This is a genomic window from Pseudomonas sp. NY15181, from assembly GCF_048068055.1.
GTDB lineage: Bacteria > Pseudomonadota > Gammaproteobacteria > Pseudomonadales > Pseudomonadaceae > Pseudomonas.
The window spans coordinates 219249-274351 of the sequence record NZ_JBLUPT010000005.1; the positions used below are offsets into that span (position 1 = coordinate 219249).

General features: G+C 66.4%; 53 protein-coding genes and 1 pseudogene (2 of these 54 cut by a window edge). 23 read left to right on the forward strand and 31 right to left on the reverse strand.

Features of this window, described 5'->3' with window-relative positions; all coding sequences use genetic code 11:
* The 3 genes in view from mpl to ACNFBT_RS14730 are tightly spaced (at most 2 nt apart) and all read left to right on the forward strand, a layout consistent with a single transcriptional unit that may run on beyond the window.
* On the forward strand, window positions 1-456 hold the 3' portion of the coding sequence (mpl, locus tag ACNFBT_RS14720) for a UDP-N-acetylmuramate:L-alanyl-gamma-D-glutamyl-meso-diaminopimelate ligase (RefSeq protein ID WP_416750453.1). It extends 897 nt beyond the left edge of the window; 456 of the gene's 1353 nt are visible here — the last part of the coding sequence; its start codon lies beyond the left edge, outside the window; it ends in the stop codon at window positions 454-456.
* 2 nt (window positions 457-458) lie between these two features.
* A complete protein-coding gene (gene ubiX, locus ACNFBT_RS14725; RefSeq protein ID WP_017521701.1) occupies window positions 459-1088 on the forward strand; it encodes a flavin prenyltransferase UbiX in 630 nt (209 codons plus the stop codon).
* The gene (locus tag ACNFBT_RS14730; RefSeq protein WP_416750670.1) at window positions 1078-1365 is read left to right on the forward strand and encodes a YceK/YidQ family lipoprotein; all 288 of its coding nucleotides are present in this window, start codon (window positions 1078-1080) and stop codon (window positions 1363-1365) included. The genes ubiX and ACNFBT_RS14730 overlap by 11 nt, the downstream gene beginning before the upstream one ends.
* Before the next feature lie 161 nt (window positions 1366-1526).
* Here the strand turns inward: ACNFBT_RS14730 and ACNFBT_RS14735 are convergent, their stop codons facing one another.
* The 4 genes from ACNFBT_RS14735 to ACNFBT_RS14750 all read right to left on the reverse strand — a co-directional run bounded on the left by ACNFBT_RS14735 (window position 1527) and on the right by ACNFBT_RS14750 (window position 4761).
* Window positions 1527-2168, reverse strand: coding sequence for an oxidoreductase (locus tag ACNFBT_RS14735; protein WP_416750455.1), 642 nt, complete (start codon window positions 2166-2168; stop codon window positions 1527-1529).
* A 41-nt stretch (window positions 2169-2209) separates the two neighbouring features.
* Complete coding sequence (locus ACNFBT_RS14740; RefSeq protein WP_416750457.1) at window positions 2210-3928, reverse strand: C13 family peptidase; 1719 nt, start codon at window positions 3926-3928, stop codon at window positions 2210-2212.
* 84 nt (window positions 3929-4012) lie between these two features.
* Window positions 4013-4225 carry a TM2 domain-containing protein gene (locus ACNFBT_RS14745; protein ID WP_152220258.1) on the reverse strand — a complete coding sequence of 71 codons (213 nt, stop codon included), beginning with the start codon at window positions 4223-4225 and terminating at the stop codon, window positions 4013-4015.
* 80 nt (window positions 4226-4305) lie between these two features.
* On the reverse strand, window positions 4306-4761 hold the full coding sequence (locus ACNFBT_RS14750) for a MaoC family dehydratase (RefSeq protein ID WP_416750459.1): 456 nt from the start codon (window positions 4759-4761) through the stop codon (window positions 4306-4308).
* Window positions 4762-4944: 183 nt separating this feature from the next.
* On the opposite strand from ACNFBT_RS14750, the gene ACNFBT_RS14755 reads away from it, so the two are divergent.
* From ACNFBT_RS14755 to ACNFBT_RS14765, 3 genes are read left to right on the forward strand one after another with little or no spacing between them, the layout of a single operon-like run.
* On the forward strand, window positions 4945-5307 hold the full coding sequence (locus ACNFBT_RS14755; RefSeq protein ID WP_416750461.1) for a CidA/LrgA family protein: 363 nt from the start codon (window positions 4945-4947) through the stop codon (window positions 5305-5307).
* A complete protein-coding gene (locus ACNFBT_RS14760; RefSeq protein ID WP_416750463.1) occupies window positions 5307-6020 on the forward strand; it encodes an LrgB family protein in 714 nt (237 codons plus the stop codon). Before ACNFBT_RS14755 ends, ACNFBT_RS14760 begins: the two co-directional genes overlap by 1 nt.
* 18 nt (window positions 6021-6038) lie before the next feature.
* Complete coding sequence (locus tag ACNFBT_RS14765) at window positions 6039-6629, forward strand: LON peptidase substrate-binding domain-containing protein (protein WP_416750465.1); 591 nt, start codon at window positions 6039-6041, stop codon at window positions 6627-6629.
* 296 nt (window positions 6630-6925) lie between these two features.
* Here ACNFBT_RS14765 and prpF read toward each other — a convergent pair whose 3' ends face one another.
* The 5 genes from prpF to ACNFBT_RS14790 all read right to left on the reverse strand — a co-directional run bounded on the left by prpF (window position 6926) and on the right by ACNFBT_RS14790 (window position 13763).
* Window positions 6926-8113 carry a 2-methylaconitate cis-trans isomerase PrpF gene (gene prpF, locus ACNFBT_RS14770; RefSeq protein WP_416750467.1) on the reverse strand — a complete coding sequence of 396 codons (1188 nt, stop codon included), beginning with the start codon at window positions 8111-8113 and terminating at the stop codon, window positions 6926-6928.
* A gap of 70 nt (window positions 8114-8183) precedes the next feature.
* The gene (acnD, locus tag ACNFBT_RS14775; RefSeq protein ID WP_416750469.1) at window positions 8184-10793 is read right to left on the reverse strand and encodes a Fe/S-dependent 2-methylisocitrate dehydratase AcnD; all 2610 of its coding nucleotides are present in this window, start codon (window positions 10791-10793) and stop codon (window positions 8184-8186) included.
* Complete coding sequence (gene prpC, locus ACNFBT_RS14780) at window positions 10793-11953, reverse strand: bifunctional 2-methylcitrate synthase/citrate synthase (protein WP_152220311.1); 1161 nt, start codon at window positions 11951-11953, stop codon at window positions 10793-10795. The genes acnD and prpC overlap by 1 nt, the downstream gene beginning before the upstream one ends.
* A 203-nt stretch (window positions 11954-12156) precedes the next feature.
* Window positions 12157-13044, reverse strand: a complete 888-nt coding sequence (gene prpB / locus ACNFBT_RS14785; RefSeq protein ID WP_416750471.1) for a methylisocitrate lyase — start codon at window positions 13042-13044, stop codon at window positions 12157-12159.
* Window positions 13041-13763, reverse strand: coding sequence for a GntR family transcriptional regulator (locus ACNFBT_RS14790; protein ID WP_416750473.1), 723 nt, complete (start codon window positions 13761-13763; stop codon window positions 13041-13043). The genes prpB and ACNFBT_RS14790 overlap by 4 nt, the downstream gene beginning before the upstream one ends.
* A 229-nt stretch (window positions 13764-13992) precedes the next feature.
* On the opposite strand from ACNFBT_RS14790, the gene ACNFBT_RS14795 reads away from it, so the two are divergent.
* Window positions 13993-14604 (forward strand): class I SAM-dependent methyltransferase, encoded by a 612-nt coding sequence (locus tag ACNFBT_RS14795; protein ID WP_416750474.1) that lies wholly within the window; start codon window positions 13993-13995, stop codon window positions 14602-14604.
* A 6-nt stretch (window positions 14605-14610) separates the two neighbouring features.
* Here the strand turns inward: ACNFBT_RS14795 and ACNFBT_RS14800 are convergent, their stop codons facing one another.
* Both ACNFBT_RS14800 and ACNFBT_RS14805 read right to left on the reverse strand, forming a co-directional pair.
* A complete protein-coding gene (locus ACNFBT_RS14800; protein WP_416750476.1) occupies window positions 14611-14853 on the reverse strand; it encodes a hypothetical protein in 243 nt (80 codons plus the stop codon).
* A 115-nt stretch (window positions 14854-14968) separates the two neighbouring features.
* A complete protein-coding gene (locus tag ACNFBT_RS14805) occupies window positions 14969-15862 on the reverse strand; it encodes an NAD(P)H-binding protein (RefSeq protein WP_416750478.1) in 894 nt (297 codons plus the stop codon).
* 169 nt (window positions 15863-16031) lie between these two features.
* Between ACNFBT_RS14805 and ACNFBT_RS14810 the strand changes: the two genes are divergently transcribed.
* The gene (locus tag ACNFBT_RS14810) at window positions 16032-17000 is read left to right on the forward strand and encodes an AraC family transcriptional regulator (protein WP_416750480.1); all 969 of its coding nucleotides are present in this window, start codon (window positions 16032-16034) and stop codon (window positions 16998-17000) included.
* 148 nt (window positions 17001-17148) lie between these two features.
* On the opposite strand, the gene ACNFBT_RS14815 is transcribed toward ACNFBT_RS14810, so the two are convergent.
* The 9 genes from ACNFBT_RS14815 to ada form a co-directional block, all read right to left on the reverse strand.
* Complete coding sequence (locus tag ACNFBT_RS14815; protein ID WP_416750482.1) at window positions 17149-17598, reverse strand: hypothetical protein; 450 nt, start codon at window positions 17596-17598, stop codon at window positions 17149-17151.
* A gap of 365 nt (window positions 17599-17963) precedes the next feature.
* Window positions 17964-19298: a sigma-54-dependent transcriptional regulator gene (locus tag ACNFBT_RS14820; RefSeq protein ID WP_416750484.1), complete on the reverse strand. Its 1335-nt coding sequence runs from the start codon at window positions 19296-19298 to the stop codon at window positions 17964-17966.
* Window positions 19295-21187, reverse strand: a complete 1893-nt coding sequence (locus ACNFBT_RS14825; RefSeq protein ID WP_416750672.1) for a sensor histidine kinase — start codon at window positions 21185-21187, stop codon at window positions 19295-19297. The genes ACNFBT_RS14820 and ACNFBT_RS14825 overlap by 4 nt, the downstream gene beginning before the upstream one ends.
* 83 nt (window positions 21188-21270) lie before the next feature.
* Window positions 21271-22944: a gamma-glutamyltransferase gene (gene ggt, locus ACNFBT_RS14830; RefSeq protein ID WP_416750486.1), complete on the reverse strand. Its 1674-nt coding sequence runs from the start codon at window positions 22942-22944 to the stop codon at window positions 21271-21273.
* Window positions 22945-23015: 71 nt separating this feature from the next.
* Window positions 23016-23750 (reverse strand): amino acid ABC transporter ATP-binding protein, encoded by a 735-nt coding sequence (locus tag ACNFBT_RS14835; RefSeq protein WP_416750488.1) that lies wholly within the window; start codon window positions 23748-23750, stop codon window positions 23016-23018.
* Window positions 23747-24415, reverse strand: a complete 669-nt coding sequence (locus tag ACNFBT_RS14840; protein WP_416750490.1) for an amino acid ABC transporter permease — start codon at window positions 24413-24415, stop codon at window positions 23747-23749. The genes ACNFBT_RS14835 and ACNFBT_RS14840 overlap by 4 nt, the downstream gene beginning before the upstream one ends.
* Complete coding sequence (locus tag ACNFBT_RS14845) at window positions 24412-25158, reverse strand: amino acid ABC transporter permease (protein WP_416750492.1); 747 nt, start codon at window positions 25156-25158, stop codon at window positions 24412-24414. The genes ACNFBT_RS14840 and ACNFBT_RS14845 overlap by 4 nt, the downstream gene beginning before the upstream one ends.
* 219 nt (window positions 25159-25377) lie before the next feature.
* Window positions 25378-26286: a glutamate/aspartate ABC transporter substrate-binding protein gene (locus ACNFBT_RS14850; RefSeq protein ID WP_416750494.1), complete on the reverse strand. Its 909-nt coding sequence runs from the start codon at window positions 26284-26286 to the stop codon at window positions 25378-25380.
* Window positions 26287-26674: 388 nt separating this feature from the next.
* Window positions 26675-27736 (reverse strand): bifunctional DNA-binding transcriptional regulator/O6-methylguanine-DNA methyltransferase Ada, encoded by a 1062-nt coding sequence (ada, locus tag ACNFBT_RS14855; RefSeq protein WP_416750496.1) that lies wholly within the window; start codon window positions 27734-27736, stop codon window positions 26675-26677.
* A 124-nt stretch (window positions 27737-27860) separates the two neighbouring features.
* Here ada and ACNFBT_RS14860 point away from each other — a divergent pair, with 124 nt between their 5' ends.
* From ACNFBT_RS14860 to ACNFBT_RS14885, 6 genes and pseudogenes are all read left to right on the forward strand, one after another.
* Window positions 27861-30203 (forward strand): ATP-binding protein, encoded by a 2343-nt coding sequence (locus ACNFBT_RS14860; RefSeq protein ID WP_416750498.1) that lies wholly within the window; start codon window positions 27861-27863, stop codon window positions 30201-30203.
* A gap of 66 nt (window positions 30204-30269) precedes the next feature.
* Entirely contained in the window at window positions 30270-31451 is a 1182-nt protein-coding gene (locus ACNFBT_RS14865; RefSeq protein WP_416750500.1) for a response regulator, read from the forward strand.
* 72 nt (window positions 31452-31523) lie between these two features.
* On the forward strand, window positions 31524-32417 hold the full coding sequence (locus ACNFBT_RS14870; protein ID WP_416750502.1) for a PA4780 family RIO1-like protein kinase: 894 nt from the start codon (window positions 31524-31526) through the stop codon (window positions 32415-32417).
* A 5-nt stretch (window positions 32418-32422) separates the two neighbouring features.
* The gene (locus ACNFBT_RS14875) at window positions 32423-32986 is read left to right on the forward strand and encodes a nucleotidyltransferase family protein (protein ID WP_416750674.1); all 564 of its coding nucleotides are present in this window, start codon (window positions 32423-32425) and stop codon (window positions 32984-32986) included.
* 482 nt (window positions 32987-33468) lie between these two features.
* Window positions 33469-34366: pseudogene (locus ACNFBT_RS14880) on the forward strand (EamA family transporter).
* Between the two features lie 63 nt (window positions 34367-34429).
* Entirely contained in the window at window positions 34430-35143 is a 714-nt protein-coding gene (locus tag ACNFBT_RS14885) for a hypothetical protein (RefSeq protein ID WP_416750504.1), read from the forward strand.
* A gap of 12 nt (window positions 35144-35155) precedes the next feature.
* On the opposite strand, the gene cueR is transcribed toward ACNFBT_RS14885, so the two are convergent.
* From cueR to ACNFBT_RS14900, 3 genes are all read right to left on the reverse strand, one after another.
* Window positions 35156-35557, reverse strand: a complete 402-nt coding sequence (cueR, locus tag ACNFBT_RS14890) for a Cu(I)-responsive transcriptional regulator (RefSeq protein ID WP_416750506.1) — start codon at window positions 35555-35557, stop codon at window positions 35156-35158.
* Window positions 35558-35603: 46 nt separating this feature from the next.
* Entirely contained in the window at window positions 35604-38006 is a 2403-nt protein-coding gene (locus ACNFBT_RS14895; RefSeq protein WP_416750508.1) for a heavy metal translocating P-type ATPase, read from the reverse strand.
* A 98-nt stretch (window positions 38007-38104) separates the two neighbouring features.
* The gene (locus ACNFBT_RS14900; RefSeq protein WP_416750510.1) at window positions 38105-38563 is read right to left on the reverse strand and encodes a hypothetical protein; all 459 of its coding nucleotides are present in this window, start codon (window positions 38561-38563) and stop codon (window positions 38105-38107) included.
* A 152-nt stretch (window positions 38564-38715) separates the two neighbouring features.
* Between ACNFBT_RS14900 and ACNFBT_RS14905 the strand changes: the two genes are divergently transcribed.
* A complete protein-coding gene (locus ACNFBT_RS14905; protein ID WP_416750512.1) occupies window positions 38716-38913 on the forward strand; it encodes a heavy-metal-associated domain-containing protein in 198 nt (65 codons plus the stop codon).
* A gap of 43 nt (window positions 38914-38956) precedes the next feature.
* Here the strand turns inward: ACNFBT_RS14905 and ACNFBT_RS14910 are convergent, their stop codons facing one another.
* Complete coding sequence (locus ACNFBT_RS14910; RefSeq protein ID WP_416750515.1) at window positions 38957-39589, reverse strand: TetR family transcriptional regulator; 633 nt, start codon at window positions 39587-39589, stop codon at window positions 38957-38959.
* 155 nt (window positions 39590-39744) lie between these two features.
* Between ACNFBT_RS14910 and ACNFBT_RS14915 the strand changes: the two genes are divergently transcribed.
* The 3 genes from ACNFBT_RS14915 to ACNFBT_RS14925 all read left to right on the forward strand — a co-directional run bounded on the left by ACNFBT_RS14915 (window position 39745) and on the right by ACNFBT_RS14925 (window position 45458).
* Window positions 39745-40929 carry an efflux RND transporter periplasmic adaptor subunit gene (locus tag ACNFBT_RS14915; RefSeq protein ID WP_416750517.1) on the forward strand — a complete coding sequence of 395 codons (1185 nt, stop codon included), beginning with the start codon at window positions 39745-39747 and terminating at the stop codon, window positions 40927-40929.
* Window positions 40930-40941: 12 nt separating this feature from the next.
* Window positions 40942-44094 (forward strand): efflux RND transporter permease subunit, encoded by a 3153-nt coding sequence (locus ACNFBT_RS14920; protein ID WP_416750519.1) that lies wholly within the window; start codon window positions 40942-40944, stop codon window positions 44092-44094.
* A gap of 188 nt (window positions 44095-44282) precedes the next feature.
* Window positions 44283-45458, forward strand: a complete 1176-nt coding sequence (locus tag ACNFBT_RS14925) for a multidrug effflux MFS transporter (protein WP_416750521.1) — start codon at window positions 44283-44285, stop codon at window positions 45456-45458.
* Between the two features lie 6 nt (window positions 45459-45464).
* On the opposite strand, the gene ACNFBT_RS14930 is transcribed toward ACNFBT_RS14925, so the two are convergent.
* The gene (locus ACNFBT_RS14930; RefSeq protein WP_416750523.1) at window positions 45465-45644 is read right to left on the reverse strand and encodes a hypothetical protein; all 180 of its coding nucleotides are present in this window, start codon (window positions 45642-45644) and stop codon (window positions 45465-45467) included.
* Window positions 45645-45751: 107 nt separating this feature from the next.
* Window positions 45752-46633, reverse strand: a complete 882-nt coding sequence (locus tag ACNFBT_RS14935; protein WP_416750525.1) for an AraC family ligand binding domain-containing protein — start codon at window positions 46631-46633, stop codon at window positions 45752-45754.
* 234 nt (window positions 46634-46867) lie between these two features.
* On the opposite strand from ACNFBT_RS14935, the gene ACNFBT_RS14940 reads away from it, so the two are divergent.
* Window positions 46868-48763, forward strand: coding sequence for a propionyl-CoA synthetase (locus tag ACNFBT_RS14940; RefSeq protein ID WP_416750676.1), 1896 nt, complete (start codon window positions 46868-46870; stop codon window positions 48761-48763).
* Window positions 48764-48904: 141 nt separating this feature from the next.
* Window positions 48905-49339 (forward strand): response regulator, encoded by a 435-nt coding sequence (locus ACNFBT_RS14945; RefSeq protein ID WP_416750527.1) that lies wholly within the window; start codon window positions 48905-48907, stop codon window positions 49337-49339.
* Between the two features lie 162 nt (window positions 49340-49501).
* Here the strand turns inward: ACNFBT_RS14945 and ACNFBT_RS14950 are convergent, their stop codons facing one another.
* Together ACNFBT_RS14950 and ACNFBT_RS14955 are read right to left on the reverse strand one after the other, a co-directional pair.
* Window positions 49502-50401: a neutral zinc metallopeptidase gene (locus tag ACNFBT_RS14950; RefSeq protein WP_416750529.1), complete on the reverse strand. Its 900-nt coding sequence runs from the start codon at window positions 50399-50401 to the stop codon at window positions 49502-49504.
* A 66-nt stretch (window positions 50402-50467) separates the two neighbouring features.
* On the reverse strand, window positions 50468-51328 hold the full coding sequence (locus ACNFBT_RS14955) for a PhzF family phenazine biosynthesis protein (RefSeq protein WP_416750531.1): 861 nt from the start codon (window positions 51326-51328) through the stop codon (window positions 50468-50470).
* Window positions 51329-51501: 173 nt separating this feature from the next.
* Between ACNFBT_RS14955 and alaC the strand changes: the two genes are divergently transcribed.
* Complete coding sequence (alaC, locus tag ACNFBT_RS14960; protein ID WP_416750533.1) at window positions 51502-52719, forward strand: alanine transaminase; 1218 nt, start codon at window positions 51502-51504, stop codon at window positions 52717-52719.
* A 67-nt stretch (window positions 52720-52786) separates the two neighbouring features.
* Here alaC and ACNFBT_RS14965 read toward each other — a convergent pair whose 3' ends face one another.
* On the reverse strand, window positions 52787-53221 hold the full coding sequence (locus tag ACNFBT_RS14965; protein WP_416750535.1) for a DUF411 domain-containing protein: 435 nt from the start codon (window positions 53219-53221) through the stop codon (window positions 52787-52789).
* A 201-nt stretch (window positions 53222-53422) separates the two neighbouring features.
* Here ACNFBT_RS14965 and ACNFBT_RS14970 point away from each other — a divergent pair, with 201 nt between their 5' ends.
* Both ACNFBT_RS14970 and ACNFBT_RS14975 read left to right on the forward strand, forming a co-directional pair.
* Window positions 53423-53887 carry a DUF4345 family protein gene (locus ACNFBT_RS14970; RefSeq protein ID WP_416750537.1) on the forward strand — a complete coding sequence of 155 codons (465 nt, stop codon included), beginning with the start codon at window positions 53423-53425 and terminating at the stop codon, window positions 53885-53887.
* 123 nt (window positions 53888-54010) lie between these two features.
* Window positions 54011-54313: a DUF1883 domain-containing protein gene (locus tag ACNFBT_RS14975; protein WP_152220377.1), complete on the forward strand. Its 303-nt coding sequence runs from the start codon at window positions 54011-54013 to the stop codon at window positions 54311-54313.
* 3 nt (window positions 54314-54316) lie between these two features.
* Here the strand turns inward: ACNFBT_RS14975 and ACNFBT_RS14980 are convergent, their stop codons facing one another.
* Together ACNFBT_RS14980 and trmA are read right to left on the reverse strand one after the other, a co-directional pair.
* Window positions 54317-54811, reverse strand: a complete 495-nt coding sequence (locus ACNFBT_RS14980; protein WP_416750539.1) for a DUF4136 domain-containing protein — start codon at window positions 54809-54811, stop codon at window positions 54317-54319.
* A 97-nt stretch (window positions 54812-54908) separates the two neighbouring features.
* Window positions 54909-55103, reverse strand: partial view of a tRNA (uridine(54)-C5)-methyltransferase TrmA gene (trmA, locus tag ACNFBT_RS14985; RefSeq protein ID WP_416750541.1) — the end only. It continues 891 nt past the right edge of the window; 195 of the gene's 1086 nt are visible here — the last part of the coding sequence; its start codon lies beyond the right edge, outside the window; its stop codon occupies window positions 54909-54911.

The window sequence follows — 55103 nt, forward strand, 5'->3', positions numbered from 1 at the left end:
CTGGGCTGCGCCGCGCTGTCGGCCTTCAAGAGCGTCAAGCGGCGCATGGAGAAGGTTGCCGAAGTCAACGGCGTCACGATCTATGACGACTTTGCCCACCACCCGACCGCCATCGCCACCACCCTCGACGGCCTGCGCAAGCGCGTCGGCGATGCGCCGGTGATCGCCGTGGTCGAGCCGCGCTCCAACTCCATGAAGCTCGGCGCCCACCGCGACGGCCTGCCGGAGTCCGTGGTGCAGGCCGACAACGTGTTCTGGTACGCGCCGCCGAATCTCGGCTGGGATCTGGCCGCCACCGTCGCCAGCTCCACCGTGCCGACCCAGGTGTGCGACTCGCTGGAAGCCATCATCGAGGGCGTCAAGGCCATCGCTCGGCCGGGCACCCAGGTGGTGATCATGAGCAACGGTGGCTTCGGCGGCCTGCACGGCAAGCTGGCCAAGGCGCTGGAGGGCTGAACATGGCCGGAGCCGAACGCGTCACCCTCGCCATGACCGGCGCCTCCGGCGCCCAGTACGGCCTGCGCCTGCTCGACTGCCTGGTGCAGGAAGACCGCGAGGTGCACTTCCTGATCTCCAAGGCCGCGCAACTGGTGGTGGCCACCGAGACCGACGTGACCCTGCCAAGCAAGCCGCAGGCGATGCAGGCTTTCTTGAGCGAATACACCGGCGCCGCGCCGGGGCAGATCCGCGTGTACGGCAAGGAAGACTGGATGGCCCCGGTGGCCTCCGGCTCCGGCGCGCCCAGCGCGATGGTGGTGGTGCCCTGCTCGACGGGGACGCTCTCGGCCATCGCCACCGGCGCCTGCAACAACCTGATCGAACGCGCCGCCGACGTGGCACTGAAGGAGCGCCGCCAACTGATCCTGGTGCCGCGCGAGGCGCCGTTCTCCAGCATCCACCTGGAGAACATGCTCAAGCTGTCCAATATGGGCGCGGTGATCCTGCCGGCCGCTCCGGGCTTCTATCACCAGCCGCAGACGGTGGACGACCTGATCGATTTCGTCGTCGCGCGCATCCTCAATCAGCTGGGCATTCCCCAGGACATGCTGCCGCGCTGGGGCGAACATCATCTTGTCAGTGACGAATAAGCTCCTCGCCGCCCTGTTGCTGCTGCAGCTGGGCGGTTGCGCCACCGTGAAGACCCTCAATGCCGCCAAGCCCGATGCGCCGCTGATCTACGCCGGCACCCGGCTGGACTGGTATTCGCTCGATGGCGGTTGTTGCCCGATGGACCGCTTCGGCACCGAGGCGCCGGCCTATCCGGGCCTGGACCTGCCGGGCAGCGCGCTGCTGGATACGTTGCTGCTGCCGTTCTCCATCGCCGCGGAACTGGGTGTCGGCCTGCAGGTGCGCGGCGGGAACTGACGGCGACAGGCACGTAGGGCGTATAACGTTCGACGTTATACGCCGTCTGACCTTGGCGACAGGGCGCTCCGGGGTTGGCCGTGGCGTCGACGACAAATAGCGGCGTATCGGCGTACAACCGCGAACGGTTGTACGCCCTACGTTATGGGGAGCAGCGGGTGTTACTTGCCCAGCCGACGCAGTTCGTCCGACTCGACGACGCGGGTGCCCTTGCCGGTTTCCAGCGCCAGGCGCCAGAGCGCGCGGGCCAGGGCGCAGGCTTCGATGCCGTGCAGCTTGCCCGGCAGGATGCGGGCGAAGGGGGCGGCGAGCAGTTCGGCCAGGCGTACCTCTTCGCGCTGGCCCAGCAGCAGCGAGGGGCGGGCGATGGTCAGCTGCGGCCAGCCTTGCTGGCGCAGGGCGTCTTCCAGTTCGCCCTTGACTCGACTGTAGAAGATCGACGATTTGCTGTCGGCGCCTAGCGCGCTGATCACCACATAGTGCCGCGCGCCCAGCTCCAGGCCGCGCGCGCCCAGCGCCAGGGGCAGGTCGAAATCGATGCTGCGGAAGGCCTCTTCGGAGCCGGCCTCCTTGATCGTGGTGCCCAGGCAGCAGAACACGGTGTCCACCGGACCGGTCAGGTCCGGGATCAGTTCGGCCAGCGGGCCGATGGGGTTTTTCAGGCGCGGGTGTTCGGCCAGCTTCCGTCGGGTGGGGGCCAGCACGCGCTTGACGGTGGGCTCGTTGAGCATGCGGTCCAGCAAGTGCTCACCGGTAAGACCGGTTGCTCCGGCAAGCAGGATATTCGTCGGTGTTGAGTACATCTGTGTTTCTCCCTGACACACTGACAAGCTTAGTTGCCGGCCTATTGTTTTGCCTGTACGGCGACACTCTTGGCATCGAGTGGCCCACGCCTCTGCTGCGATCGCAGGGCCTTCCAATGGTTTAGAACCGCCGGCGGCGCCCAAAGTTGCGGTTCCGACGCTTCGAACTGTTCCTCCTTCTCGCGCCGGGCCACCGTGTCGCTGGCGATCGCGAAGGCTTCCTTGAGGTCGTCCGTCTGTTGGAAGGCCTTGGCGAACAGCGCGTCACCGAAGTAGGTGAAGTCGGCCTCCTCGGAGCAGCCGAAGGATACCCGGTCGGAGCGGGCTGCGGTCATGATCAGGGTCTTGTCGTCCTTGAGCGCGGGAATGAAGCCGCCGCTGTAGCAGGCCGATATCACCAGGACCTTGTAGCGGTCCTTCAACGGCGCGAGCAGGGTGGCCAGTTCGCTGGCCGGCAGGTCGTTGAGCTTGAGGCCGGGCATGTCCAGCACCAGCTCGTGGTCGTGGGAGCCGTGGCTGGTCAGGTGGATGAAGATCAGGTCTTCCGGCCCGCTGCGTTCGGCCAGGGTACGCAGGGTGCGGGCCAGGCTTTCGCGGGTGGCCATCGGCCGGTCGGTGAGATGGTCGCGGTGGTTCACCAGCGTCACCACGCCCAGGGCGCCGAAGCGCTTGCCCAGCAGGTTGGCGACATAATCGGCTTCGCGCAGGAATACGCTCTGCTTGCCGTCGCCGCCCAGGCTCAGGCCGTAGAGCTCGATGGCCGGCGTGGAGCGCGGGATGGCCGCCAGCGCCTTCTCCAGCAGTGGGCCCTGTTCCAGCAGGCCGATTTCCAGGGCATTGGGCAGCAGCGCGCCGTGCTCGTCGCGTATGCGCTGGCCGCCACTCCAGCTGCCGCGCTCAACGCTGCCGTCGTTGTGGGTGAGGGTGCCATCGCCCGAGTATTCGCCACGGGCGAAGCCGCCGTTGTAGACCTGGCCGTCGGCCTGGGTGAGGGTGCCCTTGCCGTCGAAGCGCCATTGGCGGAACCCGCCCTGGTAGCGGCTGCCGTCGCTGCCGATGAACTCGCCCGTGCCGTCCAGCGAGCCTTCCTTGAAGTTGCCCAGCCAGACGTCGCCGGAGAGGTTCTGGAAGCGCCCCTTGCCGTCGAACTGGTCATTGCGGAATTCACCGCTGTAGTGGTCGCCGGCATCGTCGCGGAAGGTGCCCTTGCCATTGAGCGTGCCGTTCTTGAACTGTCCGGTGTACTGGTTGCCGAGGCTGTCCAGGCGCGCACCTTCGCCGTTGGCCTCGCCGCCTGCGAACCAGCCCTGATGACGGGTGCCGTCGGGCAGTTCGAGAGTGCCCGTTCCGTCGTAGCGGCCCTTGCGGAAGCCGCCGCTGTAACTGGTCTTGCCCTGTGTCAGGCGTCCTTCGCCGTCGAACTCGCCCTGCTTGAACTGGCCCTCGTAGTCACTGCCATCGGCGAATTGCAAATGTCCCCGGCCATCGAACAACCCCTCGCGGAACGCACCGACATAGGTCGAACCGTCGCCGCCGTGCCACTTGCCCTGACCGCTCTGCAGGCCCTTGTCGAACTCGCCGTCGTACCAGGCGCCGTTGGGGTAATCCAGGCGGCCTTTTCCCTGTAACTGGCCGTTCACCAAATCGCCACGATAGCGCGCACCATCGGGCAGGCGGCCGTCGGGTGGCGTCAGGGGCTCGCCTTCGCCGCAGGCAGCAAGGAGCAGGGCGAGGCCGAGGGGCAGGAGGTGGCGTGGCATGGGAAGTCTCGAATTGCGGTGGGGCGCGAGTTCAGTGTGGACGTAAAAAAGCCCGCGGGCGCGGGCTTTTTTCAGCGGGCCTGATCAGGTCCACTGGGTGAGCTTGTTGCCTTCCTTGTCCTTGAAGGCACCGACGATGATCATGATGAAGTCGACCAGCGTCCAGATGCCCAGGCCGCCCAGGGTCAGGATCTGCAGGATGCCGGTGCCGATCTTGCCCACGTAGAAGCGATGGGCGCCGAAGGTGCCGAGGAAGAAGCACAGCAGGAAGGCGGGGAGAATGCGTTTTTCGGTCATGGGACTGTCCTTGTGAATGGCCGGAGGCCGCCCTGGCTGGCGGCCGCCGACATTCTAGTCGATAACCGTCAGGAAATGTTTCAGACGAAGCACAGGCTCAGGGATTCGGCGATGTAGGCGGGTTTGGCCTGGCCTTCGATCTCCAGGGTGCAGCGGGCCTTGATCAGCCACTGGCCGGGGTTCTTCTCGGTGATGTCGCTGATGGTCACCTGCAGGCGCACGCGGGAATTGACCGGCACCGGCTGGATGAATCGAACGCTGTCGAGGCCGTAGTTGACCACCATCTTGGGGTTCTCCGGCATCACCAGCAGGCCTTCGCAGAGTTTCGGGATCAGCGACAGGGACAGGAAGCCGTGGGCGATGGTGCCGCCGAACGGGGTCTTCTTCGCCCGTTCCGGGTCTACGTGGATGAACTGGTGGTCCTCGGTGCACTCGGCGAACTGGTTGATGCGCTCCTGATCGATGGTGATCCATTGCGAGTGGCCCAGGTCCTTGCCGATGTAGTCCTTCAGTGCGCTTACAGGTACGAATGCCATGTTCCCTCCGGGGAATGCGTTTTTTTCTTCTAGTGCGTCCAGCAGGTCGTAAAGCAGGCAGTAGATCAACATGGGCACCGGGTATGGTCAAGCCGGCCGCTCGTTAATGCTTTGGGCGAATGCCGTGCCATAGGGGCGCCCGGCTGGGCATAATGGCGCCTCATTGCGCTGGAGATGTTCCCCATGCTGTTACGCGGCCTGACCTGGCTGGTGCTGTTCCAACTGCTCGGCACGGGTCTGAATGCTCTCATCCTGCACATGATTCCCGGACCCATCATTGGGCTGGTGCTGCTCTTCCTGTACCTGGTGTGGAGCGGGGAGGTGAGTGCGCCGGTGAACGAGGCGGCCGGCTCGTTGCTGCGTTATCTGCCGCTGCTGCTGGTGCCGGCGGCGGTGGGGGTGATGGCCTACGCGAAGCAGATCGCCGCGGACTTCTGGGCCATCGCCGGTGCCCTGGCGCTGTCGCTGCTGGTGTCCTTCGTGTTCGCCGGCTGGCTGATGCAGAAGCTCATCGACCGCCAGCGCAAGCAGAAGGAGAACGCCTGATGTTCGACTGGCAAGGCGCGGTCTCCTCCGTCATTCACCATCCGCTGTTCTGCGTCGGCGTCACCCTGGGCGCCTACCAGCTGGCGCTGGCCGCCTACGAGCGCACGCGCTGGGTGTTCCTGCAGCCGGTGCTGGTGTCGATGCTGATCGTGATCGGCGTGCTGCTCGCCTGCGGTATCGACTACGCCGAATACAGCACCAGCGCCAAGGTGCTGACCATTCTTCTCGGCCCGGCCACCGTGGCCCTGGCGGTGCCGCTGTTCCTCAACCTCAAGCGCATCCGCCAGCTGTTCTGGCCGACCCTGATCACCCTGGTGGTGGCCGGCCTGTTCGCCACCGTGCTGGGCATTGGCCTGGGCTGGCTGTTCGGCGTCGACCACGAGCTGCTGATGAGCCTGGCGCCCAAGTCGGTGACCTCGCCGATCGCCATGCTGGTGGCCAGCCAGGTTGGCGGCGTGGCGGCGCTGGCGGCGGTGTTCGTGCTGATCACCGGCGTGCTGGGCGCCATCCTCGGCCCGGAACTGCTGCGCCGCGTGGGCGTGCATCACCCGGCCGCGCAGGGCATGGCGCTGGGCATGACCGCCCACGCCGTGGGTACTTCCCGCGCCCTGCAGGAAGGCGAGGAGTGCGGCGCCTTCGCCGCCCTGGCGATGAGCCTGATGGGCGTGGTCACCGCTGTGCTGCTACCGTTGGCGGTAGCATTGCTCTCCTAACCAGATGACGGAGTGTCCATGAGTTTCCCGCTGTTCCCGCTCAACACCGTGCTGTTCCCCGGCTGTCGCCTTGACCTGCAGATATTCGAGGCGCGCTACCTGGACATGATCGGCCGCTGCATGAAGCAGAACGGCGGGTTCGGCGTGGTGGGCATCGTCGAGGGCGAGGAAGTTGGCGATGCGCCGGAGCGTTACAGCCTGGTGGGCTGCGAGGCACTGATCCGCGATTGGCAGCAGCGCCCGAACGGTTTGCTGGGCATTCGTGTCGAGGGCGGGCGGCGCTTCCGTGTGCTCTCGGCCAATGTGCAGCCGGATCAGTTGACCGTGGCCGAGGTGGAGTGGTTGGACGAGCAGCCCGACCAGCCGCTGACCAAGGAGCACGATGATCTCGCCGCGCTGCTGGAGGCGCTGTCCATGCACCCGATGGTCTCCGCGCTGGAGATGGGCGGGGAGGTCAATGGCCAGCAGGAATTGGCCTGCCAGCTTGCCTATCTGCTGCCCTTCGAACGGGACCAGAAGCAGGTGTTGCTGGAGATGGATGACCCGACCGTGCGTCTGGCGCGGATTCAGGTTTTGCTGGAGCAGTTGCAGGGCGATTTTGTCGCCTGATGCCGGACCAGCAGAGCGCGCTATTGTAGGAGCGGACCTTGTCCGCGAATCGTTCAGTTCGCGCCGATGTTTGCGGAGAAGCTCCGCTCCTACGAGAGCAAAAGCGGTTCGCGAGCAAGCTCGCTCCTACTGGGGGCGGTGGCTGTGCTTTCGTAGGAGCGGACTTCGTCCGCGATCGGCCTCGCCGCCGCGCAAGAGCATCGCGGACAGAGTCCGCTCCTACGGGTGTTTCTCTGATTCAGATGCAACAAGGCCCGCAATCGCGGGCCTTGTGCTTTCACGGGTAAATCCAGCGATCAGAACGAATCGCCCGGCACCCGTACCCAGCCTTCCATGAGGATGCGCGAGCTGCGGCTCATGATGGCCTTGGTCACGGTCCATTCGCCGTTCACCTGCTTGGCCTCGGCGCCGACGCGCAGGGTGCCGGAGGGGTGGCCGAAGCGCACGGCGCTGCGTTCACCACCACCGGCGGCAAGGTTCACCAAGGTGCCGGGGATGGCGGCGGCGGTGCCGATGGCCACGGCGGCGGTGCCCATCATGGCGTGGTGCAGTTTGCCCATGGACAGCGCGCGCACCAGCAGGTCGACGTCGCCGGCCTGCACCTGCTTGCCGCTGGAGGTGACGTAGTCCTTCGCCGGCGCGACGAAGGCGATCTTCGGCGTGTGCTGGCGGGTCGCGGCTTCTTCCGGGGTCTTGATCAGGCCCATGCGCAGGGCGCCGGCGATGCGGAGTTTCTCGAAGCGTGCCAGCTGCTCCGGGTCGCCATTGATCGCTTCGCGCAGCTCGGCACCGGTGTAGCCGATGTCCTGGGCGTTGACGAAGATGGTCGGGATGCCGGCGGTGATCATGGTCGCCTTGAAGGTGCCGATGCCGGGGACTTCCAGATCGTCCACCAGGTTGCCGGTGGGGAACATCGAGCCGCCTTCCTCGCCATCGTCGGACGGGTCGAGGAACTCCAGCACGATCTCGGCGGCGGGGAAGGTCACGCCGTCCAGTTCGAAGTCACCGGTTTCCTGCACCTGGCCATTGGTGATCGGCACGTGGGCGATGATGGTCTTCTGGATGTTGGCCTGCCAGATGCGCACCACGCAGGTGCCGTTGTCCGGAATGCGCGAGGGATCGACCAGGCCGGCATGGATGGCGAAGGAGCCGGCGGCGGTGGAGAGGTTGCCGCAGTTGCCGCTCCAGTCGACGAAGGCCTTGTCGATGGAAATCTGCCCGTAGAGGTAGTCGACGTCGTGGTCGGGCTGTGTGCTTTTAGACAGGATCACGCACTTGCTGGTGCTGGAGGTCGCGCCGCCCATGCCGTCGATGTGCGCGCTGTACGGATCGGGGCTGCCGATCACGCGCATGAACAGCTTGTCGCGGGCCGCGCCGGGCACCTGGCAGCGCTCGGGCAGGTCCTGCAGGCGGAAGAACACGCCCTTGCTGGTGCCGCCGCGGATGTAGGTGGCGGGGACTTTCACTTGGGGTACGTGGGGCATTCTCAGGTCCTGTTTGCTTTGACAGGTAAACATGGCGCGGGCCGGAGGGCTCCGACCCGCGCAGGTTACATCACGCTACCGCGCCTTCCAGGAAGTCCTTGGCGAAGCGCTGCAGCACGCCACCGGCCTTGTACACCTTCACTTCGGCGGCGGTGTCGAGGCGGCAGGTGACCGGGACTTCGACGACTTCACCGCTCTGGCGATGGATGACCAGGGTCAGGTCGCAGCGCGGCGAGACTTCGCCCTTGATGTCGTAGGTCTCGGTGCCGTCCAGGCCCAGGGTCAGGCGGGTGGTGCCCGGCTTGAACTCCACCGGCAGCACGCCCATGCCCACCAGGTTGGTGCGGTGGATGCGCTCGAAGCCTTCGGCGACGATCACTTCCACGCCCGCCAGGCGAACGCCCTTGGCCGCCCAGTCGCGGGACGAGCCCTGGCCGTAGTCGGCGCCGGCCACGATGATCAGGTTCTGCTTGCGGTTCATGTAGGTTTCGATCGCTTCCCACATGCGCATCACCTTGCCTTCCGGCTCCACGCGAGCCAGCGAACCTTTCTTCACCTCACCGTTCACCACGGCCATTTCGTTGACCAGTTGCGGGTTGGCGAAGGTGGCGCGCTGGGCGGTCAGGTGGTCGCCGCGGTGGGTGGCGTAGGAGTTGAAGTCCTCCTCCGGCAGGCCCATTTTCGCCAGGTACTCACCGGCGGCCGAGTCCGCCAGGATGGCGTTGGACGGCGACAGGTGATCGGTGGTGATGTTGTCCGGCAGGATCGCCAGCGGACGCATGCCCTTGAGCGTACGCTCGCCGGCCAGCGCGCCTTCCCAGTACGGCGGGCGGCGGATGTAGGTGGACATCGGGCGCCAGTCGTACAGCGGGCTTTCCGCTTCCTGCACGCTGCCCAGGTCGAACATCGGAATGTAGACCTGCTTGAACTGCTCGGGCTTGACGCTGGAGGCGACGATGGCGTCGATCTCTTCGTCCGACGGCCAGAGGTCCTTCAGGGTGACGGGGTTGCCGTCCTTGTCGGTGCCCAGCGGGTCCTGCTCGATGTCGAAGCGCACGGTACCGGCGATGGCGTAGGCGACCACCAGCGGCGGCGAGGCGAGGAAGGCCTGCTTGGCGTAGGGGTGGATGCGGCCATCGAAGTTGCGGTTGCCCGAGAGCACGGCGGTGGCGTACAGGTCGCGGTCGATGATCTCTTTCTGGATCACCGGGTCCAGCGCGCCGGACATGCCGTTACAGGTGGTGCAGGCATAGGCGACGATGCCGAAGCCGAGCTTTTCCAGCTCCGGCAGCAGGCCGGCTTCTTCCAGGTACAGCTTGGCGACCTTCGAGCCCGGCGCGAAGGAGGTCTTCACCCACGGCTTGCGGATCATGCCCAGCGCGTTGGCCTTCTTCGCCACCAGGCCGGCGGCGATGACGTTGCGCGGGTTGGAGGTGTTGGTGCAGCTGGTGATGGCGGCGATGATCACCGCGCCGTCGGGCATCAGGCCCTGGGCTTCTTCACCCTTGCCGGCTTGCAGCTTGGCTTCGTCGGCGATGCCGCGCTCGGCCAGTGCCGAAGTCGGCAGGCGACGGTGCGGGTTGGACGGGCCGGCCATGTTACGGACGACGCTGCCCAGGTCGAACTCCAGCACACGCTCGTACTCGGCGGTCTCCAGCGCGGTGCTCCAGAGGCCGAGGGTCTTGGCGTAGTTCTCCACCAGCGCCACCTGCTCGGGCTCGCGGCCGGTGAGCTTGAGGTAGTCGATGGTCTGGCCGTCGATGTAGAACATCGAGGCGGTGGCGCCGTATTCCGGGCACATGTTGGAGATGGTCGCGCGGTCGCCGATGGTCAGGCTGTCCGCACCCTCGCCGAAGAATTCGACGTAGGCGCCGACCACGCGCTCCTTGCGCAGGAACTCGGTGATCGCCAGGACGATGTCGGTGGCGGTGATGCCCGGCTTGCGCTTGCCGATCAGCTTGACGCCGACGATGTCGGGCAGGCGCATCATCGACGGGTGACCCAGCATCACGGTCTCGGCTTCGAGGCCGCCGACGCCGATGGCGATCACGCCCAGGGCATCCACGTGCGGGGTGTGCGAGTCGGTGCCGACGCAGGTGTCGGGGAAGGCCACGCCACCGCGCGCCTGGATCACCGGGCTCATCTTCTCCAGGTTGATCTGGTGCATGATGCCGTTGCCGGCCGGGATCACGTCGACGTTCTTGAACGCAGTCTTGGTCCAATCGATGAAGTGGAAGCGATCCTCGTTGCGGCGATCCTCGATGGCGCGGTTCTTCTCGAACGCATCCGGGTCGAAGCCCGCGGCTTCCACGGCCAGCGAGTGGTCGACGATCAGCTGGGTCGGCACCACCGGGTTGACCTTGGACGGGTCGCCACCCTGTTCGGCGATGGCGTCACGCAGGCCGGCGAGGTCGACCAGCGCGGTCTGGCCGAGGATGTCGTGGCAGACCACGCGCGCCGGGTACCAGGGGAAGTCCAGGTCGCGCTTGCGGTAGACCAGCTGCTCCAGCGAAGCGGTCAGCTCAGCGGGCTCGCAGCGGCGCACCAGCTGTTCGGCCAGCACGCGGGAGGTGTAGGGCAGTTTGTCCCAGGCGCCGGCCTGGATCGCATCGACCGCCTCGCGGGCGTCGAAGTAGTCCAGTGCGGTGCCGGGCAGGCGTTTGCGGAATTGAGTGTTCATCATTTGCGGTCCTTGAGCGGCACGAACTGCAGATCTTCCGGGCCAACATAGTTGGCGCTCGGGCGAATGATCTTGCCGTCGATGCGCTGCTCGATGACGTGGGCGGACCAACCGGCAGTGCGGGCGATCACGAACAGCGGGGTGAACATGGCGGTCGGCACGCCCATCATGTGGTAGCTGACGGCGCTGAACCAATCGAGGTTGGGGAACATCTTCTTGATTTCCCACATCACGCTTTCCAGGCGCTCGGCGATGTCATACATCTTGGTGTTGGACTGCTCGTTCGACAGCTGGTGAGCGACTTCCTTGATCACCTTGTTGCGCGGGTCGGACACGGTGTAGACCGGGTGGCCGAAGCCGATCACCACTTCCTTGCGCTCGACGCGGGCACGGATGTCGGCCTCGGCTTCGTTCGGGTTGTCGTAGCGCTTCTGGATCTCGAAGGCCACTTCGTTGGCGCCGCCGTGTTTCGGGCCGCGCAGCGCGCCGATGGCGCCAGCGATGCAGGAGTACATGTCCGAACCGGTGCCGGCGATCACGCGGGAGGTGAAGGTGGATGCGTTGAATTCGTGCTCGGCGTACAGGTTCAGCGAGGTGTGCATGGCGCGCACCCAGGACTCGCGCGGCTTCTGACCGTGCAGCAGGTGCAGGAAGTGGCCGCCGATGGACTCATCGTCGGTCTCGACTTCGATGCGCTTGCCGTTGTGGCTGAAGTGGTACCAGTAGAGCAGGGCGGAGCCCAGGGAGGCCATCAGCTTGTCGGCGATGTCGCGGGCGCCCGGATGGTTGTGGTCGTCCTTCTCCGGCGACAGGCAGCCGAGCACGGACACGGCGGTGCGCATCACGTCCATCGGGTGGGCCGAGGGCGGCAGGGTTTCCAGGGCGGCCTTGACGCCGGCCGGCAGGCCGCGCAGGGCTTTCAGCTTGGCCTTGTAGCCGGCCAGTTCGGCGGCGTTGGGCAGCTTGCCGTGGACCAGCAGGTGGGCGATTTCCTCGAAGTCGCAGCGGTTGGCGAAATCCAGGACGTCATAGCCACGGTAGTGCAGGTCGTTGCCGGTACGGCCGACGGTGCACAGGGCGGTGTTGCCAGCGGCGGTGCCACTCAGGGCCACGGACTTCTTCGGCTTGAAGCCGGTGGTGGTTTCTGCGGTAGCGCTCATCGCGTGTCTCCTCATCAAATCCGGTTGCTTGTTCTTGTCCCCCGGCACAGGGCCGGGGTCTCGGTTCGAATCTGGTTGGCGAAAGCCACTCGGGCTTCGCCTTGGCATAGGGCGAATAACGCGAAGCGTTATCCGCCGTCACAGCCAATGGTGGATAACGCCTGGGGCGTTATGCACCCTACATAAGCTTCAGGCTCGCGCGCTCACTTCTTGCCAGCAGCGAACAGCGCGTCGAGCTTCTGCTCGAAGGCGTGGTAGCCGATGCGGTCGTACAGCTCGGCACGGGTCTGCATCAGCTCGATCACGTTCTGCTGGTGACCTTCCTGGCGGATCGCGGTGTACACGGCCTCGGCGGCCTTGTTGGCGGCGCGGAAGGCCGACAGCGGATAGAGCTGGATGGCCACGCCGACCGAGGCCAGCTCGTCGCGGGTGAACAGCGGGGTGGCGCCGAACTCGGTGATGTTGGCCAGGATCGGCACGTTCAGCGCATCGACGAAGCGCTTGTAGGTCGGCAGGTCGTAGGCGGCTTCGGCGAAGATCGCATCGGCGCCGGCTTCGACATAGCGCTGGCAACGCTCGATGGCCGCGTCCACGCCTTCGGCCTGGATGGCGTCGGTGCGGGCGATCAGGAAGAAGTTCGGGTCGGTCTTGGCGTCGGCGGCGGCTTTCACGCGGTCAGCCATCTCCTCGGTGGAGACGATTTCCTTGCCCGGACGGTGACCGCAGCGCTTGGCGCCAACCTGGTCCTCGATGTGGGCGGCGGCGGCACCGGCCTTGATCAGGTTCTTCACGGTGCGCTCGATGTTGAAGGCGCTGGGGCCGAAGCCGGTGTCGATGTCCACCAGCAGCGGCAGGTCGCAGACGTCGGTGATGCGGCGCACGTCGGTGAGCACGTCATCCAGGGTGTTGATGCCCAGGTCCGGCAGGCCGAGGGAACCCGCCGCCACGCCGCCACCGGACAGGTAGATGGCCTTGAAGCCGGCGCGCTTGGCCAGCAGCGCGTGGTTGGCGTTGATCGCGCCGATCACCTGCAGCGGCTTTTCTTCGGCAAGGGCTTCACGGAAACGTTGGCCGGCGGTCTTGTAGCTCATTGTTCACCTCGTTCGTTGGCTGTCTTGGCTTGGGCGTCCAGGTAGTGACGCTCCATATTGCGTTTCGAGGCGCCGATGTGACGGCGCATCAGCAACTCGGCCAGTTCGCCGTCACGATCGGCGATGGCATCGAGAATCCGGTGGTGCTCGGAGAAGGCTTGGCGCGGCCGGTTGGGCGTCGCCGAAAACTGCAGGCGGTACATGCGCACCAGTTGGTACAGCTCGCCGCAGAGCATGCGGGTGAGGGTGCTGTTGCCGCTGCCCTGGATGATCCGGTAGTGGAAGTCGTAGTCGCCTTCCTGCTGGTAGTAGCCGCGTCCGGCCTGGAAGGCCTCGTCGCGCTCGTGGGTGTCGAGCACCCTGCGCAGTTCGTCGATCTCCGCCTGGCTCATGCGTTCGGCGGCCAGGCGGCAGGCCATGCCTTCGAGGGATTCGCGGATCTCGTAGAGCTCCAGCAGCTCCTCGTGGCTCAGCGACACCACCCGCGCGCCGACGTGGGGTACGCGCACCAGCAGCTTCTGGCCTTCCAGGCGGTGGATCGCTTCGCGCAGCGGGCCCCGGCTGATGCCGTAGGTGCGCGCCAGTTCCGGCTCGGAAATCTTGCTGCCGGGGGCGATCTCGCCCTTGACGATGGCGGACTGGATCTTTCGGAACACGTGTTCCGAAAGGGTCTCGCTGTCGTCCGAAACCAGGCTTGGCAGAGTCAGGCTATCGTTCATGGTGTCGACAATCTTCTTGATGTGCGGCGAAAGCTACCCCTCGAATGCGCCTTGGTCAATCAAGATTTGATGAAGTGTCGACAATCGTCTAACAACCCCCTGGGGTTATGCCGAGTGGCGCTGTCAGGCGGCGGCGCCGTCCGCGAGAATGGCGGATATCCCCTCGTCAGTCCCTGTGCCGGCGCCGCTCAGGCCAGCTAGGATCGGGGGAAAAGCGGAGATCGCGCGCATGCAACTCTACGACCGTTATGTCCTGCCCCGGTTGATCGATTTCGCCTGCGGCCTGGGCGATGTGATGAGGCAGCGCTCGCTGCTGGTGCCGCGTGCCCAGGGCCGGGTGCTGGAGATCGGCATGGGCACCGGGCTGAACCTGTCGTTCTACGATCCGGCGAAAGTGTCGACAATAGTCGGGGTCGATCCGGCGGCGCAGATGCAGAAGCTCGCCCGCGAGCGCGTCGCGCGCATCGGCATCCCGGTGGAGATGGTGGCGCTGGAGCTGGGCGAGATCCGTGCCGACGCCGCGAGCTTCGACAGCATCGTCTGTACCTTCACCCTGTGCAGCATTCCCGATGCTGTGGCGGCGCTGAAGGAAATGCGCCGGGTGCTCAAGCCCGGTGGCGAGTTCCTCTTCTGCGAACACGGCCTGGCGCCGGATGCCAGCGTGCGCGCCTGGCAGCACCGGCTGACACCGGTATGGAAGCCGCTGGCCGGCGGCTGCCACCTCGACCGCGACATGCCGGCGCTGATCCAGGCCGGCGGCTTCACGCTGCGCGAGCTGATCCAGGACTACCTGCCGGGGCCCCGGCCGATGACCTATGTCTATCGCGGCATGGCCGACTGAGTGAACTCAGGCGGCGCGGTGCAGCGGGGTGACGCTGAGGATGTGCGAGCTGGCGAGGAACAGGTCCTGTACGGCGCCGCTGGGCGCTTCGCCGCTCTGGCAGTCGTCCAGGCGCACCATGGCCGGAGCATGGCCTTCGTACAGGGCCAGGAAGTCTTCGCGGCTGATGCGGCCGTGAAGGATGCGTTGCGGGCGATAGGGAGACCAGGTCTCCACTTCGACCCAGAGACTATCGGGATCGTTATGCATGGCGGATGGTCCAGCGGGAAAAGTAGGGTGCCTACTCTAGACACCGGACCTGCGCCGAATTCATCAGAGGTCTCCGATAAATTTGTAGGAAATTATTTTCTCCAGGGCGCTCGTCCTACTGCGGGGCGGCAAAAGCCGCTGCCCAGTCCCTGGCGAAGGACTCGAACGGAGTCGCCGTGGTGTTGGCCGGCGAACGTTGTTCCCGCGCCTTTACCCGCCCGCTGTTGATCGCTTCGGCCAGCTCCGCGTAACAGCCCGCCACGCTGGCCGAGAAGCCGGCCTGTTGCAGGGCCCCGGCCAGTTCCTCCGGCGATACCTGGACATAGGGCAACTGTGGTTTGCCGATGGCGGCACCGAGCAGGCGGGTGGCCTCGGCGTAGCTGACGTCCCGCTGGCCGAGCACCTCGCGGGTCACCACGCCCTGCCAGTCGCGCCCGAGCAGGGCGCGGCCGGCGGCGTCGGCCACGTCGGCGCTGGCGACCATCGGCACCGGCACGTCCGGCGCCACCGCGTCGCTGTAGCAGTCGTAGGCGCGGACCACGTCCAGCGCTCCATAGAGGTTTTCGAACAGTGCGCCGGAGCGCAGCATCAGCACGTTCACCTCCGGCGGCAGCGTGCGCAGGCGCTGTTCCTGGTCATGCATGCTGATGATCGGCCCGCTGCCGGAAGGCACGTCCGCCCCGACGCTGCTGAGGAACACCACCCGGCGCACGCCGCTGCGCTGGATGGCCTGCAGGATGGCCTCGCCCTGGGCGGCCTGCTGGTGGCGGTAATCCTCGGTGTCCGGGCCGTAGGCGAGCAGGGTGTAGACCGCTTCGGCGCCCTGGAAGGCCTGGCTCAGGAAGTCGGCGTCGTCCGGCTCGCCCACGGCGATCCGGGCGCCGGCGGCGGCCAGCGGGGCGAGGCGTTCGGCGCTGCGGCCGAGGGCGCGGACCGGCACGCCGGCGTTGAGCAGGGTCTGGCAGATTCTCGAACCGGTGCGACCGGTGGCGCCCATTACGGTGATCATGGCGATGTCCTCGTGGTGAGCCTGTCCCGCGGCGCCCGCCGTGGGTTCGTTGGCCTGGAGTCAGTCTCTCGCCGAAGCGCTGGACGGTTAATGCCTGGAAGTCGTTGCTTCATGCTCATTCGTCCAGAAGCGCTGGACGATCCCGGCGTCGCGGGCCAGTCTCGCTCCCATGAGCCAGCCAGAAGCCTTCCTTGACGCCACTGATCCCTGGGTATCCGTCGATCCCCTGGGTGAGGCGCTGCATTTCCTGCGCATGAGCGGCACCTTCTACTGCCGCTCGGAATTCACCGCACCCTGGGGGCTGGACCTGCCGGCCATGCCGCAGTGCCTGATGTTCCATGTGCTGACCCTGGGCGAGTGCTGGCTACAGGCCGATGGCGCCGAGTCGCGCCGGCTGGCGCCCGGCGACCTGGTGCTGGTGCCCCACGGCGAGGGGCATCGGCTGGTCAGCGCGCCGGGCGAAGCGGCGGCGGGGCTGTTCGACCTGCCGCGCGCCTACGCCAGCGACCGCTACGAGGTGCTGCGCCAGGGCGGGGGCGGCGAGCCGACGGCGATGATCTGTGGCGCGGTGCGCTTCGACCATCCCGCCGCGCTGCAACTGGTGCGTCTGCTGCCGCGTGTGCTGGAAGCGCGGATCAGCGATCCGGGGCAGCGCGACTGGTTGTTCAGCACCCTGCGATTGATGGAGAGCGAGGCGCGGGCGATGCGTCCAGGCGGGGAAACGGTGATCACCCGCCTGGCCGACATCCTGGTGATCCAGGCGATCCGCGCCTGGATCGAGCAGGACCCGGCGGCGCAGACCGGTTGGCTCGGCGCCTTGCAGGACCGCCAGCTGGGCCGCGCGCTCAGTCTGATCCACCGCGATCCGGCGCGGGACTGGAGCCTGGCGGCGCTGGCCGGTGCGGCGGCGATGTCCCGTTCGGCCTTCGCCGCGCGTTTCGCCGAAAAGGTCGGCATGCCGGCCATGCACTACGTCACCCGCTGGCGCATGCACGTGGCGTTGAGCTGGCTGCAGGAGCGCGAGATCGCCGTGGCGGAACTGGCCGAGCGCCTCGGCTACCAGTCCGAGGCGGCATTCAGCCGGGCGTTCAAGCGCTGCATCGGGGTGTCGCCGGGGAGCGTGCGGCGCAGTGCGTAGGGTTTCTTTCGCTGCTCCTACGAGATACATCTGCGCTCGGGGCAGCCCTCACCCCAGCCCTCTCCCTGAGGGAGAGGGCTGGGGTGAGGGGGAAAGCGCTGGTACGGACTGCCCGGTAGAAGACAGTTGCACCTACACGGCTACAGAGTCAGAGCTGAATATCGTCGCGGATCAGCACGCAGGTGCAGCCGTCGTTGTCTTCGCTCCAGTCGTGCAGGAAGTACATCTGGATCTTGCCGGCGTCCATCACCGCCAGGAAGTCGCCGACTTCCGGAACGAAGAAGCCCGGCGTGCCCGGCTCGGCCTCGGACTCGATGCGCGCATTGAAGAACAGCGCCGGGTCGGCGTCGTCGAAGAAGTCTTCGCGCTCGGCGGCATCCCACTCGATGGGGGCTTCGAAGGGGCCGAGGAAGAGGACCTTGGCGCCGCCCATGTCCAGCTCTTCGGCGTCCGGGTCGTTGTCGTCCGGGCGGTACACGTCGGCATCCAGCGCCTCGGCACTGGCAAGGATGGCGCGGCGCGCGGCCATGCGCTGCTGCGGGTCGACGCCGGCATCGGCGCAGAGCTGGTTCCAGAGGGTTTCGGCTTGGGTGGACATGGGGCTCCCGCTCGTGCGGCCGGTGGAAAGGGCGATAGTGTCGGGGACGGGGCGGCGCAGATCAATGGTGCGCTGCGTCGGATGCCCTCGTAGGAGCAACTGTCTTCTTGGAAGCCCGAGCCAGCGCATGCCCTCACCCCAGCCCTGGCTGCGCGCCCCGCTCCTCAGGGAGAGGGGGCAGATCGTGCCGGCTGATGTCATGGTTTCATCCTGCACCGAACGGTTCCCTCTCCCGCTTGCGGGAGAGGGTTAGGGTGAGGGGCTCTTGATTTTCTAGGAGCGGACTCTGTCCTCGATGGCGTAACAGGCCGGCCTTACGGCCGGATCGCGGACGGAGTCCGCTCCTACGCAGAGCCTTCTTCTGGCTATTCGCCCTTCAGGCCGTACTTCTTCACCTTGTCGAACAGCGTGGTCTTGGCCATGCCCAGGGCCGCCGCGGCCTGGCTGAGGTTGCCGGCGTGGCGTTCCAGGGCGGTGGACAGCAGGCTCTTCTCGAAGGCTTCCACCGCCTCGGCGAAGCGCGGCTCGCCGGCGTCCGGGCCGAGGTTGCCGCCGGCCAGCACCGGCAGGCCGAGGGCGAAGCGTTCGGCGACGTTGCGCAGTTCGCGCACGTTGCCCGGCCAGTCGTGGGCCATGAGGGTGGCGGCGGTGGCGTTGTCGATGGCCGGCGCCGGGCGGTCGAAGCGCAGCGAGGATTGCTGCAGGAAGTGCTCGAAGAGCATCAGGATGTCTTCGCGGCGCTCGCGCAGCGGCGGCAGGTTCAGGGTGACCACGTTGAGGCGGTAGTAGAGGTCGCTGCGGAAGCTGCCGTCGCGGCCCATGGCGGCGAGGTCGGATTTGGTCGCGGCGATCACCCGGCTGTCCACCCGGATCAGTTCGTTGGAGCCCAGGCGTTCCAGCTGCTGTTCCTGCAATACGCGCAGCAGCTTGATCTGCAGGTTCAGCGGCATGCTCTCGATCTCGTCGAGGAACAGGCTGCCGCCGTCGGCGTGCTCGATCTTGCCGATGCGGCGCTTGCCGGCGCCGGTGAAGGCGTGGGCCTCGTGGCCGAAGATCTCGCTGTCGATCAGGCTTTCCGGCAGGCCGCCGCAGTTGAGCGCGACGAAGGGTTTGGCCTGGCGCCGGCTGTAGTCGTGCAGGCAGCGGGCAACCAGTTCCTTGCCGGTGCCGGTCTCGCCTTCGATGAGCACATTGGCCGAGGTGTCGGCGACGTTGGCGATCAGCTCGCGCAGCGCCTGCATGGCCGGTGAGCGGCCGATCAGCCGGCTTTCCAGGGCCTGCTTGCCGGCGAGTTGGCGGCGCAGCTGGCTGACCTCGCGGGTCAGCGCGCGCTGGGCCAGCGCCCGGCGCGCGGCGTCGACCAGGCGTTCGGGGGAGAAGGGTTTCTCCATGAAGTCGTAGGCGCCGTCGCGCATGGCCTTCACCGCCATGGCGATGTCGCCGTGGCCGGTGATCAGCACCACCGGCAGGCTGGGGTCCAGCGCCTTGAGCTTCTCCAGCAGCTGCAGCCCGCCCATGCCCGGCATGCGGATGTCGCTGACGACGATGCCGGGGAAGTCGGCGCCGATCTTCTTCAGCGCTTCCTCGGCGCTGCCCACGCCGTCGCTGTCGATGTCTTCCAGGGCCAGCGCCTGCTGGCAGCCGAGCATTACGTGCGGGTCGTCCTCGACGATCAGGACGCGCAGGGATTCTTCGCTCATGCGGGGTTCTCCAGGGCAGGCAGCAGCGGCAGATAGAGCTCGAAGGCGGTGCCGCCGGCCTCCGGGTAGGCCACGCCCAGGCTACCGCCGGCGGCGGTGGCGAGGCTGGCCGAAAGGGTCAGGCCCAGGCCCAGGCCGAGTTCGCCGGGCTTGGTGGTGAAGAAGGGTTCGAACAGGTGCGCGCGGGCGTCCTGCGGGATGCCGGGGCCGTTGTCGCGCACGATCAGGCGATAGCGGTCGTCGCCTTCGATGCGGCCTTCCAGCCAGAGCTGGCGGTCGTCCTGCGGGCTCATGGCGTCCAGCGCGTTGGCGATCAGGTTGACCAGGATCTGCTCCAGGCGGGTCTGGTCGATGGCCAGGCGGGCGTCGGGGAAGTTGCGGTGCAGGCTCACCGGCACCTCCTTGAGGCGCACCTGCAGGACCATCATCGCGGCGTCCACCGCCTTGCCCAGACTGGCCTGGCCGTGGTCGTCGGCGCGCCGGGCGAAGGCGCGCAGGCTGGCGGTGATGCGGCCCATGCGGTCGACCATCTCGTTGATGGCTTCGAGGTTGCTGCTGGCGACGTCCAGCTTGCCGCGCGCCAGGAAGCGCACGGTGTTGCCCGAGAGGGTGCGCAGCGCCGCCAGTGGCTGGTTGAGTTCGTGGGCGATGCTGGTGGACATCTGCCCGATCACCGCCAGCTTGCCGGCCTGCACCAGGCGGTCCTGGGCCTTGCGCAGGGTGTCCTCGGCCTGGCGGCGCTCGCGGATCTGTTCGCGCAGGTGCTGGTTGCTGGCGCGCAGGTCGCTGGTGCGTTCGGCGATGCGCCGCTCCAGGGCGTTGTTGGCCTGCTCCAGCGCTTCACGGGCGGCGAGGCGAGTGGCGATGACCTTGCGCCGCTCGTTCGAGGCGATCAGCAGGAAGGCCAGCAGGGCGAAGCCCAGGGCGGCGAGCATGCCGTGGATCATGGCTTCGCGGCGCACGTCGTGCAGCGGGCTGAGCAGGGTGAAGTTCCACGAGGTGTCGTTGAGGCGGCGGGTCTGCATCAGGTAGCTGACGGGGTTGTGGCCGTCGGCTTCGGGCGACTGCGGCGGGAAGCTGATTTCTTCCACGCCCTCGCCCAGGGCGCGGCGGGAGAGCGGCTGCCATTCGTTGAGCGCCCACCAGTAGTACTGCAGGCTGCGCGCCATGCGCTCCTTGTCGTCGGCGCTGAGCGGGCGCACGGCCTTCAGGCGCAGGGCGGGATCGCTGGAGAGGATGATGATGCCGTTCTCGTCGCTGACGAAGGCTTGCAGGCGGGCTTTCTGCCAACGCTCTTCGAGCGCATCCATCTTCACCTTGACCACCGCCACGCCGATGATCTGGTCGCCGCTGACCAGACCGTGGGCCAGGTAGTAGCCGGGCTCGCCGGTGGTGCTGTCCATGCCGTAGAAACGCCCGGGGCGGCCGGCCATGGCGTCCTGGAAGTAGGCGCGGAACGACTGGTCCTCGCCCTGGTAGCTGTCCACGTTCTGCCAGTTGCTGGTGGCCAGCACCCGGCCGGAGGTGTCCAGCAGGTAGATGGCGCGGCTGCCGGCGCGGCGGTTCAGGCCTTCGAGGTAGGCGTTGACCAGGCTGCGGTTGTAGGGGGTGGGGTCGAGCAGCAGGCGGGTGACGTTCTTTTCCAGCTCCAGCACGCTGGGCAGGTAGGAGTAGCGGCTCATCTCGCTCTCCACGCCACGGGCGTGCAGCTCCAGCTGGCGTTCGCCGCTGCCGATCAGGGCGCGGGTGCCGGCGCCGTCGCTGATCAGGTAGCCGCCGTAGCCGAAGCCGAGGGTGAGCAGGAGCAGCAGGAGAGGCAAGAGGAGATTGCGCAACAGGCGTGGTTTCACGGTGAGCGGCGGTGGCAATGGGCTGGGAGGGCATTGCAGCACAGTCGTCCGGGCCGAGCCAGCCCAGCGCCGCGGCACGGCGATGGGCTGGCTCGGATACCACATGGTGCGCGTTCCGGGGATCAGGGTTTGACCACCAGTCCGATGCCGCGGCCGCGCGGATCGGAGGCGGTTTCCAGAGCCTTGCCGTCGACGCGGATGGCCTGGATGTCACCCATGTTCCAGCCCTGGTCTTCCAGGGTGTAACCCATGGCTTTCAGCTCGTCGGCAACCTTGCCGGTGAGCGGGGCGTAGGCGTCGAAGTAGATGGTGTCTTTCGGCAGCAGCTGGTGGTGCACGCGCTGCGCGGCCACGGCCTTCTCCAGGGGCAGGTGGTAGTCGTAGACGTTGTTCAGTACCTGGAAGATCGAGGTGAAGATCCGCGAGCCGCCGGGGGTACCCAGCACCAGGCTGACCTTGCCGTCGCGGGTGACGATGCTCGGGCTCATGGAGGAGAGCATGCGCTTGCCCGGCTCGATGGCGTTGGCATCGCTGCCGACCACGCCGAAGGCGTTGGCCACGCCCGGCTTGGCGCTGAAGTCATCCATCTCGTCGTTGAGCAGGAAGCCGGCGCCCTTGACCACCACGCCGCTGCCGAAGTCCCAGTTCAGGGTGTAGGTGTTGCTGACGGCGTTGCCGTCCTTGTCGACGATGGAGAAGTGCGTGGTCTGGTGCGGCTCCAGCCCCGGACGGACCTTCTCGGTGGGCGAGATGGCGTTCGGGTTGACCTCGGTGGCGCGCTTGGCGATGTACGCCGGGTCGGTCAGCTGGGCCACCGGCACCTTGGAGAAGTCCGGGTCGCCCAGGTAATCGGCGCGGTCGGCGAACACGCGCTTCTCGATTTCCGCGAGCAGGTGGATGTACTTGGCGGAGTTCAGTTCCACGCCCTTGAAGTCGGCGGCGCGCTGTTCCTTGATGCCGATCAGCTGGGCCAGGGCGATGCCGCCGGAGCTGGGCAGTGGCGCGGTGTACAGGGTGTTGCCCTGCCAGTCGATGCGCATCGGTTCGCGCCACTTGGCGCTGTAGCCGGTGAGGTCTTCCTGGGTGATCAGGCCACCGTCCTTCTTCATCTGCGCGACCAGCAGCTTGGCGGTCTCGCCCTTGTAGAAGTCGTCCGGGCCCTTGTCGGCGATGCGCTCCAGGGTCTTGGCCAGTTCCGGCTGCTTGAAGGTCTGCCCCGGCTTCATGGTGCCGAAGTAGTCGCCGAAGTTGGTCTTGCCGTTGAACAGCGCGATGGCGTCCTGGCGGTACTGGTACTGCTGGTCGGCGACCTTGAAGCCGGTCTTGGCGTAGCCGATGGCCGGGGTCAGCAGTTCGCTCCACTTCAGCTTGCCGAAGCGCTTGTGCGCCTCCCACAGACCCATCACGGTACCGGGCACGCCGGCGGCCTTGGTGCCGACCAGGCTGAGGTTCTCGATCACCTCGCCCTTGTCGTTCAGGTACATGGTCTTGGTTGCGGCCTTGGGCGCGATCTCGCGGTAGTCGAGGAAGTACGGCTTGCCGTCGATGTACAGGGTCATGAAGCCGCCGCCGCCGATGTTGCCGGCTTCGGGGTAGGTGACCGCGAGGGTGAAGGCGGTGGCGACCGCGGCGTCGACGGCGTTGCCGCCCTTCTTCAGGATCTCGGCGGCGACCTTGGCGCCGTACTGGTCGGGCGCGGCCACCGCGCCGCCGTCGAGGGTGGCGGCGAAGACCGAGGAACTGGCGGCGAGGATCGCGACGCCCAGGGGCAGTTTCGTGAAGTGGATCAGACGCATGGACCTTCCTTATTTATTGTTGTGCTTGTGGTGAGGTTGAACGCCCCGGAGAGCGGGGCGTTCGGGGTGGATCAGTGCGGCAGGATCTTGGCGAGGAATTGCTGGGTGCGTTCGGCGCGGTTCTGCAGGTCGCCGAAGAACTCCTCTTTCGGACAGTCTTCGACGATCTGCCCGCGGTCCATGAAGATCACCCGGTCGGCGACCTTGCGCGCGAAGCCCATCTCGTGGGTCACGCACATCATGGTCATGCCTTCCTGGGCGAGCTGGACCATCACGTCGAGCACCTCGTTGACCATCTCCGGGTCAAGCGCCGAAGTCGGTTCGTCGAACAGCATGACGATCGGGTCCATGGCCAGCGCGCGGGCAATGGCCACGCGCTGCTGCTGGCCGCCGGAGAGCTGGCCGGGGTGCTTGTGGGCGTGGGCTTTCAGGCCGACGCGGTCGAGCAGCTTCAGGCCCTTGTCCATCGCCTCTTCCTTGCTCCGGCCCAGGACCTTGCGTTGGGCGATGGTCAGGTTCTCGGTGATGGACAGGTGCGGGAACAGCTCGAAGTGCTGGAACACCATGCCCACGCGGGAGCGCAGTTTCGGCAGGTCGGTCTTGGGGTTGGCGATGGAGGTGCCGTCGACGGTGATGTCGCCCTTCTGGAAGGGCTCCAGCGCGTTGACGCACTTGATCAGGGTCGACTTGCCCGAGCCGGACGGACCGCAGACCACCACTACCTCGCCCTTGGCGACCCGGGTGTTGCAGTCGGTGAGAACCTGGAAGTCGCCATACCACTTGCTGACGTTATCGATGGAGATCATACGGTTAACCTTTTCTGCAGGCGCTTCACGCCGAAGGACGCGGCGAAGCTGATGACGAAGTAGACGAGACCGGCGAAGATCAGGAACTCATGGGGCTGGCCGATGATGTCGCCACGGGAGCGGGCGGCGTTGAGGAAGTCCATCAGGCCGACGGAGTACACCAGCGAGGTGTCCTGGAACAGGATGATGCTCTGCTGCAGCAGCAGCGGGGTCATCTTGCGGAACGCCTGGGGCAGGATGATCAGGCGCATGGCCTGGCCGTAGGTCATGCCCAGGGCGTAGGACGCGCCGATCTGGCCCTTCGGGATGGCCTGGATGCCGGCGCGGACGATCTCGCAGTAGTAGGCCGCCTCGAACATCATGAAGGCCACCAGGCACGAGGTGAACGCGCCCACCGGGGTGTCCTGGCCGGTGATCCAGCGCAGGATGAACGGCACCGCGAAGTAGAACCAGGTGATCACCAGCAGCAGCGGGATCGAGCGGAAATAGTTCACGTAGAAGCCGGCGATGTTCGACAGCAGCTTGCTGTTGGACAGGCGCATCAGCGCTAGGAGGGTGCCCAGCACCACGCCGCCCAGAATGCCCAGTGCCATCAGCTGCAGGGTACTGAGCATGCCGTCCCACAGGCCGGGGAGGGCGGGAACGATCTGACTGAAGTCCATCATTTGCCTCCCACGGAGATCAGGCCCGGTACGGCGACTTTCTTCTCGATCATGCGCATGGTCAGCATCAGGCTCATGTTCAGGGTGAAGTAGATCAGCGTGGCCAGGGTGAAGGCCTCGAACAGGTTGGCGCTGAACTCGGCGGTCTGCTTGGTCTGCGCCAGCAGCTCCATGAGGCCGATCAGCGAGGCCACCGAGGAGTTCTTGAAGACGTTGAGGAACTCGGAGGTGAGCGGCGGAATGATGATCCGGAAGGCCTGCGGCAGCAGCACGTGCTGGTAGATCGCCGGCAGGCGGAAGCCCATGGCGCTGGCGGCGGCGAGCTGGCCCTTGGGCAACGCCTGGATGCCGGTGCGCACCTGCTCGCAGACCCGCGCGGCGGTGAACAGGCCCAGGCACACGACGACGCTGATGAAGGCCGAGGTTTCCGGGGCGATGCCCAGCTTGAACCAGTCCTGGATCGGCTGCGGCAGGTAGTCCGGCACCAGGAAGTACCAGATGAACAGCTGCACCAGCAGCGGCACGTTGCGGAACAGCTCCACGTAGGCAGTGGCGATGCCGGACAGCCAGCGGTTGGGCAGGGTGCGCATCACCCCCAGCAGCGAGCCGAGCGCCAGGGCGATGACCCAGGCCGCGAGCGAGACGGCGATGGTCCAGCCAAGGCCGGTGATGTACCAGTCCAGGTAGCGCTCGTCGCCAATCCCGGTGGACTTGAAGAACACGCCCCAGTCCCAGTTGTAATCCATGACGGGTTTCCCCTCAGCGTTGTTCACGTTCCGCTGCGCGGAGCGTGAGCAGGTATTTGTCTTCACGGTACGAAGCCGGAAGCGGGCATGCAGCGGCCCGCCACCCGCGGGTAGCGGGTGTTCCGGCATCGTCATCAGGAGGTGTGGGCCGGGAGCGCATGGCGTGCGCTCCCGATCCCTCACGCAGCGCCGCCTTGTGGGCGCAGCCGCGCGCGACCGTTACATCTGCTCGGCAGACTTGTCGGTCGGAGTGGCGATCAGCTTCTTGAGCTCATCGCTCATCGGGAAGTTGAGGTTCAGGTTCTTCGGCGGGATCGGCTTCATGAACCACTGGTCGTAGATCTTGTTGATCTCACCCGAGGCGAAGGTATCGGCGATGGCCTTGTCCACCACCTGCTTGAACGGTGCGTCGCCCTTGCGGACCATGCACGCATAGATCTCGTAGGACTGCGGCTTGCCGACCACGTGCCAGTCGGCCGGGTTCTTGGCCTTGGCCATTTCGCCGTAGAGCAGCGCGTCGTCCATCATGAAGGCCACGGCGCGGCCGGATTCAAGCATCAGGAAGGACTCGCCGTGGTCCTTGGCCGAGATGATGTTCATGCCCATCTGCTGCTCGGCGTTCATCTGCTTGAGCAGGCGCTCGGAGGTGGTGCCGGCGGTGGTCACCACGTTCTTGCCCTTGAGGTCCGCGAAGTCGTTGACGCCCGAGGTGGTCTTGGTCAGCAGGCGGGTGCCCACTTCGAAGATGCCGACGGAGAAGTCGACCTGCTTCTGGCGCTCCAGGTTGTTGGTGGTGGAGCCGCACTCGATGTCCACGGTGCCGTTCTGCACCAGCGGGATACGGGTCTGGGAGGTGACCAGGTTGTAGCGCACCTTGAGGTCGGGCAGGTTCAGCTCTTTCTTCAGGGCCTCGACGACCTTCAGTTGCAGGTCATGGGAGTAGCCCACCGGCTGGCGCGGATCGGTGGCGAGGTAGGAGAAGGGGATGGAGGCGTCACGGTGGCCGAGGACGACGGTGCCGGATTCCTTGATCTTCTTCAGGGTACCGGTGAGCTCTTCAGCGACGACGGGAGTGGCGAGCAGCGCTGCGACAATGGCGGCGCCCAGCGCGCGGGGTGCGAAACGCATGGAATCTACCTCGACTGGTTGTGTTTGTTATTCAGTCCTGCGACTGGCGAGGGTTGCCATGCCGCATGCTCGGGATGGACAGGAGCAGGCTCTGTGCCAACTTCTGCATTTGTTTTTAACTTGTTGAATATAAAGGATATTTAGGTAGTCGGCCGCGCTGAGTGCGTAGCGTGCCGTTCGGTAATCCGGATATTCGAGGAAATCTCGTTCGGAAATCCGAACGGTTGGCGTGGGATGCCCATCGGACCGGCCCCTTGCCGGTACGCAAACGGCGGCATGCACGGCGGGGCGCTCCGACCGGTGAAGGGCGCGACCCCGGATGACGGTCCGGGCCGAGCCAGGTGCCAGTGCCGCCGGAGCGGGGCGGCGGTACTGGGCATGGCCGGTCTCAGTCGTTGTCGCTGACCCGGCCGGTGGCGAGCCCCTCGCGGCGCAGCAGCTCGCGCTTGCGCGGCAGACCCCAGCGGTAACCGCCTTCGCCGATGCCGCCGACCACGCGGTGACAGGGCACCAGCAGGCCAATGTTATTGCTGGCGCAGGCGCGGGCGATGGCGCGCGGATGGGTTTCCAACTGTTCGGCCAGCTCGCCGTAGCGCCGCGTCTCGCCACTGGGAATGCGCGTGAGGGCGCGCCAGACGCGCAACTGGAAGGCGCTGCCGTGCAGGTCCAGCGGCAGGTGGGCGGCCTGTTCGGGCTCCGCCAGCTGCGCCAGCACCTGCTTCAGCCAGTCGCCCAGGCCCGCGTCGTCGCGCACGCGCTCGGCGGCGCCGAAGCGTTCGGCCAGTTGCTCCTCCAGCTCCCCGGCATCATCGGCGAACAGCAGGGCGCAGACGCCCTTGTCGCTGGCTGCCATCAGCATCTGGCCCAGCGGGCAGGGCGCGATGACGTAGCGCAGGCGTTCGCCGGCACCCTTCTGCCGGCGCTGCGCCGGGGTCAGCGGGGTGGCGCTTTCGTAGAGGGCACGGGTGCCGGAATAGCCGGCTTCCAGCGCCGCATCCAGTACCGAGCGTGCCTCGGGCAGGGCGGCGGCCAGGCGCTGTTCGCGGCGCGATTCGGCCCAGGCGCGTGGGGTCAGGCCGGTGCGGGCCTTGAAGGCGCGGGCCAGGTGCGAGGCGGAGAGGCCGATGCGGCCGGCCAGCTCGTCCAGGGTCAGCGGCTTCTCCGCGCGGTCGAGCAGTTCGCAGGCCGCGGCGACCAGGGCATCGAGCTGCTCGCGGGGGCTCGGGCCGTTCGGCGAGCAGCGCTTGCACGGGCGGAAACCGGCGGCCTCGGCGGCGGCCGGGCTTTCGTAAAAGGCCACGTTGCCGCGCGAGGGGCGGCGGGCCGGGCAGTTGGGGCGGCAATACACGCCGGTGGAACGCACGCTGAAGACGAAGCGTCCCTCGAAGCGCGCGTCACGCTCGCAGACGGCCTGCCAGCAGCGCTCAGGGTTCAGTTCGAGGCTCATCATGGTGGGTCTCCATGGAATTCGGCGTTGGGGAAATTGTCTGTCCGCCGTTGCGGGCGGGCAATCCGCATCGCGTTTTCAAACTGCGGGCTACGCTTGCGAATGTCCGCCTTCAGAGAGCGTTGCCTTGCTGCGATTCTGCTTCCGCTGCCTGCTGCTCGTCACGCTGTTCGCTCCGGCGCATGCCGATAGCCTGGCGCTGAACGAGCAGGAACGGGCCTTCATCAGTGCCCACGAACCGATTCGCGTCGGACTGTTCCGTGCCGGCTGGCCACCATTCGAGGTGATCGACGAGTTCGACCAGTTCCACGGCATCAGCGCCGACTATCTGCAGCTGATATCCGAGCGACTGGGCATGAAGGTCCGGCCGGTGATCTACAACACCTGGGAGGACGTGCTGGCCGCCGTTCACGCCGGTGAGGTGGATATGGTGCCGTCGGTGGCGATGACCGAGGAGCGCAAGCGTTTTCTGAGCTTCACCCAGCCGTACCTGTTGACCAGCAGCCTGATCTTCGCCCGCCGCGACAGCACCATCCGGGTGCTCGATGACCTGTCCGGGCAGCGAGTGGCGGTCGAGCAGGGCTATGCCGTGCAGGAACTGCTGACGAAGGCCGTGCCCGGCGTCGTCTTCGTGATCAGCGACGATTCGCCCAGCGCCCTGAAGGCCGTTTCCACGGGCAAGGCCGATGCCTATGTGGGCAACCTGATCACCTCGACCTACCTGGTCGAGCAGTTGAACCTGAGCAACCTGGAGGTCCGGGGCGACAGCGGCCTGGGCAACAGCCAGGTGCGCTTTGCCGTGCGCAAGGAGCTGGACCCGCTGGTGCCACTGCTCGACCGTGCTCTGGGCAGCATTTCGAGCAGCGAGCAGGCGGACATCCAGGCCCGCTGGCTGCCGTCGCTGGGCATGTTCGACTGGATGCACCTGCTGCAGATCGCCTGGCCCTGGGTGGTGGGCGTGCTCGCGCTGCTGACCTTCGTCCTGGTGTGGAACCGGCGGCTGTCGATCCAGGTCACCGAACGTGCCCGCGCCGAAGCCGAGGAGCGCCGCCAGCGCAGTACGCTGCTGGCGCTGATCAACGCGATCCCCGACCCGATCTGGTTCAAGGACACCCAGGGCCGTTACCTGGGCGTCAACCAGGCGTTCGCCGACTGCCTGGGGCGGCGCCCGGACGAGATCGTCGGACGCAGCGACCGCCAGTTGTTCAGCCGCAACGCCGGCGCCGGCCGGCACGACCGCGACCACCAGGCGCTGGCCGGCAGCGAGCCCTACGCCAGCGAGGGCTGGGTGATCTACCCGGACGGCCGGCAGGTGCTGTTCGATACCCTGCGCAGCGCCTTCCAGGATGACCAGGGGCGCCTGCTGGGGCTGGTCGGCGTGAGCCGCGACGTCACCGCGCGCAAGTCCACCGAAGTGGCCCTGGCCCAGGCCCGCGACCTCGCCGAAGAGGCCGCGCAGCTCAAGAGCGACTTCCTGGCCAACATGAGCCACGAAATCCGTACCCCGCTGAACATCATCATCGGCCTTGCGCACCTGCTGCAGGAAACCACCCTGGACGAGCAGCAGGTGGATTACCTGGGCAAGATCCAGGGCTCGGGCCAGTACCTTCTGGAGCTGATCAGCAACATCCTCGACCTGTCGCGGGTGGAGGCCGGCAAGCTGGAGTTCGAGCACATCGATTTCGACCTCGAACGCATGCTCGGCGAGCTGTTCGACCTGCTCAGCATCCGCGCGGCGAGCAAGGGGCTGACGGTGCGCTGCGAGATCGATCCGCGGGTGCCGGCCAAGGTGGTGGGCGACTCGCTGCGCCTGCGGCAGATCCTGATGAACTACGCCAACAACGCGCTGAAGTTCACCGAGCGCGGCGAAGTGGCGTTGATCGTCGAGCTGGAGGGGGAAGACGAGGACAGCCTGCAGCTGTACTTCGGCCTGCGCGACACCGGCATCGGTATCTCTCCGGCACAGCAGGACCGCCTGTTCGAGTCGTTCCGCCAGGCCGACAGCTCGATCACCCGGCGCTACGGCGGCTCGGGCCTGGGGCTGGCGATCTGCAAGCGGCTGGCCGAGGCGATGGGCGGCAGTGTCGGCGTGGAAAGCGCGGCGGGGCAGGGCAGCCTGTTCTGGTGCCGCCTGCCGATGGGGCGGGTGGACGATGCGGCGGAAGTGAACCTGGACAGCATCAGCCATGCCGCGCCCCCGCTTCCCGAGCCTGCGGCGAAGGTGGTGGCCCACGCGCCGATCAGCGGCGGCGACGGCATCGAGGTCGAGCGCGTCTGCCGGCGCCTGGCGCAGTTGCTGGCCGCCGACGACCCGCGCGCCGGGCGTCTGCTGGGCGAGCGTGCAAGCCTGCTGCGCAGCGTCTTCAATGAGGGATACGAGGGCATCGCGACGAACGTCAGGCGCTTCGAGTTCGAGCGCGCCCTGGAACACCTGGTGAATCTCGCGAGGGAGCGCGACATCAGGATCTGAACGCCGGCGCGGATGAATGGTCCGATCCGGTGCCGCGTGGCAGTCTGAACAATCAAGGGGAATGCGATGGATAGCATGCTGGACCGGCCGGAGCAGGAGCTGATCCTGGTGGTGGATGACCAGCCGGACAATCTGATGCTGATGAGCGAGCTGCTCATGGACCGCTACCAGGTGCGCGTCGCCGCCAGTGGCGCCAAGGCGCTGCGACTGGTGCAGAGCGATCCGCGCCCGGACCTGGTGCTGCTCGACATCATGATGCCGGAGATGGACGGCTACGAGGTCTGCCGGCAGCTCAAGGCTGACCCGGCCACGCGCGACATTCCGGTGATCTTCCTTACCGGCATGGTCAACGCCTCCGATGAGCAGAAGGGCCTGGACCTGGGGGCGGTGGACTACATCACCAAGCCGATCAGCCCGCCGGTGACCCTGGCGCGTATCCGCGCGCACCTCAACCTCAAGGCCAACGCCGACTTCCTGCGCGACAAGAGCGAGTACCTGGAGCTCGAAGTCCGCCGCCGCGCCCGCGAGCTGCAAGCCATCCAGGACGCCACGCTGGAGGCCATGGCCACCCTCTGCGACCTGCGCGACAACGCCCACAGCCAGCACCTGGTGCGCATCGAGCATTACATGCGCCTGCTCGGCAGCACCCTGGCGCTGCGCAACGAGTTCTCCAACGAGCTCTCGGTGGAAAACATAGAGCTGCTGTCGCGCTCGGCGCAGTTGCACGACATCGGCAAGGTCGCGGTGCCCGATCGCATCCTGCACCACCCCGGCCAGCTCGACGAGGCTGACCAGGCGGTCATGCAAAGCCACACCACGGTCGGCCACGACGCGCTGGCGGCGGCCGAACGCAAGCTGGGCTACCCGGCCGACTTTCTGCGCTACGCCAAGGAGATCGCCCACAGTCATCACGAGCGCTGGGACGGCGGCGGTTATCCGCAAGGGCTGGCCGGCGAGCGCATCCCGATGGCCGCGCGGATGCTGACGTTGATCGACTGCTACGACGAACTCACCAGCCGTCACGCCTACCGCACCTCGCTGGGCCCGGACGAGGCGGCGGCGCGGATCAAGGCCGGCGCCGGCAGCCAGTTCGACCCGCGCATGGTCGAGGCCTTCAGCGAGGCCGCCGAAGGCTTCGCCAGCATCGCCCTGCGCTATGCCGACAGCGACGAGGCGCTGGGGCTGGAGCTGCTGCGCCTGGAGGATGCGGTGATCGAAAACATCGAACTGACGCCGCCCGCCCCCTGATCGCTCTGGGCGACCGCCGGGGATTGCCGTATAAGGTGCGCAGCGCCCGCAGAGAGGTATGCCAGGAAGCCGATGAAGACCCCGAAACGCATTGAGCCGCTGATCGAAGACGGACTGATCGACGAAGTGTTGCGACCGCTGATGAGCGGCAAGGAAGCAGCGGTCTATGTGGTGCGCTGCGGCGACGAGCTGCGCTGCGCCAAGGTCTACAAGGAAGCCAACAAACGCAGCTTCCGCCAGGCCGCCGAGTACCAGGAGGGCCGCAAGGTGCGCAACAGCCGCCAGGCGCGCGCCATGGCCAAGGGCAGCAAGTACGGCCGCAAGGAACAGGAGGATGCCTGGCAGAACGCCGAGGTTGCCGCGTTGTTCCGCCTGGCCAATGCCGGCGTGCGGGTGCCCAAGCCCTACGACTTCCTCGACGGCGTGCTGTTGATGGAAATGATCGCCGACGAGGATGGCGACGCCGCACCACGCCTGAACGACGTGGTGATGGAGCCGGAGCTGGCGCGCGAATTCCACGCCTTCCTGATCCGCCAGATCGTGATGATGCTCTGCGCCGGCCTGGTGCACGGCGACCTGTCCGAGTTCAACGTGCTGGTGGGGCCGGACGGCCCGGTGATCATCGACCTGCCCCAGGCGGTGGACGCCGCCGGCAACAACCACGCCTTCCGCATGCTGGAGCGCGATGTGGGCAACATGGCCGCCTACTTCGGTCGCTTCGCCCCGGAACTGAAATACACCCACTACGCCAAGGAAATGTGGGCGCTTTACGAGGAAGGAAAACTGTTGCCGGACACCCCGCTGACCGGCCATTTCGACGACCCCGAGGACGAGGCGGACGTCGACTCCGTACTGCGCGAAATCGCCGACGCCCTGCGCGAACAGGCGCGCCGCGAGGCTGGCCGCGTCGCCCAAGACGCGCCACAGCCTGACGAACCACCGCCTCCGCCGTGGGAGCAGGCTTGATCGGGTTGCACGACCCCGCTGACATCCTTGCCTTGATCGCCGCGCAGCCGGAGCGCATGCGCCTGCTGCGCGGCGTGCGTGATCACGGCCCGGCCGATGCCTGTATCGGCGCCGGCTTCGTGCGCAACGCCGTGTGGGATGCGTTGCATGGCCATGTCGAGGCGACGCCGCTGGCCGATGTGGATGTGCTGTATTTCGCTGAGGATTGCCGGCAGTCCGAGGCGGACGAAGCCTGGGAGCACCGCTTGCGGGCGGCTTGTCCGGGCGTGCCCTGGTCGGTACGCAACCAGGCGCGCATGCACCTGCGCAATGGTGATGCTCCCTACCGTGACTGCGCCGATGCGATGCGCCACTGGCCGGAAGTCTGCACGGCGGTCGCGGTGCGCTTGTCCGGCGACCAGCTGGAGTTGCTGGCGCCGTTGGGCGTCGATGATCTGCTGAACCTGCGTGTTCGGCCAACCGAACGCTTCCGTTCCAAGCCTGATATCTACCACGAGCGGCAGTCAGCCAAGAACTGGCTTCAGCGTTGGCCGAGGCTGCGTATCGAGTCTGCGCGGGAAGTCCCTTAGCGCGCTTGCTCGCGAACGGGTTTGGCACGGCGCTCTCTTCGAGCATGCAATGACGGCGTGTCTGGACGCATTGGCGCGGGGGATCGCCCTCACCCCAGCCCTCTCCCGAAGGGAGAGGGGGCCGCCCGTGCCGAGTGGGGCAATGGATGCACGTCGGAAATAACGAGTGTGTCAGGACTGCGCCTCGATCCCGCTTCACGCCGAACAACCCCCTCTCCCTCTGGGAGAGGGCTGGGGTGAGGGCAACCCCAGCGCAGATATTTCCAGTAGCCTAGGGCGTATAAGGTTCGAAGTTATACGCCGTTTAGCCTTGATTTCAGTGCACTCCGGGCTCAATCCCGGCACCCGCGCCGCAGCGTGGTGAAGCGGCGTACAACCGCGAACGGTTGTACGCCCTACTGCAACTGTACGGCACCAACTGTATCCATACAGCGGCGGGCCGGACTGGTAGCGTTAGTCCATCCCACCTCGAGCTACCCGCCATGCCCCTGCGCCATATCCTGCTCGCTCTGCTGGTCACCCTGATCTGGGGCGTCAACTTCGTCGTGATCAAGGTCGGCCTGCACGACTTCCCGCCGCTGCTGTTCTGTGCCCTGCGCTTCGCCCTGGCCGCACTGCCGCTGATCTTCCTGCGCGGCCCGCTGCCGGCGCCGTTCTGGCGCATCGTGCAGATCGGCCTGCTGCTGGGTGTGGTGAAGTTCGGCCTGCTGTTCGTTGGCATGCACCTGGGCATGCCTGCCGGCCTGTCCTCGCTGGTGCTGCAAAGCCAGGTCTTCTTCACTGTGCTGATCGCCGCCGCGCTGCTGGGCGAGCGGCCTACCGCGCGCGCATTGCTGGGCCTGGCGCTGGCCGCTGGCGGCCTGCTGCTGATCGGCCTGGAGCGCCCGCTGGGCGACAGCCTGCTGGCCTTCCTGCTGGTGATCGCCGCAGCCCTGGCCTGGGCCTTCTCCAACATTGCCACCAAGCGCTCCGGCGCCAGCGACATGTTGCGCCTGATCAGCTGGGTCAGCCTGATCCCGCCGCTGCCCTTGCTGGTGCTGTCGTGGATTTTCGAAGGCCCTGAAGCGATCGGCCACGCCGTGCTGAACATCAACTGGACCGGCGCCGGCGCACTGCTCTACATCGCTTTCCTCGCCACTACCGTCGGCTTTGGCCTGTGGAGCTTCCTGTTGCGCCGCTACCCGGCCAGCCAGGTCACGCCCTTCGCCCTGGCGGTGCCGGTGTCCGGGCTGCTGTCGGGCTGGCTATTCCTCGGCGAAGCGCTGACCACCCAGGACTGGATGGCTTGCGTGCTGGTCTTCGTTGGCCTGGCCGTGACCGTTCTGCCGGCCTCCCTGTGGCGCCGTCGCGCGGTGGCCAGCGCGTAAGCGGAACAGTTGATTTGCCGGAGCCGAGCGCCCGGTGCAAACTCGCGCGTCAATTTTCTGGAAGGGATATCTGGAGATGTACTCGAAATTCGCCGCGGCGGCTTGGCTGATCTCATTGCTGCCTTTGGCCGCGCATTCTGCTCCTGGTGACAGCGACCTCGCTCAGGCGCGCGAATTGCTGGCCATGTCGCAGAGTTCGATCAAGGACTACGACCTCCTGACGACGCAAGGAGGGACGGATCCCGCACTGCAGACCCAGTTCGTCAACTATGTGACCTTCGCCAAGGAGGCGTTGCCTGCGTTGCGACACTCTGCTGACGAGGGAAACTCTGCGGGCCAGTACCTGCTGGCGATGACGCTCAGGATTCCCATGGTTGAAGGGGCGGCCAGCAAAGATGACATTTGCGATCTACTGATGCGCAGCGCGACACAGCATTTCCTGCCGGCGGTGTTGGTCGGTCCCGCCATCTGCCAGGAGCAGATGGCACAACTGGATGTTCAGGATGGACTGGTTAAGGCTCTAGCGCAGACCTCGCGTGACGCCGGCTACTATCCAATGCAGTCTCCCGGTTACCGCTTTTGTGGACGTAACCAGCGAGCTGCTTTTCCTCTTCCCGAACTGACCCAGAAAGAGTTTGAAGCTGAGGCGTATTACGAGCTTGCTCGGCGTACGAAAGAGGTCGATCGCACTTCGCAGGACAAGAAACTGGCCTACCTGCGAAGTGCAAGGGATCGTGGCTGCGAGCAGATAGATCAGGCGGTGACAGCGCTTGAAGGGCGCTTGAAGTAAGTTCTCCGTCGCTTACTTGCAGCAATTCCCCGACTCCAGGTCTTTCAGGATCGGGCAGTCCGGCCGGTGGTCACCCTGGCAGTGGTCGCTCAGTTCCTGCAGGGTGTCGCGCAGGCTGCTGAGTTCGGCGATCTTGCGGTTGAGCTCCTCGATATGCCGGGCAGCCAGAGCCTTCACGTCGGCGCTGGCGCGCTGGCGGTCCTGCCAGAGGGCGAGCAGTTGGCCGACTTCCTCGAGGGAAAAGCCGAAGTCCCGCGAACGGCGGATGAACGCCAGGGTGTGCAGGTCCTGTTCGCTGTAGTGGCGGTAGCCGCTGGCGCTGCGGCCGGCGGGGGCGAGCAGGCCGATGGATTCGTAGTAGCGGATCATCTTCGCGGTCAGGCCGCTCTTCTTCGCCGCTTCGCCGATGTTCATGCCGATTCCTCTTGATCGAATGCCCCGCCGCGGCGGGGCATGAGTCTTACTGGTGATCCTGCGGTTTCCAGCGCTTGAGCAGCAGCGCATTGCTCACCACGCTGACGCTGGAGGCGGCCATCGCCGCGCCGGCGACCATGGGGTTGAGCAGGCCGAAGGCGGCCAGCGGGATGCCCACCAGGTTGTAGATGAAGGCCCAGAACAGGTTCTGGCGGATTTTCGCGTAGGTGCGCCGGGAGATGTCCAGTGCCGCCGGGACCAGTCGCGGGTCGCCACGCATCAGGGTGATGCCGGCGGCGTGCATGGCCACGTCCGTGCCCCCGCCCATGGCGATGCCCACGTCCGCGGCGGCCAGCGCAGGGGCGTCGTTGATGCCGTCGCCGACCATCGCCACCACCTTGCCGTTCTTGCGCAGGGCGCCGACCACCTCGGCTTTGTCGCCGGGCAGCACTTCGGCGTGCACGTCGTCCAGGCCCAGCGCTTCAGCCACGACCTTGGCGCTGCCACGGTTGTCGCCGGTGATCAGGTGGCTGGCGATGCCGCGCTGGCGCAGGGCGTCGATGGCGGGTTTCGCGCCTTCCTTGAGACTGTCGCCGAAGGCGAACAGGGCCAGTACGCGGGGCTGTGGCTCGCGCTCGATCAACCAGGACAGGGTGCGCCCGTCGGCTTCCCAGCGCTGCGCGGCGTCCGCCAGTTCGCCGGGTGGTAGTTGCAGTTCGTCCAGGAGGCGGCGGTTACCTAGTGCGAACAGGCGACCGTCGACATGGCCCTGGATACCGCGCCCGGCCAGTGCCTGGATGGCGTCGGCGGAGGTCGGGTCCAGCCCGCGTTCGGCGCAGGCATCGAGTACCGCCTTGGCCAGCGGGTGTTCGCTGCCGCGTTGCAGGGCGCCGGCCAGGGCGAGGGCCTCGGCTTCATCGCCGGCGGCGAGGTTGGTGATGCGCGGCTGGCCGGAGGTGAGGGTGCCGGTCTTGTCGAAGGCCACGGCGTCGACCGCGTGGGCGACTTCCAGCGCTTCGGCGTCCTTGATCAGGATGCCGTGTTTCGCCGCCACGCCGGTGCCGGCCATGATCGCGGTCGGGGTGGCAAGGCCCAGGGCGCACGGACATGCGATCACCAGCACGGCCACGGCGTTGATCAGCGCATGTTCCCAGCCAGCGCCGGCGAATAGCCAGCCGACCAGGGTGACCAGCGCGATGCCGATCACCACCGGGACGAACACTGTGCTGACCTTGTCCACCAGCTTCTGGATCGGCGCCTTGGCCGCCTGGGCGTCTTCCACCAGGCGGATGATCCGCGCCAGCACGGTCTCGCCGCCCAGGGCGGTGGTCTTCACCCGCAGCACGCCTTCGCCGTTGATGGCTCCGCCGGTGACGGCGTCGCCCACGCCCTTGGCCACCGGTACGCTCTCGCCGGTGATCAGGGCTTCGTCGGCATGGCTCTGGCCATCGAGCACTTCACCGTCCACCGGGAAGCGCTCGCCGGGGCGCACCAGCACTTCGTCGCCCAGGCGCAGTTCGGCGATGGCGACGTCTTCTTCCACGCCATCACGTACACGGGTGGCGCGTTCCGGGCGCAGGGCTTCCAGCGCTCGGATGGCGGCGGCGGTCTGGCGCTTGGCGCGGCTCTCCAGGTATTTGCCGAGTAGGATCAGGGTGATGACCACGGCGCTGGCTTCGAAGTACAGATGCGGCATCTGTCCTGGCGCGGCGACGTACCAGAGGTACAGGCTCAGGCCATAGCCGGCGCTGGTGCCGAGGGCCACCAGTAGGTCCATGTTGCCGCTGCCGGCGCGCACGGCCTTCCAGGCGGAAACGTAGAAGCGCGCACCGATGAGGAATTGCACGGGAGTGGCGAGCAGGAATTGCACCCAGGCTGGCAGCATCCAGTGCAGGCCGAACCAGTCGCCGATCATGGGCAGCACCAGCGGCAGCGACAAGGCGATGGATGCGACCAGCCACCAGCGCTCGCGGGCCAGGCGCGCGACCTGCGGATCGACGCCGGGCTGCTCGGATTCAACGGGCCGGGCCTTGTAGCCGGCCTTGTCGACGGCGGCGATCAGCTCGGCGGTCTCCACCGCGCCGAGCAGGTCCAGGTGGGCGCGTTCGCTGGCGAGGTTCACGCTGACCTCGCGCACGCCGGGCACCTTGCGCAGGGCGCGTTCGACGCGGCCCACGCAACTGGCGCAGGTCATGCCGTCGATGGCCAGCTCCAGGCTGTGCGCCGGCACCGCGTAGCCGGCCTGTTCGACGGCCGCCACCAGGGCGGGCAGGGTGTCGCCGCTGGACGGCCCGGCCAGTTGGACACGGGCCTGCTCGCTGGCAAGGTTGACGCTGGCTTCCTGCACGCCGGGCACCTTGCGCAGGGCACGCTCCACGCGGCCGGCGCAGCTGGCACAGGTCATCCCGGAGACCGGGAGGTCGAGTTCGATGGGGGTTGCGCTGTTCATGGGGCTCTCCCTGAAGTTCCCCAACAGGATCAACCTTGACACAAGGGCAAGGTCAACCCTTTCTCCGCGGCTCCTTGCCGCAGATCAATCTACTCCGCTCAACCGCCGCTGGAAACCGGCACCAGATAGAGGCCGCTCTCGCTGTTGGCAATGCGGAACTTGCGCACTTCGCCGGCGTGCAGCGTCACCGACTGCCCGCGCAGCGGCTCGATGCCACCGTGGCAGAGGCCGGAGCTGGCGGTCTGCAGGCGCAGGGAGGTTTCGCCCGGCGGCAGGTTGAGCGCAACCTCGCCCTCGGGTTGCAGGCGCGAGACCTTCTGGTCCTGCACATAGAGGTCGATGTCGCAGGCGGTGCCGGTGTCCAGCCGTTCGCGGCTGACGATCAGCACGGCGTAGGCGATGGGCTGGGCGTCGGGCATCGGCCAGGAACCGGGCGCGGTGGGTGGCGGCGCCGGTTGTGTGGGCGGCAAGGGAGCTGGCGAGGTGTCGGGCATGCCGTCGGCCTGCGCCAGCGCACAGAACAGCAGGCCGAGGGCTGGGAGGAGGGCGCGGCGCATGGGCGTTCTCCGGGAGGAATCATCTGGGCAGCTTGGCTGAGAGCCTGACGCAGGACAAGCCTGTGGAAACAAATCGCCAGGGCGCTTGACCTTGCCACGAGGGGAAGGTCGAGACTGCATCCAGCGAATCATCAAACGACAGGAGATTTCCCATGCATACCTTCCAAGTCAAAGGCATGAGCTGTGGTCACTGCGTCCGTGCCATTACCCAGGCGGTACAGGCACTGGATGCCGCCGCGGAAGTCCAGGTCGACCTGGGCCAGGGCGAGGTGCGCGTCGCCAGCCGCCTGGACGACGCGGCGATTCTCGCGGCGATCCGCGAAGAAGGCTATGAGGCCGAGGCCGCCTGAGAGCCGTCTTTCTTTCCTTCCGGGCCGGCTTCACGCCGGCCCATCAGGCCTGGGGCGCGCTCCAGTCGCGCACCAGCCCTCTGAACAGGGCATCGAACAGGAAGCGGGTTTCCCGCTCCGCGTCGAACAGCTCCGGATCGCGCAGCCAGTCGCTGAGCAGGCCGAAAATCATCGCATGCACCGCGCGCGAAGCGATCTGCGGCGTCACGCCCGGCATCAGCCGGCTACGGCAGCTCTCGCGGGTGAACAGCTGTTCGCACAGTTCGATGAACTGACGGACGAAGTGGTTGTGGCGTTCTTCCGCATCGCGCAGTTCATCGGTGAACTCGCAGCGTTGCAGCAGGATAGTGAGGATGCGCCGTTTCTGCGGATGACGCGCCAGGTTCTCGATGACCTCCACGCTCAGTTCGAACAGCGACTGGATCGGATCGTATCCGTCGCAGCCGGAGAGACGCTGCGCCAGTTGCTCGGGCGGCAGGCGTACCTGGTTGAGCAGATCGTTGAACAGATGAGCCTTGTTCTGGAAGTGCCAATACACCGCGCCACGGGTCACGCCGGCGCTCCTGGCGATCTCTTCCAGGCTCGTGTTGGAGACGCCCTTGGCCAGAAAAAGCTGCTCGGCCGAGTCGAGTATCGTCTGCCGCGTCTTTTCCGAATCTTCTTTAGTTCTTCGCATGGCGCTTACTGGTATACAGGCTAGGATCACTACTCAGTTGGCAGTTTACTGATTTTAATGTACGAACAGTCCCTTATAGGCACTGGCGGAAGTGAACTCCTCTCAGTCAATATTCCTAACGTCCCGCTATTTTTGTCATTCCATGGAGAGGTTACATGCAGTTCGTCCGCCGTTTGCCCTTTGCGCTTGTTGTATTCGGCTTACCTGCCTTGTTCGCCACGGCGCTACAGGCTGAGGACAAACCTGCTGCCGCCGCACCGCCGCCTCCGCCGGTGACCGTGGAAATCGCCAAGAGCTCCGTCGTTCCCGTGACCCTGGAATACGCCGCCCGCACTGCCGGTTACCGGGAGGTCGAGGTACGCGCCCAGGTCAGCGGCATCCTGCAGCGCCGCACCTACGAGGAAGGCCGTCCGGTCAAGGAAGGACAGGTACTGTTCCGCATCGATCCGCGTCCTTATCAGGCCGCTCTGGGGCAGGCCCAGGGCGCGCTGGCACAGGCCCAGGCACGCTACCGCCAGACCGACCGCGACCTGCGCCGTATCCGCGAACTGCAGAAGAAGGGCTTTGCCAGCGAAAGCGAGCTGGACCGCTACATCTCCAACTTCGAACAGTCCAAGGCCGATGTCGAAGCCGCACGCGCCAACGTGCAGGCCAAGCAGATCGACCTGAACTACACCACCGTGACCGCGCCGATCTCCGGCATGGCGAGCAAGGAGGTCCGTTCCGAAGGTAGCCTGGTGGCCGCCGCCGACCCGGGCTCCAGCCTGCTGACCAAGCTCACTCAGCTCGACCCGGTGTACGTCAACTTCGCCTATCCCGACACCGAGGCGGCGCGCCTGCGCGATGGCGTGCAGAGCGGCCGCCTGAGCCTGCCCGCGGACGGCAAGCTGAGTGCCGAGCTGCACTTCGGCGACGGTAGCCAGTACCCCATCGATGGCGTAGTCGACTTCACCGACAGCTTCGTCAACACCGGCACCGGCACGGTGAATGCCCGCGCCGTGGTGCCCAACCCGAAAAACCAGCTGATCCCCGGCCAGTTCGTGCGTGTGCTGGTCAAGGGCATCACCCGCAAGAATGCCGTCACCCTGCCTGAGCGTGCTCTGGCCCAGGGCCCACGCGGCACCTTCGTCTACGTCGTGGACAAGGACGGCTTCGCCCGCGTGCGGCAGGTCACCACCTCGCAGACCGTGGGTGGCCGCTGGATCATCGATGCCGGCGTGGATGCAGGCGACAAGGTCATCGTGGATGGCCTGATCAAGGTCCGTCCCGATCAGCCGGTCAAAGCGGTTGAAGGTGGCGCGCAGCCCTCTGCGGCCAATACTGCCCAAAGCCAGTCCTAAGGAGCGCCCATCGTGATTTCGCGCTTCTTCATCGATCGTCCGATCTTTGCCATGGTGATCTCGATCGTCATCCTGCTCGGCGGGATGGCGGCGATGCATGCCTTGCCGATTGCCCAGTACCCGGAGATCCTGCCGCCGCAGGTGTCGGTGACCACCAACTATCCGGGCGCCAGTTCGCAGGTGATCGCGGAAACCGTCGCCGCGCCGCTGGAACAGGAAATCAACGGCGTGGAAGGCATGATCTACCAGCTGTCCACCTCGGACAGCAGCGGTGCCATGACCCTCACCGTGTACTTCAAGGTCGGCACCGATCCCGACCAGGCCACCATCAACGTCAACAACAAGGTGCAGGCCGCGCTGGCCAAGCTGCCGCAGGAAGTGCGCCGGCAGGGCGTGAAGGTGCAGAAGAAGTCTTCGGACATCCTGCAGCTGGTCATCCTGTACTCGCCGGACAACTCGGTCGATCCGGTGCAGATCAGCAACTACGCGCTGATCAACGTGATCGACGAACTCAAGCGCCTGCCCGGCGTGGGTGACGTTACCCAGTTCGGCGCCAAGGACTACTCCATGCGCATCTGGCTGCGTCCGGACAAGCTGGCGCAGTACAACCTGACGCCGACCGATGTGGTCAACGCCATTCAAGAGCAGAACTCGCAGTTCGCCGCCGGCAACTTCGGCAAGGAACCGCTGAACACCCCGCAGGACTTCACCTATACGGTGAGCACCCAGGGCCGCTTCTCCGATCCGAAACAGTTCGAGAGCATTATCCTGCGCACCGATAGCACCGGCGCCAGCCTGCTGCTCAAGGATGTCGCCCGGGTCGAACTGGGGGCCCAGGACTACTCGATGAAGACCACCCTGAACGGCCAGCAGAACGCGGCCTTCGGGGTGTACCTGCAACCCGGCGCCAACGCCCTGGATACCGCCGAAGCCGTGCGCAGCACCATGGAACGGCTGTCCAAGCGCTTCCCTCAGGGCATCGTCTACACCATCCCCTACGACACCACGGTGTTCGTGAAGGTGTCCATCGAGGAGGTGGTGCACACCTTCTTCGAGGCCCTGGTGCTGGTGATGCTGGTGGTCTACCTGTTCCTGCAGAACGTGCGCGCCACCCTGATCCCGGTGCTGGCGATCCCGGTGTCGCTGGTCGGGACCTTCGCCGGCATGTACCTGCTGGGCTTCTCCATCAACCTCTTGACCCTGTTCGGCCTGGTGCTGGCGATCGGCATCGTGGTCGACGACGCCATCGTGGTGCTGGAGAACGTCGAACGGGTGATGCGGACCGAGAAGCTCGGCCCTAGGGAAGCGGCGATCAAGGCGATGGAAGAGGTGACCGGACCGATCGTCGCCATCGTCCTGGTGCTCTGCGCAGTGTTCATTCCAGTGGGCTTCCTCGGTGGTCTCGCCGGGCAGATGTACCAGCAGTTCGCGATCACCATCGCGGTGTCGGTGGTGATCTCCGGCATCGTCGCGCTCACGCTGTCGCCGGCGCTCTGCGCACTGATCCTCAAGCCCGAGCACAAGGAGCCGGCGGCACCCTTCCGCTGGTTCAACCGCATGTTCGACAAGGCCACCGAAGGCTACGGCGCGGGTGTGCAGTTCTTCCTCAAGCGCGCGTCCATCGGCCTGCTGCTGGTCGGTGGGATGATCGCGCTGATGGTGGTGCTGTTCGGCCGGGTGCCCGGCTCGCTGGTGCCAGACGAGGACCAGGGCTATGTGCTCAACGCCTACATCCTGCCGCCGGCTTCCTCGCTCAAACGCACCGAGGAGCTGACCGAGGCGGTCTCCGAGCAACTGCGCAAGCACCCGGCGGTCAAGGACGTGGTGACCTTCTCCGGTCTGAACATCCTGACCAACACCAACGTCACCAGTGCCGGCGTGTCCTTCGTGACGCTCAAGGACTGGAAGGAACGCGAGGAGCCGTCGCTGGACGCGCGTAACCTGACGCGCACCTTCATGGGCTTGGGTATGCGCGAGCAGGACGGCATGACCCTGAGCTTCAACCCGCCGCCGATCACCGGCATGTCCACTACCGGCGGCTTCGAGGCCTACATCCAGGACCGCAGCGGCGGCACTCCCGAGCAGTTGCAGGCCATCGTGCAGAAGTTCATGGCTGCGGCGGCCAAGCGCCCCGAACTGGCCGCCGTGACCACCACCTTCAACGCCGACGTGCCGCAGTACTACATCGACCTGGACCGCACCAAGGCGCGCGCGTTTGGCGTTGCGATCGACGATGTGTTCACTGCCATGCAGTCCACCTTCGGCGCCTACTACGTCAACGACTTCAGCCTTTACGGTCGTACCTGGAAGGTGAACCTGCAGTCCGAGTCGGACTTCCGCCGCAAGCCGGATGATCTCAAACAGGTCTACGTGCGCTCCGCCACCGGCGACCTGGTGCCGCTCTCGACGCTGGTGCAGGTGCGCCGCATCCTCGGCCCGGACACCTTCTCGCGCTTCAACGTGTTCCCCGCAGCCAAGCTGCTCGGCGGTCCGGCACCGGGCTTCAGCTCCGGCCAGGCGCTGGCGGCGATGCAGCAGGTGGCCGACCAGACCCTCGGCGAGGACTACATGCTGACCTGGATCGGTTCGGCCTACCAGGAGCTGGAAGCGCAGGGCTCAGGTGGCCAGGCATTCATCTTCGGCCTGATCCTGGTGTTCCTCATCCTGGCGGCCCAGTACGAGCGCTGGTCGCTGCCGCTGGCGGTGGTCACCGCGGTGCCCTTCGCGGTATTCGGCGCGATCCTCGCCATCTGGCTGCGCGGCATCGATAACGACGTGTACTTCCAGGTGGGTCTGGTGACGCTGATCGGCTTGGCGGCGAAGAACGCCATCCTGATCATCGAGTTCGCCGTGCTCTGCCGCGAAGAGCAGGGCATGGGCCCGATGCAGGCGGCGCTGGAAGCGGCCAAGTTGCGCTTCCGCCCGATCGTCATGACTTCGCTGGCCTTCATCCTGGGTTGCGTGCCGTTGGCGATCAGCTCCGGTGCGGGCTCGGCCAGCCGTCACTCGATCGGCACCGGGGTGATCGGCGGCATGCTCGCCGCGACCCTGCTGGCGACCTTCCTCATCCCGATGTTCTACATGCTGGTGGAGTCGCTGTCCGACAAGCTCTCCGCCCGCAAGAACAAGGGCAAGCCCGCGGAGGGCGAGGCCCACAAGGCCTGAAGCCAGGGCGGACCGGCAGCCCGCCGGTCCGCCTACCATCTTTTCGGGAATTGATTAGTGAGCTTGCTAATTTCCCGGCCATTGTCACAATGCAAGGCCTCGTCGCGTAGCGCTCTCGCGGCAGAACCTTGTACCCCGTCCGCCCAGGCGCCTGAGCCGCCACCGCCGGGGTGCGCCCAGGTGACTTCATGAATCTGCGTATCCTGCTGATCCTTGGCGCCTTGAGCGCCTTCGGGCCGATGGCCATCGACTTCTATCTGCCCAGCTTCCCCGCGCTGGCGCATGCCTTCGACACCGACGTCGAGCATATTCAGCTGAGCCTGTCGGCGTACTTCGCCGGCCTGGCCATCGGCCAACTGCTCTACGGCCCGCTGGCGGATCGCGTTGGCCGGCGTATTCCGCTGCTGCTGGGGGTGAGCATCTTCACCCTGGCGTCGCTGGCCTGCGCCTTCGTGCCGAACCTCGAATGGCTGATCGCTGCGCGTTTCGTCCAGGCGCTGGGTGGCTGCGCGGGCATGGTGATCTCGCGGGCGGTGGTGCGCGACCTGTGCGACCCGATCGCCGCCGCCAGGGCCTTTTCGCAACTGATGCTGGTGATGGGGCTGGCGCCGATTCTCGCGCCGCTGGGGGGCGGACTGCTGCTGAACCTGTCCGGCTGGCAGTCGATCTTCTTCTGCCTGACGCTGTTCAGCGCGCTGGCCGGTGCGGCCATTGCCCTGTGGTTGCCCGAAACCATCCCGGCCGGTCCGCGCGCGCCCTTGCGTGGGGCGGGGCGGCAGTACCTGGCGCTGTTCTCCGATCGCTCCTTCCTCACCTATGCGCTGACCGGCGGCGTCGCCGTCGCGGGGATGTTCTCCTATATCGCCGGCTCGCCCTTCGTGTTCATCCAGCTCTATGGCGTGCCGGCCGAGCACTATGGCTGGATCTTCGGCAGCAATGCGGCGGGCTTCATCCTGATGGCGCAGGTGAACGCGCGGCTGCTGCGCTATCGCGGGCCGGGTTTCTGGTTGCGCAGGGCGGTGTGGGTGTACTTCGCCTGCGGCGCGATGCTGCTGGCGATCACCCTGGCCAGGCCGGCGCAGCTGTGGCCGCTGCTGATCCCGCTGTTTGGCGCCATCGCCTGCCTGGGCTTCCTGCTGCCCAATGCCTCGGCCTGTGCCATGGCCAGCCAGGGGCGACACGCCGGAAGCGCGTCGGCCCTGATGGGTAGCCTGCAGTTCACCGTGGCGGCGGGCGCCTCGGCGCTGGTCGGCGCCCTGCATGATGGTTCGGCGCTACCGATGGCCCTGGTGATCACCGGCTGCGGGCTGGCCGCCGCGCTACTCGGCTGGTCCAGCGGACAGATCAGTGAACGCGCCGCCTGAGCGGCATCAGCCAGCAGCGTGCTGGCGCAACTCGGGCAACTGGTGCGGGGCCCGCAAGCGGGCTTCCAGGGTCTCGACGAAGGAGCGAGCTTCCCGCTCGCTGCGGAAGCCGACGGCCTGTTGATCCAGGCAGACTTCCCAAGGCTGATTCTTGTTGGCGGAGGACGGGCGAACGAGGATGTGCATGACGGGGCACCCCTGTGCGGTCGTTAGAAGGGAGTCTCAGTGTAGTCCTGTCATCGAACGGTAAGGGGTGCGACGCAAGGTCGCCGACAACCGGCCTGCCCTCTCCCTCATGCCCCGCCGCGGCCCTGGCTCAGGCGCCTGCGGTAGGCGCTGGGCGAGAGCCCCATGACCTTGCTGAAAAGTCTTGAAAAGTAATAGCTGTCGTCATAGCCCACGGCCTGGCTGACCTGGGCGATGCCGCAGCTGCTGCTGTCCAGCAATTGGCAGGCGTATTCGATTTTCAGGTGCAGGAAGTGCTGGATCGGCGTGCGTCCGGTGAGCGCCCGGTAGCGGTTGACGAAGTGGAACTTGGAGAGGTTGCAGAAGGCCGCCAGCTGCGGCAGTTCCAGGCGCTGGTGGAGGTTGTCGCGCATGTAGGCGTGCAGGCCGTCCAGGTCGAGCCCGGCGTCGCGCACCGGGCGCAGCAGCGGCAGTTGGCAGAGCAGGGCACGCAGGCGGCTGGCGGCGAGGAGGAAGGGTTGGAAGCGGTAGCCGCTCAGGCGCGCCTCCAGCAATTGGGCGAAACCGCTGACCAGGGTGTGCTGCAGGCCCCAGTGGCGTACCGGCGAATCTCCGTAGCCGGCGGCATGGCGCAGCCAGTCGGCGCCGTCGCCGCGCAGGTGTACCCAGTGGATAGTCCAGGGGTTGGCGGGATCGGCATGGTAGGCGTGGGGCACGCCCGGTGGCAGCCAGATCAGGTCGCCACAGCCGACGGCCTGGGTTTGCCCGTCGACGAGGAGCTCGCCCTGGCCTTCGCTGCAGTAGATCAGCAGGTGGTCGTCGTGCTGCTCCCGGCTCATCTGGTGGTCGCGGGCGCGGCGATAGTGGCCCAGTGAGCTGGGATAGAGGTCTCGGCTGAGCGGGTGGGTGGCGAGCTTCTGCAGCAGCGTCGGCGGCAGCACCAGGCGCAGGCTGTCGGCGGGAAGGGGCCAGTCCGAGGTTCTCGACATACGGGTAGTCCGCTCAGCAATTTAATCCAGCAAGAGCACAATTTAGTCGATCATCGGCTCCCTGTGCGGGTGATAGCTTTGCCCTTGCGTGGAATGTTCCGCCGTCGCTCCCGCAATAAAAGCCGGCTGCTACCTGAGAACGGCCGGCATACGACCAAAGGTTGATGGTGGGGTGGTTAACCCCGGCCATACTCGTTGTTCGACCTCGATAACAACAAATAAGAGGCTCAGATGATGAACTACCGGCAGTGCTACGACCGCTCCATCGCGGAGCCGTCCGCTTTCTGGGCCGAGCAGGCCCGCCGCGTGGCCTGGTACCGCGCCCCGCAGGATGTCCTGCAATCCCTGCCCGACGGCAGCCACCGCTGGTTCGCCGATGGCCGCCTGAACTCCAGCTACCTCGCTCTAGACCGCCAGATCGAACTCGGTCGCGGGGAGCAGACTGCACTGATCTACGATTCCCCCGTCACCCAGACCCAGCAGCGCTTCACCTACCGCGAGCTGCGCGACGAAGTCGCCCGCCTGGCCGGCGCCCTGCGCGCGCTGGGGGTGGAGCGCGGCGACGGGGTGATCATCTACATGCCGATGGTGCCGCAGGCCGCGATGGCGATGCTGGCCTGCGCGCGCATCGGCGCCGTGCACTCGGTGGTGTTCGGTGGCTTCGCGCCCTACGAGCTGGCGCTGCGCATCGACGACGCCAAGCCCAAGCTGGTCCTCACCGCCTCCTGCGGGCTGGAGTTCGACCGGGTCATCGAATACAAGCCGCTGGTGGACAAGGCCCTGGAACTGGCGCTGCACCAGCCCGCCCATGTGCTGGTATTGCAGCGCCCGCAGGCGATGGCCGAACTGTTCGGCGGGCGCGACCTGGACTGGCGCGAAACCCTGGCCCACGCCCAGCCGACGGAGCCGGTGGAGTTGGCCAGCGGCGACCCGCTGTACATCATGTACACCTCCGGCACCACCGGGAAACCCAAGGGCATCGTGCGTGACAACGGCGGTCACGCGGTGGCGCTGCACTATGCGCTGCCGACCATCTTCGGCCTGCAGCCGGGCGATGTCTGGTGGGGCGTGTCGGACGTCGGCTGGGTGGTCGGCCATTCGCTGATCGTCTACGGCCCGCTGATGAATGGCTGCACCACGGTGTTCTACGAGGGCAAGCCGGTGCGCACGCCGGACGCCGGCAGCTACTGGCGGGTGATCGAGGAACACAAGGTCAACAGCCTGTTCTGCGCGCCCACGGCGATTCGCGCGATACGCAAGGAAGACCCCCACGGCGAACTGCTCAAGCGCTACGACCTGAGTTCGCTGCGCCACCTGTTCCTCGCCGGCGAGAAGCTCGACAGCAGTACCCAGCACTGGCTGGAGGAACTCACCGGCAAGCCGGTGCACGACCACTGGTGGCAAACCGAGACCGGCTGGCCGGTGACCGCGCCCTGTACCGGCCTGGACGGCCACGACCTGCGCGCCGGTTCCACCAACCGTGCGGTGCCCGGCTACCACGTGCAGGTGGTGGACGACGAAGGCCATATGCTGGGCCCGAACGAGCAGGGCTCCATCGTCATCGCCCTGCCGCTGCCGCCCGGCTGCGCGCAGACCCTGTGGAATGACCACCCGCGCTACCTGCAGGCCTACCTGAAGACCTATCCCGGCTACTACCACACCGGCGACGGCGGCTATGTGGACGAGGAAGGCTTCGTCTACATCATGGGCCGTACCGACGACGTGATTAACGTCTCCGGCCACCGCCTCTCCACCGGCGAGATGGAGGAGCTGCTGGCGCTGCACGATGCGGTGGCCGAGTGTGCGGTGCTGGCCGTGGCGGACAACCTCAAGGGCCACGTGCCGCTCGGGCTGGTGGTACTCAAGGACGACGCGCAGATCGCCGAGGACGTTCTGCAGCGCGAGCTGGTGGCGCTGGTGCGCGAACGCATCGGCGCGCTGGCCTGCTTCCAGCGTGCGGTGGTGGTCAAGCGCCTGCCCAAGACCCGCTCCGGCAAGATCCTCCGCGCGGTGCTGCGCAAGATCGCCGATGGCGAGGAATACGCGCCACCCTCCACCATCGACGACCCGAACATCCTCGGCGAGATCGCCGAGCGCCTGGGCGCGGCCGGGCTGGCCAAGGCGAGCTGATCCCACGCGCCGGCCTTGCCGGCGTCTTTCCAGGGCCGCCTTCGGGCGGCCCTTTTTTATCCACCGTTCAGGGTCAGGGCGAGGTGATGGCAAGATGCTTCTATACTGGACGGATAGGTTTCTACGGGTGGTATTGCAGTCATGGTCACCCCGGACATTCTCGACGAGGAAGAACTGGCGGCATTGCGGGAAGTCACCGCGCCGGCTCCGCGCAAACCCGTGGCGCTACTGGTTGAGGATGATCCCGAGGTGCTGGCTGGCTTGCGCGAGTTGATCGAGACTGCCGACTTCCGTTGCCTGATCGCCCACAGCGCGCCCGAAGCACTACGCCGTATTCGCCGGGACGAGTCGAACATCGACCTGCTGATCACCGACCTGCCGATGGAGCGCAAGGGGGCGGGGCTGGAGCTGATCCGCGATCTCAATGCAATCGGCACCTTCCTGCCGATCATCGTCCTTTCAGGCCGGGCCGACACCCTCGACGTGATCGAGGCGATGGGGCTGAACGTGCTGGAAGTCATGCTCAAGCCGGTGGACCCGGATTACTTTCTGTATGTGCTGAGCCGTAGCCTGTAGGCCTGTCGTTAGTCAGGAGCGTAGGGCGTATAACGTTCGACGTTATACGCCGTTTGACCTTGGCTTCCGGGCACTCCGAACTCGGCCTGGGAGCCGGCTGATGCGGCGAGGTGTATCGGCGTACAACCGCGAACGGTTGTACGCCCTACGCGTCATGCGGGATTACAGCGTCTGCGCTTTGAACGTATCGCACTTGCCCGGCGAGCCGCTCTGGAAGCCCAGCTTGAACCAGCGCACGCGCTGCGCCGAGCTGCCATGGGTGAAGGAGTCGGGCATCACGGTGCCGCGCGCCTGGCGCTGCAGGTGGTCGTCGCCGATGGCGTTGGCGGCGTTCAGCGCTTCTTCCACGTCGCCCGGCTCCAGCCAGTTCAGGCGCTGCTGCGCATGATTGGCCCAGACCCCGGCAAAGCAGTCGGCCTGCAATTCCTGGCGCACCGACAGGCCGTCGGCGCCTTCCATGCGCGCACCGCGCTGGCGTGCGGCGTTGATCTTGGCGGAAATACCCAGCAGGTTCTGCACATGGTGGCCGACTTCGTGGGCGATCACGTAGGCCTGGGCGAAGTCGCCAGCAGCGGAGAACTTCTGCTCCATCTCGCGGAAGAAGCCGAGGTCGAGATAGACGCGATGGTCGCCCGGGCAATAGAAGGGCCCGACCGCCGAGGAGGCGAAGCCGCAGGCGGAATTCACCCCGCCGTTGAACAGGATCAGCTTGGGCTGCTCGTAGCGGGCGTTGCTGCGGGCGAAGATTTCGCCCCAGGTGTCTTCGGTGTCGCCGAGGATGGCGCGGACGAATTCCACCTGCGGGTCGTTCGGGTTGGTCGGCTTGCCCTGCACCGGACGGCTCGGCGCCTGTTGCGAGACGTCCATCTGGCCGAGCAGCGAGCCGAGGATGGTCATCGGGTCCTGGCCCATCAGCAGGCCGACCACCACGACGATGGCCACGCCGCCCAGGCTCAGGCCACGCCCGCCAATGCGCGGGCCGCCGCCACCGCCCATGTCGCTGCCGGTTTCATCCCGTGCGTCCACAACGTTGTCGCTGCGTCGTCCTTTGCGCCAGAGCATGGCGGCGTCTCCTTGAATCAGATGATTCAGTGTTGTCGTGAGGGGCGTGCGCCGCCAGCCCGATCGTCAGGACAGGCGATGCAGCAGCTCGGCGCGGGCGAGCAGTTGCACGTCACCGCCGACGCGAACCTCGTCGTCCTGCCCGACCAGTACGTCGAGGCGGCTGGGGCGACCGACGAAACGGCCCTGGGAGAGGTGGAACGGCTCGCCACGGCGGGCCTTGCCCAGCTCCACCAGGTAGGCCGCGACGGGGCCGGCGGCGCTGCCGGTGGCAACGTCCTCGATGATGCCGGCGCCATCCCAGGTACGGCCCTCGCGGCCATCCACATCCAGCACGAAGACGAAGGCGGCGTGGAGCTTCGCCAGTTCGGCGCTCAGGTCCGTGCGCTGGCGTACGCGCCCCAGTGCCTCGCTTTTCACGGGTAGCAGCAGGTAGGGCAGGCCGGTGCTGACGACGGCGGCGGGGTAGTCGGCGAGGTCGGCGGCGGACAGCGAGAAGGCCTCGGCGAACCAGCGGCGGGTCTCGTCATCCAGCACGTTGCCGAAATCCGCTGTGCCCTGGTTCATCTCGGCGTGGAAACCGGCGCCGCGCTTGCGGGTCGCGACCTTCACGTCCTTGGCGGCCAGTTGCAGGGTCCAGAGCTCCTCCTCGCCGCGCTGGTGCAGGTGGTGCAGCAGCGCGGCGGCGCCCAGCACCGGGTGGCCGGCGAAGGGCAGTTCCTCTTCGGGGGTGAAGATGCGCGCCGAATAGGTATCCAGCGTGGCCGAAGGGAACAGGAAGATGGATTCGAACTGACGCAGTTCCTGCGTCAGCGCCAGCAGCGTCGCATCTGGCAGGCTGCGCGCATCGGGGAACACCGCCAGGCCGTTGCCGCTCAGCGGTTGCTGAGCGAAGACGTCGAGTTGCCAATACTGAAGGGGAAGCATGGGGCTCCAGAGGCCGCGTTTGAGCGGCCGATAAGAAAAACTCGACAGCCAGCCTAGCGAGCTATATGTTCGCCGACAAGAAAGCGCAGGTCACAGTGCCGTGCTTTCCAGGCCACCGCAGTGGCCGGCGTCGCTCGGACGGTTCCGGGCGCCTACGTTAACCAGAGGACACCATGACTGAACCCCGTTCAGCTCGTCGCTTTGCGCGCATCGATCGCCTGCCCCCCTACGTTTTCAACATCACCGCTGAACTGAAGATGGCCGCCCGCCGCCGTGGCGAGGACATCATCGACCTGTCCATGGGCAACCCGGACGGGGCCACGCCGCCGCACATCGTCGAGAAACTCTGCCAGGTCGCCCAGCGCGAGGACACCCACGGCTACTCCACCTCCCGTGGCATTCCGCGCCTGCGCCGCGCCATCTCGCACTGGTACCGCGACCGCTACGACGTACAGATCGACCCGGAATCCGAGGCCATCGTCACCATCGGTTCCAAGGAAGGCCTGGCGCACCTGATGCTGGCCACCCTGGACCACGGCGACACCATCCTGGTGCCCAACCCCAGCTACCCGATCCACATCTACGGCGCGGTGATCGCCGGCGCCCAGGTGCGCTCGGTGCCGCTGGTACCGGGGATCGATTTCTTCAACGAGCTGGAGCGGGCGATCCGCGAATCCATTCCCAAGCCGAAGATGATGATCCTCGGCTTCCCCTCCAACCCCACTGCGCAGTGCGTGGAGCTGGACTTCTTCGAGCGCGTGGTCGACCTCGCCAAGCGCTACGACGTGCTGGTGGTGCACGACCTGGCCTACGCGGACATCACCTTCGACGGCTGGAAAGCCCCGTCGATCATGCAGGTCCCCGGCGCCAAGGACATCGCGGTGGAGTTCTTCACCCTGTCCAAGAGCTACAACATGGCCGGCTGGCGCATCGGCTTCATGGTCGGCAACCCGGAGCTGGTCTCGGCCCTGGCGCGGATCAAGAGCTACCACGACTACGGCACCTTCACCCCGCTGCAGGTGGCGGCCATTGCCGCGCTGGAAGGCGACCAGCAGTGCGTGCGCGACATCGCCGAGCAGTACCAGAAACGCCGCGACGTGCTGGTGAAAGGGCTGCACGAGGCCGGCTGGATGGTGGAGAACCCCAAGGCGTCGATGTACATCTGGGCGAAGATTCCCGAACCCTACGCGCACCTGGGCTCCCTGGAGTTCGCCAAGAAGCTGCTCAAGGAGGCCAAGGTCTCGGTGTCGCCGGGCGTCGGCTTCGGCGACTACGGCGATGACCATGTGCGCTTCGCCCTGATCGAGAACCGCGACCGTCTGCGCCAGGCGGTACGGGGCATCAAGGCGATGTTCCGCGCCGACGGCCTGTTGCCGGCGAAGGCGGAATAAGACGAAAGGGGCGGCCAGATGGCCGCCCCTTTCGTTGGTAAGTCCCTTTCCCCGACAGGGAAGGTCTTCAGTGTGCGGGGTAGTCCGCCAGCACTTCGCGCTGGCCGGTCGTGGTCAGCCCCACCACCTGATAGGCGTCATGACGGTCGCCCATCTCCATGCCCGGCGAGCCCACCGGCATGCCCGGCACGGCGGCGCCGGCCAGATCCGCACGCTCGCGCAGCTTGAGGACATCGGCCGCCGGCACATGGCCCTCGACGAACTTGCCATCGATCACCCCGGTGTGGCACGAGCCCATGTTGTAAGGCACGCCGAGTCTGGTCTTCACTGCACTCATGTCCGCCTCGACGTGGTCGTTGACGGTGAAGCCGTTGCTTTCCAGGTGCTTGATCCAGTCCTTGCAGCAACTGCAGTTGGCATCGCGGTGGACGTCGATGGTCAGCGGCTCGGCGGCCTGGGCGGCGCCGGCGACGAGGGCGGTGAGCAGAAGCAGGGTGCGCATGGTGGAAACCTCAAGGACCAGAAGCGCCCGAGGATACTCCCGGTGACTGGACCGCCCCATCGGCCAGCTGTATCTATATATGACGGACATCCCGAACTCGCCGTGTCTTCCGGGGTCTCTAGCTGATCGGTAATGCATCCGCGGCACTGCGTCGCAGCTGTGGACGCGTTGGAAATGGCTGTTCGGCCAAGGAGAAAGCGCATGCTCTTCGCCCGTCTCGTCCTGCTGGTCCAGGCCCTGGTGTGGGGTGGCCTGGGGCTGCTGTACTGGATTCGTCCCTACGAAATGGCCAATCTCAGCGGCATGCTGCTGATGGAGCCTTCCTCCGTGAGCGATGCCCGGGTGTTCTACGGCGGGCACCAGTTCGCCCTCGCGCTGTTCCTGGTGTTCGCCCTGCGCCGCCGCCTGCTGGTGCGCCCTGCGCTGATCCTGGTGATCCTGGTGCAGCTGACCCTGACCCTGTCGCGCTTGCTGATCGCCTGGACCGAAGGCGGGATGGAGGTGGATGCGCAGTTGGCCGGGGTCGTCTATCGCGGTGTGATTTCCGCGCTGGCGATCCTCGCTCTCTATTGGCTGGAGCGGCAGTCACGCAACCGGACCACTCCACCCTCGAGCAAGGGGCCTGACGAGCCGGAGGAGCATCGCGCGGACTTCGAGGGCCTGTGAGCGGAGGGGAGCCCGTGACCGTCTCCGGATGAACGGGACGGCTCGACGCCCCCGGAATGCCGGGTTACTCCGCGTGTCGTGCTATCGTATTGATTTTGCGGAAGAACCGGTGCGGGGCCAAAGATGAAGTTCGTACATCAACGTGAACACCTGAACGAAGGCGATCTGGTGGTCATCGAGTGCTCCATGACCTGCAACATCCGCCTGATGACCGATGCCAACTTCCGCAGCTTCAAGAACGGCGGCCGTCACGCTTACCACGGCGGCGCTTTCGACCGTTTCCCCGCGAAGATCAAGGTGCCCAGCACCGGTTACTGGAACGTCACCATCGATACCGTGACCCGCCGCGCCATCAGCGTCACGCGCAAGGCCGACTTCAAGTACAGCATCAAGTTCGTCCGCAAGTCGCCGTCCAACTACAGCTGACTCTCAGTGTCCGGCGTGCGCGGGGAAGCCCTGAAGCAGCCGGGCGATGGTGTCGTCGAACGCCTGCTGGGTCAGGGACGGATCGTGCAGCTGGCGCGCCACCTGGGCCTGGAACAGCACTTCACCTGACGCTTCGTCGAGAATCCGCAGGGCCAGCCGGGCCTGTTCGGAGTCGGCGATCTGCGTCTGGGTGATCACGCCCGCCTGGGTCGATACCGGCCGCTGGATCACCCCGGTCTGGTTATCCAGCCCGAGCGCGTAGATCACCCGCATGTCCCCCGCACTCTCCCGATAGCGATAACCCTTGGCTTCCAGGGCCCGGCGTACGCCGAGGTCGAAGCGGTCTTCGAGGTCTTCGCGATGGCCCTGCGCGCGCACGGCCTGGATGAAGAAGGTGCTCTGGTGGCCATCGGCGCTCGGCGAGACGCTGACGGTGGCGGGGGCGCTGGCGCAGCCGGCCAGCAGGAGGAGCAGCAGGGGCAGGATCAGGCGGGGCATGGGCGGTACTCTGGTCATTGTCCCCCTAGCCTAGCCCCTGGCGTGGAGGGCGCCGCCCAACCCTTGGTTGGGCGGCCCGCTGTTGGGCGAAGAGTGCTCAGCGGCGGGTCAGCAGCACGCCGGCTTCCATGTGGTGGGTGTAGGGGAACTGGTCGAACAGGGCACAGCGGCTGACCTGGTGGGTGTCGTGCAGCTGGGCGATGTTCTGCGCCAGGGTCTCCGGGTTGCAGGAGATGTACAGGATGTTGTCGAAGCGGCGGGTCAGCTCGCAGGTGTCCGGGTCCATGCCGGC

Bases quoted from the DNA above. Each gene is read 5' to 3' on its own strand.
- ubiX (WP_017521701.1), top strand. From the start codon at position 459: ATGGCCGGAGCCGAACGCGTCACCCTCGCCATGACCGGCGCCTCCGGC.
- ACNFBT_RS14735 (WP_416750455.1), bottom strand. From the start codon at position 2,168: ATGTACTCAACACCGACGAATATCCTGCTTGCCGGAGCAACCGGTCTT.
- ACNFBT_RS14740 (WP_416750457.1), bottom strand. From the start codon at position 3,928: ATGCCACGCCACCTCCTGCCCCTCGGCCTCGCCCTGCTCCTTGCTGCC.
- ACNFBT_RS14745 (WP_152220258.1), bottom strand. From the start codon at position 4,225: ATGACCGAAAAACGCATTCTCCCCGCCTTCCTGCTGTGCTTCTTCCTC.
- ACNFBT_RS14750 (WP_416750459.1), bottom strand. From the start codon at position 4,761: ATGGCATTCGTACCTGTAAGCGCACTGAAGGACTACATCGGCAAGGAC.
- ACNFBT_RS14755 (WP_416750461.1), top strand. From the start codon at position 4,945: ATGCTGTTACGCGGCCTGACCTGGCTGGTGCTGTTCCAACTGCTCGGC.
- ACNFBT_RS14760 (WP_416750463.1), top strand. From the start codon at position 5,307: ATGTTCGACTGGCAAGGCGCGGTCTCCTCCGTCATTCACCATCCGCTG.
- ACNFBT_RS14765 (WP_416750465.1), top strand. From the start codon at position 6,039: ATGAGTTTCCCGCTGTTCCCGCTCAACACCGTGCTGTTCCCCGGCTGT.
- prpF (WP_416750467.1), bottom strand. From the start codon at position 8,113: ATGCCCCACGTACCCCAAGTGAAAGTCCCCGCCACCTACATCCGCGGC.
- acnD (WP_416750469.1), bottom strand. From the start codon at position 10,793: ATGAACACTCAATTCCGCAAACGCCTGCCCGGCACCGCACTGGACTAC.
- prpC (WP_152220311.1), bottom strand. From the start codon at position 11,953: ATGAGCGCTACCGCAGAAACCACCACCGGCTTCAAGCCGAAGAAGTCC.
- prpB (WP_416750471.1), bottom strand. From the start codon at position 13,044: ATGAGCTACAAGACCGCCGGCCAACGTTTCCGTGAAGCCCTTGCCGAA.
- ACNFBT_RS14790 (WP_416750473.1), bottom strand. From the start codon at position 13,763: ATGAACGATAGCCTGACTCTGCCAAGCCTGGTTTCGGACGACAGCGAG.
- ACNFBT_RS14795 (WP_416750474.1), top strand. From the start codon at position 13,993: ATGCAACTCTACGACCGTTATGTCCTGCCCCGGTTGATCGATTTCGCC.
- ACNFBT_RS14800 (WP_416750476.1), bottom strand. From the start codon at position 14,853: ATGCATAACGATCCCGATAGTCTCTGGGTCGAAGTGGAGACCTGGTCT.
- ACNFBT_RS14805 (WP_416750478.1), bottom strand. From the start codon at position 15,862: ATGATCACCGTAATGGGCGCCACCGGTCGCACCGGTTCGAGAATCTGC.
- ACNFBT_RS14810 (WP_416750480.1), top strand. From the start codon at position 16,032: ATGAGCCAGCCAGAAGCCTTCCTTGACGCCACTGATCCCTGGGTATCC.
- ACNFBT_RS14815 (WP_416750482.1), bottom strand. From the start codon at position 17,598: ATGTCCACCCAAGCCGAAACCCTCTGGAACCAGCTCTGCGCCGATGCC.
- ACNFBT_RS14820 (WP_416750484.1), bottom strand. From the start codon at position 19,298: ATGAGCGAAGAATCCCTGCGCGTCCTGATCGTCGAGGACGACCCGCAC.
- ggt (WP_416750486.1), bottom strand. From the start codon at position 22,944: ATGCGTCTGATCCACTTCACGAAACTGCCCCTGGGCGTCGCGATCCTC.
- ACNFBT_RS14835 (WP_416750488.1), bottom strand. From the start codon at position 23,750: ATGATCTCCATCGATAACGTCAGCAAGTGGTATGGCGACTTCCAGGTT.
- ACNFBT_RS14840 (WP_416750490.1), bottom strand. From the start codon at position 24,415: ATGATGGACTTCAGTCAGATCGTTCCCGCCCTCCCCGGCCTGTGGGAC.
- ACNFBT_RS14845 (WP_416750492.1), bottom strand. From the start codon at position 25,158: ATGGATTACAACTGGGACTGGGGCGTGTTCTTCAAGTCCACCGGGATT.
- ACNFBT_RS14850 (WP_416750494.1), bottom strand. From the start codon at position 26,286: ATGCGTTTCGCACCCCGCGCGCTGGGCGCCGCCATTGTCGCAGCGCTG.
- ada (WP_416750496.1), bottom strand. From the start codon at position 27,736: ATGATGAGCCTCGAACTGAACCCTGAGCGCTGCTGGCAGGCCGTCTGC.
- ACNFBT_RS14865 (WP_416750500.1), top strand. From the start codon at position 30,270: ATGGATAGCATGCTGGACCGGCCGGAGCAGGAGCTGATCCTGGTGGTG.
- ACNFBT_RS14870 (WP_416750502.1), top strand. From the start codon at position 31,524: ATGAAGACCCCGAAACGCATTGAGCCGCTGATCGAAGACGGACTGATC.
- ACNFBT_RS14885 (WP_416750504.1), top strand. From the start codon at position 34,430: ATGTACTCGAAATTCGCCGCGGCGGCTTGGCTGATCTCATTGCTGCCT.
- cueR (WP_416750506.1), bottom strand. From the start codon at position 35,557: ATGAACATCGGCGAAGCGGCGAAGAAGAGCGGCCTGACCGCGAAGATG.
- ACNFBT_RS14895 (WP_416750508.1), bottom strand. From the start codon at position 38,006: ATGAACAGCGCAACCCCCATCGAACTCGACCTCCCGGTCTCCGGGATG.
- ACNFBT_RS14900 (WP_416750510.1), bottom strand. From the start codon at position 38,563: ATGCGCCGCGCCCTCCTCCCAGCCCTCGGCCTGCTGTTCTGTGCGCTG.
- ACNFBT_RS14905 (WP_416750512.1), top strand. From the start codon at position 38,716: ATGCATACCTTCCAAGTCAAAGGCATGAGCTGTGGTCACTGCGTCCGT.
- ACNFBT_RS14910 (WP_416750515.1), bottom strand. From the start codon at position 39,589: ATGCGAAGAACTAAAGAAGATTCGGAAAAGACGCGGCAGACGATACTC.
- ACNFBT_RS14915 (WP_416750517.1), top strand. From the start codon at position 39,745: ATGCAGTTCGTCCGCCGTTTGCCCTTTGCGCTTGTTGTATTCGGCTTA.
- ACNFBT_RS14925 (WP_416750521.1), top strand. From the start codon at position 44,283: ATGAATCTGCGTATCCTGCTGATCCTTGGCGCCTTGAGCGCCTTCGGG.
- ACNFBT_RS14930 (WP_416750523.1), bottom strand. From the start codon at position 45,644: ATGCACATCCTCGTTCGCCCGTCCTCCGCCAACAAGAATCAGCCTTGG.
- ACNFBT_RS14935 (WP_416750525.1), bottom strand. From the start codon at position 46,633: ATGTCGAGAACCTCGGACTGGCCCCTTCCCGCCGACAGCCTGCGCCTG.
- ACNFBT_RS14940 (WP_416750676.1), top strand. From the start codon at position 46,868: ATGAACTACCGGCAGTGCTACGACCGCTCCATCGCGGAGCCGTCCGCT.
- ACNFBT_RS14945 (WP_416750527.1), top strand. From the start codon at position 48,905: ATGGTCACCCCGGACATTCTCGACGAGGAAGAACTGGCGGCATTGCGG.
- ACNFBT_RS14950 (WP_416750529.1), bottom strand. From the start codon at position 50,401: ATGCTCTGGCGCAAAGGACGACGCAGCGACAACGTTGTGGACGCACGG.
- ACNFBT_RS14955 (WP_416750531.1), bottom strand. From the start codon at position 51,328: ATGCTTCCCCTTCAGTATTGGCAACTCGACGTCTTCGCTCAGCAACCG.
- alaC (WP_416750533.1), top strand. From the start codon at position 51,502: ATGACTGAACCCCGTTCAGCTCGTCGCTTTGCGCGCATCGATCGCCTG.
- ACNFBT_RS14965 (WP_416750535.1), bottom strand. From the start codon at position 53,221: ATGCGCACCCTGCTTCTGCTCACCGCCCTCGTCGCCGGCGCCGCCCAG.
- ACNFBT_RS14970 (WP_416750537.1), top strand. From the start codon at position 53,423: ATGCTCTTCGCCCGTCTCGTCCTGCTGGTCCAGGCCCTGGTGTGGGGT.
- ACNFBT_RS14975 (WP_152220377.1), top strand. From the start codon at position 54,011: ATGAAGTTCGTACATCAACGTGAACACCTGAACGAAGGCGATCTGGTG.
- ACNFBT_RS14980 (WP_416750539.1), bottom strand. From the start codon at position 54,811: ATGCCCCGCCTGATCCTGCCCCTGCTGCTCCTCCTGCTGGCCGGCTGC.